General features: G+C 55.3%; 43 protein-coding genes and 1 pseudogene (1 of these 44 running past the window's edge). 10 read left to right on the top strand and 34 right to left on the bottom strand.

Features of this window, described 5'->3' with window-relative positions; genetic code table 11:
* The 16 genes from ABD931_RS08815 to ABD931_RS08740 all read right to left on the bottom strand — a co-directional run.
* Positions 1-734 carry the 5' portion of a peptidylprolyl isomerase gene (locus ABD931_RS08815; RefSeq protein ID WP_345266088.1) on the bottom strand. It extends 625 nt beyond the left edge of the window, so the window shows 734 of its 1359 coding nt (coding positions 1-734); the start codon lies at positions 732-734; its stop codon lies beyond the left edge, outside the window.
* Between the two features lie 40 nt (positions 735-774).
* Positions 775-3147, bottom strand: a complete 2373-nt coding sequence (locus tag ABD931_RS08810; protein WP_345266086.1) for a peptidylprolyl isomerase — start codon at positions 3145-3147, stop codon at positions 775-777.
* A 155-nt stretch (positions 3148-3302) separates the two neighbouring features.
* Positions 3303-3692, bottom strand: coding sequence for an avidin-fold protein (locus ABD931_RS08805; RefSeq protein ID WP_345266084.1), 390 nt, complete (start codon positions 3690-3692; stop codon positions 3303-3305).
* Positions 3693-3697: 5 nt separating this feature from the next.
* Positions 3698-4768 (bottom strand): agmatine deiminase family protein, encoded by a 1071-nt coding sequence (locus ABD931_RS08800; RefSeq protein WP_345266082.1) that lies wholly within the window; start codon positions 4766-4768, stop codon positions 3698-3700.
* Positions 4769-4945: 177 nt separating this feature from the next.
* Positions 4946-5995: a hypothetical protein gene (locus ABD931_RS08795; RefSeq protein ID WP_345266080.1), complete on the bottom strand. Its 1050-nt coding sequence runs from the start codon at positions 5993-5995 to the stop codon at positions 4946-4948.
* Between the two features lie 50 nt (positions 5996-6045).
* Positions 6046-7074 carry a hypothetical protein gene (locus ABD931_RS08790; protein WP_345266079.1) on the bottom strand — a complete coding sequence of 343 codons (1029 nt, stop codon included), beginning with the start codon at positions 7072-7074 and terminating at the stop codon, positions 6046-6048.
* A 39-nt stretch (positions 7075-7113) separates the two neighbouring features.
* On the bottom strand, positions 7114-7821 hold the full coding sequence (locus ABD931_RS08785) for a kinetochore Spc7 family protein (protein ID WP_345266078.1): 708 nt from the start codon (positions 7819-7821) through the stop codon (positions 7114-7116).
* Between the two features lie 223 nt (positions 7822-8044).
* Entirely contained in the window at positions 8045-8917 is an 873-nt protein-coding gene (locus ABD931_RS08780; protein ID WP_345266076.1) for a carbon-nitrogen hydrolase, read from the bottom strand.
* A 50-nt stretch (positions 8918-8967) separates the two neighbouring features.
* Entirely contained in the window at positions 8968-9966 is a 999-nt protein-coding gene (locus tag ABD931_RS08775; RefSeq protein ID WP_345266074.1) for a glycosyltransferase family 9 protein, read from the bottom strand.
* 92 nt (positions 9967-10058) lie between these two features.
* On the bottom strand, positions 10059-11141 hold the full coding sequence (locus ABD931_RS08770; protein ID WP_345266072.1) for a DUF4249 domain-containing protein: 1083 nt from the start codon (positions 11139-11141) through the stop codon (positions 10059-10061).
* A 21-nt stretch (positions 11142-11162) separates the two neighbouring features.
* Positions 11163-13559, bottom strand: coding sequence for a TonB-dependent receptor (locus ABD931_RS08765; RefSeq protein WP_345266070.1), 2397 nt, complete (start codon positions 13557-13559; stop codon positions 11163-11165).
* Positions 13560-13609: 50 nt separating this feature from the next.
* A complete protein-coding gene (locus tag ABD931_RS08760; RefSeq protein WP_345266068.1) occupies positions 13610-15313 on the bottom strand; it encodes a helix-hairpin-helix domain-containing protein in 1704 nt (567 codons plus the stop codon).
* A gap of 82 nt (positions 15314-15395) precedes the next feature.
* Positions 15396-18152 carry a TonB-dependent receptor gene (locus ABD931_RS08755; RefSeq protein ID WP_345266066.1) on the bottom strand — a complete coding sequence of 919 codons (2757 nt, stop codon included), beginning with the start codon at positions 18150-18152 and terminating at the stop codon, positions 15396-15398.
* 254 nt (positions 18153-18406) lie between these two features.
* Positions 18407-19279, bottom strand: a complete 873-nt coding sequence (locus tag ABD931_RS08750; RefSeq protein WP_345266064.1) for an FKBP-type peptidyl-prolyl cis-trans isomerase — start codon at positions 19277-19279, stop codon at positions 18407-18409.
* A gap of 85 nt (positions 19280-19364) precedes the next feature.
* Complete coding sequence (locus ABD931_RS08745; protein ID WP_345266062.1) at positions 19365-19733, bottom strand: MBL fold metallo-hydrolase; 369 nt, start codon at positions 19731-19733, stop codon at positions 19365-19367.
* A 65-nt stretch (positions 19734-19798) separates the two neighbouring features.
* On the bottom strand, positions 19799-20740 hold the full coding sequence (locus ABD931_RS08740) for a fasciclin domain-containing protein (protein WP_345266060.1): 942 nt from the start codon (positions 20738-20740) through the stop codon (positions 19799-19801).
* A gap of 342 nt (positions 20741-21082) precedes the next feature.
* Here ABD931_RS08740 and uppS point away from each other — a divergent pair, with 342 nt between their 5' ends.
* The 5 genes from uppS to ABD931_RS08715 all read left to right on the top strand — a co-directional run bounded on the left by uppS (position 21083) and on the right by ABD931_RS08715 (position 27855).
* Complete coding sequence (gene uppS, locus ABD931_RS08735; protein ID WP_345266058.1) at positions 21083-21820, top strand: undecaprenyl pyrophosphate synthase; 738 nt, start codon at positions 21083-21085, stop codon at positions 21818-21820.
* A gap of 113 nt (positions 21821-21933) precedes the next feature.
* Complete coding sequence (gene bamA / locus ABD931_RS08730) at positions 21934-24546, top strand: outer membrane protein assembly factor BamA (RefSeq protein ID WP_370469314.1); 2613 nt, start codon at positions 21934-21936, stop codon at positions 24544-24546.
* Between the two features lie 154 nt (positions 24547-24700).
* Positions 24701-25327, top strand: coding sequence for an OmpH/Skp family outer membrane protein (locus ABD931_RS08725; protein WP_345266054.1), 627 nt, complete (start codon positions 24701-24703; stop codon positions 25325-25327).
* A gap of 16 nt (positions 25328-25343) precedes the next feature.
* Positions 25344-26021, top strand: coding sequence for an OmpH/Skp family outer membrane protein (locus tag ABD931_RS08720; protein WP_345266052.1), 678 nt, complete (start codon positions 25344-25346; stop codon positions 26019-26021).
* 229 nt (positions 26022-26250) lie between these two features.
* Entirely contained in the window at positions 26251-27855 is a 1605-nt protein-coding gene (locus ABD931_RS08715; RefSeq protein ID WP_345266050.1) for a hypothetical protein, read from the top strand.
* A 73-nt stretch (positions 27856-27928) separates the two neighbouring features.
* On the opposite strand, the gene ABD931_RS08710 is transcribed toward ABD931_RS08715, so the two are convergent.
* Together ABD931_RS08710 and ABD931_RS08705 are read right to left on the bottom strand one after the other, a co-directional pair.
* Positions 27929-28786, bottom strand: a complete 858-nt coding sequence (locus ABD931_RS08710; RefSeq protein WP_345266048.1) for a lipoprotein signal peptidase — start codon at positions 28784-28786, stop codon at positions 27929-27931.
* Between the two features lie 107 nt (positions 28787-28893).
* Positions 28894-30117: a proline dehydrogenase family protein gene (locus ABD931_RS08705; protein ID WP_345266046.1), complete on the bottom strand. Its 1224-nt coding sequence runs from the start codon at positions 30115-30117 to the stop codon at positions 28894-28896.
* Positions 30118-30389: 272 nt separating this feature from the next.
* On the opposite strand from ABD931_RS08705, the gene ABD931_RS08700 reads away from it, so the two are divergent.
* Positions 30390-31493, top strand: coding sequence for a chorismate mutase (locus tag ABD931_RS08700; protein ID WP_345266044.1), 1104 nt, complete (start codon positions 30390-30392; stop codon positions 31491-31493).
* A 112-nt stretch (positions 31494-31605) separates the two neighbouring features.
* Here ABD931_RS08700 and ABD931_RS08695 read toward each other — a convergent pair whose 3' ends face one another.
* Both ABD931_RS08695 and ABD931_RS08690 read right to left on the bottom strand, forming a co-directional pair.
* A complete protein-coding gene (locus tag ABD931_RS08695; RefSeq protein ID WP_345266042.1) occupies positions 31606-32496 on the bottom strand; it encodes a DUF4249 domain-containing protein in 891 nt (296 codons plus the stop codon).
* Positions 32497-32502: 6 nt separating this feature from the next.
* Positions 32503-34911, bottom strand: coding sequence for a TonB-dependent receptor (locus ABD931_RS08690; protein ID WP_345266040.1), 2409 nt, complete (start codon positions 34909-34911; stop codon positions 32503-32505).
* 276 nt (positions 34912-35187) lie between these two features.
* On the opposite strand from ABD931_RS08690, the gene ABD931_RS08685 reads away from it, so the two are divergent.
* On the top strand, positions 35188-35994 hold the full coding sequence (locus tag ABD931_RS08685; RefSeq protein ID WP_345266038.1) for an MbnP family protein: 807 nt from the start codon (positions 35188-35190) through the stop codon (positions 35992-35994).
* Positions 35991-37088, top strand: a complete 1098-nt coding sequence (locus tag ABD931_RS08680) for a cytochrome-c peroxidase (protein ID WP_345266036.1) — start codon at positions 35991-35993, stop codon at positions 37086-37088. Before ABD931_RS08685 ends, ABD931_RS08680 begins: the two co-directional genes overlap by 4 nt.
* A 458-nt stretch (positions 37089-37546) precedes the next feature.
* On the opposite strand, the gene mnmE is transcribed toward ABD931_RS08680, so the two are convergent.
* The 4 genes from mnmE to ABD931_RS08660 form a co-directional block, all read right to left on the bottom strand.
* Positions 37547-38926 (bottom strand): tRNA uridine-5-carboxymethylaminomethyl(34) synthesis GTPase MnmE, encoded by a 1380-nt coding sequence (gene mnmE, locus ABD931_RS08675; protein WP_345266034.1) that lies wholly within the window; start codon positions 38924-38926, stop codon positions 37547-37549.
* A 25-nt stretch (positions 38927-38951) separates the two neighbouring features.
* A complete protein-coding gene (locus tag ABD931_RS08670) occupies positions 38952-39977 on the bottom strand; it encodes an oxygenase MpaB family protein (RefSeq protein WP_345266032.1) in 1026 nt (341 codons plus the stop codon).
* Positions 39978-40032: 55 nt separating this feature from the next.
* Entirely contained in the window at positions 40033-40794 is a 762-nt protein-coding gene (locus tag ABD931_RS08665; RefSeq protein ID WP_345266030.1) for an MBL fold metallo-hydrolase, read from the bottom strand.
* 89 nt (positions 40795-40883) lie between these two features.
* Complete coding sequence (locus tag ABD931_RS08660; RefSeq protein WP_345266028.1) at positions 40884-41264, bottom strand: response regulator; 381 nt, start codon at positions 41262-41264, stop codon at positions 40884-40886.
* Positions 41265-41628: 364 nt separating this feature from the next.
* Between ABD931_RS08660 and ABD931_RS08655 the strand changes: the two genes are divergently transcribed.
* Positions 41629-42069, top strand: a complete 441-nt coding sequence (locus ABD931_RS08655) for a WapI family immunity protein (RefSeq protein ID WP_345266026.1) — start codon at positions 41629-41631, stop codon at positions 42067-42069.
* A gap of 84 nt (positions 42070-42153) precedes the next feature.
* On the opposite strand, the gene ABD931_RS08650 is transcribed toward ABD931_RS08655, so the two are convergent.
* The 9 genes from ABD931_RS08650 to ABD931_RS08610 form a co-directional block, all read right to left on the bottom strand.
* Positions 42154-45852 carry a PAS domain S-box protein gene (locus tag ABD931_RS08650; RefSeq protein WP_345266024.1) on the bottom strand — a complete coding sequence of 1233 codons (3699 nt, stop codon included), beginning with the start codon at positions 45850-45852 and terminating at the stop codon, positions 42154-42156.
* A 107-nt stretch (positions 45853-45959) separates the two neighbouring features.
* Complete coding sequence (locus ABD931_RS08645; RefSeq protein WP_345266022.1) at positions 45960-46856, bottom strand: WG repeat-containing protein; 897 nt, start codon at positions 46854-46856, stop codon at positions 45960-45962.
* Positions 46857-46919: 63 nt separating this feature from the next.
* Positions 46920-47321 (bottom strand): hypothetical protein, encoded by a 402-nt coding sequence (locus ABD931_RS08640; RefSeq protein ID WP_345266020.1) that lies wholly within the window; start codon positions 47319-47321, stop codon positions 46920-46922.
* A gap of 123 nt (positions 47322-47444) precedes the next feature.
* Positions 47445-48836, bottom strand: coding sequence for a tropomyosin (locus ABD931_RS08635; RefSeq protein ID WP_345266018.1), 1392 nt, complete (start codon positions 48834-48836; stop codon positions 47445-47447).
* An 11-nt stretch (positions 48837-48847) separates the two neighbouring features.
* Complete coding sequence (locus ABD931_RS08630) at positions 48848-52417, bottom strand: hypothetical protein (protein ID WP_345266016.1); 3570 nt, start codon at positions 52415-52417, stop codon at positions 48848-48850.
* A 29-nt stretch (positions 52418-52446) separates the two neighbouring features.
* A complete protein-coding gene (locus ABD931_RS08625) occupies positions 52447-53937 on the bottom strand; it encodes a hypothetical protein (protein WP_345266014.1) in 1491 nt (496 codons plus the stop codon).
* Positions 53938-54034: 97 nt separating this feature from the next.
* Positions 54035-54409, bottom strand: coding sequence for a hypothetical protein (locus ABD931_RS08620; RefSeq protein WP_345266012.1), 375 nt, complete (start codon positions 54407-54409; stop codon positions 54035-54037).
* 108 nt (positions 54410-54517) lie between these two features.
* On the bottom strand, positions 54518-55831 hold the full coding sequence (locus ABD931_RS08615; RefSeq protein WP_345266010.1) for a hypothetical protein: 1314 nt from the start codon (positions 55829-55831) through the stop codon (positions 54518-54520).
* A gap of 22 nt (positions 55832-55853) precedes the next feature.
* Positions 55854-56462 carry a hypothetical protein gene (locus ABD931_RS08610; RefSeq protein WP_345266008.1) on the bottom strand — a complete coding sequence of 203 codons (609 nt, stop codon included), beginning with the start codon at positions 56460-56462 and terminating at the stop codon, positions 55854-55856.
* A 140-nt stretch (positions 56463-56602) separates the two neighbouring features.
* Here ABD931_RS08610 and rsmA point away from each other — a divergent pair, with 140 nt between their 5' ends.
* Entirely contained in the window at positions 56603-57505 is a 903-nt protein-coding gene (rsmA, locus tag ABD931_RS08605) for a 16S rRNA (adenine(1518)-N(6)/adenine(1519)-N(6))-dimethyltransferase RsmA (protein ID WP_345266006.1), read from the top strand.
* Here the strand turns inward: rsmA and ABD931_RS29370 are convergent.
* A pseudogene (locus ABD931_RS29370) lies at positions 57494-57671 on the bottom strand (IS110 family transposase); the annotation flags it as partial. The gene rsmA and the pseudogene ABD931_RS29370 overlap by 12 nt on opposite strands.

The raw sequence follows: 57671 nt of genomic DNA, 5'->3' as shown, positions 1-57671 counted from the left end.
AGCGTCGCGCCTTCAAACGGGGCTACCATCATGCCGCGCTTGGCAAAACCCAGGTCACCGCCTTTCTCGGCTGATCCTACATCTTCCGAAAACTCTTTGGCCAGTTTGGCAAAATCTTCCCCTTTTTGCACGCGCTCTTTCAGGGCAACCAGCCGCTTCCGTAGCTCGTCTTTCTGCTCTTTGGTCACCTTGGCAAAGCGGACAATCTGCCCCACTTCTACTTCGGCGGGCATAAACGGTAAACTGTCTTTGGGAATGGCGTTGAAAAACTTCCGAACGTCATTGGGCGTCACCTTTATTTTCTCGGTGATCTTAGACTGCATCTTCTGGATGGTCATCTGCTCTTTCACCTGCTGCCGCAGCTCGCTCTTCAGCATCTCCAGACTTTTACCGTAGGCCTCCACAATATTCTTCTCGGAGCCGAACTGCTGAATCATATACGACATCCGGCTGTCCAGTTGGTTGTCTACCAGCTTATCATCCACAAATACGGAGTCAATCTCCGATTTGGCCAGCATCATTTTCTGGATAACCAGGCTTTCGAGCAACTGGCATTTGGTAGGCGGGGTCTGATTCTGGGCAATATAGTCCTGATACGTCCGTTCCAGGTCCGATTTGAGGACGTAGTAGTTATCTACCTTCGCAATGATTTTGTTCAGGGTAATGCCCTGCCCCTGCGAAAATGCCGGGAAGCTGAGCAGGCCGCTCAGCAGTATTCCCAGGCCTAGGATCATTCTTTTTCTTAACATGGTTGTGTAACTAAGCGGGAACGCCTTATTTAATCAGCTTGCGCATTTCTTCTTCGTTAATTTTTACCGGGAAGCGTTGTTTCAGTTGCGCCAGCCACTGCTTCTCCAGAAACGCCTGGTAGTCGTTGATAACCGCCCCCCGTGCTTCCTCAAAAGTCTTCAGACGGGGTTTCTCTACCCGATTTATAGTCACCATCACCGATTTATTATCCGGATGAAGCACCGTAGTACCGGGTTTCCACTCCACCGAGTCCAGGTGCGGATTGGCACCCTCCACAAAGGCACCTTCGGTAATGGTAACAGCATTCGGGATTTTCGCGTTCAGTACCTTCTCTACGTCTTTCTTCGAGGTCGAAAAATACTGGAACGTAATCCGGCGCTGGTCGGCGGCATCTTTCGCACCGGCCTTGCTGCCGGGCCGGAAAGCGCCGTGATCTTTCTCCATAATGCGCATCACCGACACCCCATTCGCCGTCAGGTAATTGACAACGGCATGGATACGACCTGCCGAAACGCTATCCTTCTCAGCCGCTTCGCGTGAGCCCGACACTTCAATAATGTATTCCGGATTACGCAACAGCGTCACCAGAATATCAAACAGGGCCTCTTTCTGTTTGGCCTCTAAAGTCGTCTGGTTTCTGGCGTAGGTAATTTCCGGTGCCGACCGACGGAGCTGGTACGGACTGCTCGCCAGCATCTGTCGGGCCTGCTGGAGGGTTTCGTCGTTGCCGGCGACCACCACCGTGGCAAACGCCCGCTCCGGAAAACCGTACTTCTGCCGGTTCTGCTCGTAAAACTGCCGCTGCCCCAGCGAATCGGCCATCGACTTTTCCCAAACGTTCTGCTCCATCATCTGCGACAGCAGTACGCCATCCCGAACCTCATTGAGCAACGCCCGGAAATCGGCGTGCTTGTTTTCCAGGTTGGCTTCTTCGGCGGCAATGAGCTGGTCGCCCACAAAGCGGTCAAACAGCCGCTGCATCGCTACCGTGGGTACGGCACCAGCCGGGCGGGGCTGCTGCTTCTGGCGGACATAGGTGAAAAACTGGTTGACCGTGGCCGGTTTGTTATTGATAATAACCAGCGTTTTTCCGTCCAGGGCAGCGTCCAGCGGCTGCGGATAGGTCCACTTTCCCTGGAGCAGGCTGCTGTCGGCTTTGGACAGCGCGGCCTTCAGGACTGGTTCGTTCGGCTTAATGGCGTATTCCTTCTGGAGCCGCTGCACGGTTGCCTGCCGGATAAGATCGGCCCGCGAGTCGGTTACAACTTTCTGGCGTAAGGCCGGTGCCAGTTCCGTATATGGTTCCAGAGGCTTCCGCTCGACCAGTTTGAGAATATGCCAGCCGTAATTGGTCTTCACGGGTTTGGAGTAGCTGCCTGGTGCGGTCAGCCCAAAGGCGGCATCTTCAAACGCGGGTACCATCTGGCCGGTCGCAAATGTTGGGAGCAGCCCCCCGTTGTTGCGGGATTGCGTATCGTCGGAAAACTCTTTCGCCAGCGCATCAAAGGAAACGCCCTTTTGGAGCCGGCTATACACCTCATCGATGCGGGCTTTGGCGGCTGCCTGCCCGGCATCGTCGGCACCCGGACTGATGCGCACCATAATATGCGCTACCTGAATTTTACCACGGCTCGACCGGCGGTCGTTCACCTTGATAAGGTGGTAGCCGGACCGGCTGCGGACCGGCTGCGAGATTTTGCCGACGGGAGTCGTGTAGGCCGTTGTTTCGAACGGATACACCGTCTGGAACGCCGAAAAGTAGCCAATTGTACCTCCATTCTGGGCCACGGTCGGGTCTTTGGAATACTGCCGGGCGAGTGCGGCAAACTCTTCGCCTTTCAGCAGCCGGTCGCGCAGGCTCCGGGCCATTTGAAAAGCCGCCAGCGTATCGGCCGGGCTGGCATCTTCCGCTACGGCGATCAGGATATGCGACGCGTTCACTTCTTCCTGCATCCGCTGGTAAGCCTCCGCCGAGAGTTGTTCCACCAGGGCTTTATCGGTCAGGTACGACTGTGCCAGTTGTTTGCGGTAGGTTTCAAGTTCTTCCCGGAAGGCTTCGGTGGTGTCCCGGCCCTCCTGCTCGGCGGCCAGCACCTTCAGCTTGAGGTTAGCGTACAGGTCCAGGTAGCTTTTCAGATCCGTACGCTGGGAAGAATCACCGGAAATCTGGTTTTTGGTAAAGGACTGAAAAAAATCGTCGGTGGTAAAGCCTTTGTTGCCCAGGGTCAGAATAACCGGCTCGGCGGGAGCCGCTTTCCGGGCTGTCGGCGCGGTAGTTTTGCAGGCAACGGCCAGTGCCGACAGCAACAGGCCACCGGCTACCCGGCAAGACAGTTTATAAGAGGATTGTAACGCTGAAAATGGCAGAACCGAATTACGGTAAGAATGGGTACGCATGGAAACCTATTTAAGACTAAAACAGCCGCTCCGGTAACCGGTCCGGCTGGTAGTATTGTTTACGTTCAGTAGCTTCTGAATCGAACAGGCAAGTAGTACTAAAACCTGTTTCGATAACGAAAGATACAACCAATTATTGATTCTCCGACCTGATTTTAAGGGTTTTTAATAATTCCGGACACCTCTTCCACAACAGATTCACCCGAGGAGCCATCGCCGGATGTCCACTGCCAGCGCTCGTGTAGTCGCAAACGCCCATCGGGCAGGTATTCCGGAATGGAGTGGCAACGGCCAGTCATTAGCTCGCCCGGCCGATTAACGTGCTGATACCGCATATCGAGGCTGTTGTCGGCCTGCACCGTTGCTATCAGAAAGCCCTTAACAATAGCTCCTCCAGCGTATTCAGCCCAGACAACGTTACCCTGCTGATGATAATAAAAAAGCGTTTCGGCCCCGACCTCCCCGTTATCGGTATTGATCACCGACCGAAACACCTTGCCGTCATACAGAAGCACCCCAGGCTTAACTCCTAATCCTTCACTCATAACTCTTAACTACCGATCACACCCGGCGTCATATCCAGCGTCGGCTCCTGCTGGCTGAGGCAGTGGAAACTACCCAGACCCCAGATGATTTCGGTAGAGTCGATGCCCACCACGTTGCGATCGGGGAAACACCGCTCCAGGATATCAATGGCCTCCTGGTCTTTATCGCACCGAAAGGTGGGCACAATCACAGCGGCATTACAGATGTAGAAGTTGGCATAGGAGGCCGGCAGGCGCTGCCCTTCGCTGAAAACGGGGTCGGGCATAGGCAGTTCGATAATGTTCAGTTGCTTGCCGTTGAGCAGCCGCATTTCCTTCAGATCAACATGGATGTCGTGCAGAAAGCGGTAATTGGCATCCTTCGGGTCCGGCTCATACGCGGCCACAACGGTGTCTTCGCTGACCCATCGGACGGTATCATCGATATGGCCGTCGGTATCGTCGCCAACAATACCTTCGTCGACCCACAACACCTGCTTCACGCCATAATAATCGCAGAGGTACTGCTCGATCTGCTCCTGCGACAGGTGCGGATTCCGGTTTTCGTTCAGCAGGCAGGCACGGCTGGTCAGAACGGTGCCGTTGCCGTTAAATTCCACGGAGCCGCCTTCCATCACAATACCGGCGTTCACGTAAGGCAGCTTTCGGTAGTGCGCAATTTCGATCGGAATCAGATCGTCCCGGTCGTAAGGCGGGTATTTGGCCCCCCAGGCGTTATAGCCCCAGTTTACAATCAGACGCTGCCCCAGGTTCGGGTTTATCAGAAAAGCCGGGCCGTGATCGCGGCACCAGGAATCGTTGACGGGGTGGGCTAACAGGTTTATATTGGTCAGGTCGACGCCGGCCATCAGCAGCCGCATCTTAGCTCCCTGAATAATGTATTCGTTATGGGCGTTGATGCAGACTTCTTCGCCCTTGGCAATGGTTTTTATGAATTCCAGGTAAGCCGGGAACATCAGCTCCTGACGCTCTTTGGACCAGGATGCTTCGGTATGGGGCCAGCTTAGCCAGGTAGCCGCGTGGGGATGCCACTCGGCCGGAAAAAAGAAGCCCTGCTGGGCGGGAGTTAAGGCCATTGATCAACTAAATTTAGACTTGCGTTTACGAAGGGTGCAAAGATACGCTTTCAATGGATTAACTTGCTTTTGCGGGGAATGATTCGGGGAGAAGCATAAAAACGGGCTAAAACCAGTCGGTACGTACCAACAGGCGTTAGCCCGCAAACTCATGAACTATTTAAGCACTCAACCACCCTACGCCTGCGGCAGACTCAGCAGGAAACCGATGGTAAAATTAGCGTCCCAGTCGAAAACAAACTGGTTGCAGCCGGTGGCGTCGGCAATGGCTTTATAGATCGTCAGGCCGGCTTTGGTCTTAGCGTTATCGCCCCGGTAGTCGGCCGGCGCTTTCAGTACCGTATAGCGCTCCTTGCCGGTGCGAACCTGCTTGGCCAGTTCAAACGGTACTCCGCCGATGATAAAGCAGGTTTTGGTTTTGCCGGGCGGAATTTTAGCGGCCTGTTCTTTCACTCCACTGTACACGGTTTCGTCGCTGGTGTTGTCCTGGTAGTATTTCGAACCGTAGGTCTCTACGGCCGAGATCCGGTCGCCTTCTTTCCAGGAGATTTTTGTGTTACCGGAACCGATGTCGGTTACGAAGGCCATGTTTTCGTATTCTGCCGGCAGTACCGACCGCAGGGCCAGTTTGCCCTCCTGCTCGGGCGTAACGGTGTTGACCACGTAATTCAGCGACTTCAGCGCCCGGATAATCTTCTGCGTATTTTCCGCTTTAACGGCTCCGGAGCTCACTACGAAGTGGATGTCGCGCCCGCTGACGCCGTAATCCAGCATACCGGCAATGTATTTTTTCAGCCCCTCGCGGATGTCGAAGTCAGAAGCCATGTTTTCCAGTACCAGGCTATTGCCGAACTCCGCTTTCTCCAGCTTCCAGTTTTTCTGCTTATCGATGGTAATGATAAACGAGTTGAACCCACTGGCACCCAGTTCGACGACTCCTTTCAGCGTACCGTTGGTGGGTGCGGGGGGTGTATAGACAAACCCGGCCCGATCAATGCTGTTGGCTACCTGAGGTGCCGCTGCGGACGACTGTTCCGACGACCGCCCCTCCGGACTGGTCGCCGGTATGGTGGGCGACTCGGAATCGTCGATTTGCTCCGACGTTTCGCGGGCGGGGGCTATCTTACGGAGCAGTTCATTCCCTCCCAGCATTTTAAAGCCAAAGTAAAGAGCGGCCAAAATAATGGCCGTAATCAAGAGCCTGCCGGCTACGGTTAAACGTCTCATGTTGGTGAACGATAAATGGATTGACGGTTGAAAACAACGGGTTAAGAAACTTAGTCTAACAGGCTGCGGTAGCCTTCATCTTTCGGCGGGTTAAGCGGACGGGCCTGGGGTATGGGTGTTGCCACCGGCGCATCCAGCTGGATGAGTTTAAAATCCCCCTTGTTGTAAGCTTCCAGCAGGCGCTGACCCTTGTCGGACATGATCCCGTTCTGGATGTCTACCGAGTTAATAAAGTCCATCGACAAGTCCATAGCCCGCTTCATTTCGCCGAGCTTCTGGCTCATATCGTCCTGAATATACTCCATCGACTGGTCGAAGTAGTACTTCTTGTCCGGATTACCCTGGAAGATGCTGACGGCCGTTTTAAGGGCGTTGGAGCTTTCTTTCACAATCCGGTATTCGGTCTCCTTCAGCTTGACCTTGATCTCGGTTTCCTTGATGATGTAGTCCGCGCTCTTGTTCACCTTCTCCATGAACTCCAGCACCAGCCGGATGTTCCGCTGCAGCGGCAGTAGCTTTTCGTTCATTTCCTGCAAACCGGCCCCTTCAATGGTTGCCAGCGAGGCCGCTTCGCGCATACCCGGCCGGTCAGACAGGCTGTTGGCCTTGTTGGCTTCGGCAAATTTCTGCTTGATCAGTTCATTGTTCTCGTTGATCTTCTTGTTCAGTTTTACCAATTGTCCCTGCAACTGGTTGATCTGCCCCTGCATTTTCCGGCGCTTATCTTTCAGATCCTCAATGTAGATCTTCATGATAGCAATCGGGTCGAGCTGGATCACAATACCCGTAAGCTTCCGCATTAAGGTCTTGAACAGAAAGAATACGGCCGTGCGGACATCCTTACTGGTAAACAGAAAGATCAGCAGGCCCAGAGCCGCCAGCAGCAGGCCCAGGTATAAGGTATTGGCCGTAACCTCGATCAGAAAAGCCACCACCTTATTAAAGTAGTACAGGCCAAAGCCGGCGATAGCCGCCAGAAAGAAAAAGCCCACTATACCCTCCGGACGATTCCAGAAGGAACGTTTCTCCACGTCGGTGGAGCTACCGCCACCGATTTGCGAAAAATCAGGAGTTGCCATTGTCTTGTTGGTTAGAATGGGTTGAAAGCGTGAATTAGGTTATTTCAGGTAACTGGCGATCCTGGCCACATCGGCTTTGATCTGCTCCACGAAGGTGTTATACGTCACCTCGTAGGTTTGTCGGTTCTGGTTGATCTTCTGACTTTGTTCGTCAATTTCTGCGCCTATTTTGCTCAGCCGCTCGTTGTTAGCGTTTATCTTGTTCTGGAGTTCAAGAATCTGCTTCGCCAGGGTCTCGTTTTCGGTCTGGAGTTGCTTTTGCTCGTTTTGCAGCCCTCCCACTCGCTCCCGCAGCGCGTCGTCCACGCTTTTGGCAAACGATTCGCGGTCGGCGTTCAGCGCACTCAGGTACTGGTTGGCGGTGTTGGTCAGCACGGATACATCCGAGACGCCACCCATTGCCCTGAAGCTCGCCCAGGCTGCCTGGTATTGCTTTTCTTCGCCCAGGCCCAGGTTCGATAAGTTGCGCAGCGTTTCGCGAAACTCAAAATAATCCGGTCCCTGCAGGTTGGTTTTTTCCAGCACAGCGGCAAAATGTTCGATAAACTTCTGCTCCGACGAAGACAGTCCACCCATCGGTGCCGCATTGCCCGGACGGGCCGTGCCCGGCCCAGGCATGCCCGGTGTGGCCGGCCCGGCGGTTACTCCTGGCGCGTTGGGCTGCGCCGGTGCCGGGCTGTTTTCCGGTTCTTCCTTCACAAAAAAGCCCAGAATTTTCCGGCCGATACTTTTTTCCTGTTCTGGCATGGTTAAGAATCGTTGATTTGGTAGGACAATAGTACAAGGTAAGGAATAATCGGCATACCGGATTCCGATGAACGGTCGCGGGGCTTGACAACAGTCCCAAAACCGGGCCGGATTTTTTGACCCTGAGAAGCAAAAAAGCAGCAGTAAACCAGCCACTTATAATAAAAAAGCCGGGTTCTCTGGCCCGGCTCGTCGTGTAAGGATTATTAGCCAGTGTACCGGCTTACTCGTCGATGTATCGTTTGGTGATCGGCTGGTAGCTGTCGATGCGCCGGTCGCGGAAGTACGGCCAGGTGGTGCGGTATTTGTCGGACAGTTCCAGATCGACTTCCTGCACATGCACTACCTCCTGATCGTGCGGGGCCAGGTACAGCAGTGAGCCGAACGGATTGGCCACAAACGACCCGCCCCAGAACTGCTGATCGGCCTCGCGACCTACGCGGTTCACGGCTACCACATGTACTCCGTTGGCAATAGCGTGCGACCGCTGAATCATCTGCCAGGCGTTATACTGCTCCTCGTTCTGGGCTGAATCCGGTTCGTTGGTATCCCAGCCGATGGCCGTGGGGTAAAACAGGATTTCGGCCCCCATCAGCGCCGTGATGCGGGCGGCCTCCGGGTACCACTGATCCCAGCAGATCAGCACCCCGATGCGGGCGTATTTGGTATCAAACACCTTATAGCCCAGATCACCGGGCGTAAAGTAAAACTTCTCGTAATAACCTGGATCATCAGGGATGTGCATTTTCCGGTATTTGCCCAGGTAGGTGCCATCGGCATCCAGTACGGCCGTGGTATTGTGGTAGAGCCCCTGCGCCCGTTTTTCAAACAGCGACGCAATGATCACCACCCCACACTCGCGGGCTACGGCCGACAGTTGGTCGGTCGACGGACCAGGAATGGGTTCGGCCAGTGTAAAGTTGTGGTGGTCTTCTACATCGCAGAAGTAAAGCGACGTAAACAACTCCTGCAAACAGACGATCTGTGCGCCCTTAGCGGCTGCCTCCCGAACACGCTCGATGGCCTTTTGCCGGTTGGCGTCCACATCGGCCGTACACGACATCTGCACTAACCCTATATTTACTTTTTTTGCCATAGCCAGAACTCAGTAGAATCTACAGACGTGATGGTTTGTGTATCCGGATATTAACCGTTTTGCTTCTGTTTTAATTCCTTGATCTCAAAATCAAAGGATAGCTCGTTCATGCACTTGAAGTGTTTCAGCGGGCACTCGGCATACCCCAGTTTGGAGCAGGGGCGGCAAGACAGGGCGTTGTTTTCCAGAATCACGTAGCTCGTCTTGTAGGGGTACATGCCGAAAGAGGGCGTGGTATTACCCCAGAGTGAGTAAACCTTCTTCTTCAGCGCAGCCGCCATGTGCATCAGCCCCGTATCGTGGCTGAAAACCACCGTGGATTGCTGCAACAGCGAGGCCGACTGATTCAGATTGTACTTACCGCAGGCGTTGTAAACCAGGTGACTACCCAGCGCCCGCTCAATGGCCGCTCCATTGTCGGCATCTTCTTTCCCGCCCAGCAGCACCACCGGGTAGTTAATCTTGCGGCAGAGCTCGATCATACGCGGCAGGGGCAGTTTTTTGGTGGCATGCTGGCCGCCAATGGCGTAGGCCACAAAACCCGGCCGGTGAGTGCGCGGCAGCCAATCCTGCTCTACAATGTCTTTGTAGGGAACAAAGTAATCCAAACCCTTTCCGTCGTTTTTCACACCCAGCGGTTGCACCGTCGCCATGTACCGGTCTACGATATGGATAATGGGCAGCACATTGATCTTCAACTGCACATAGAGCCATTTCTGCCAGTTGAGCTTTTCAAACGTATAGGCTTTGACGCCCATTAGCGCCCATTTAATCAGGCGGGTGCGGAGGTTGTTGTGCAGGTCGATGATGTAATCGTACTTCTCCGCCCGCAGTTGACCGATCAGTTCATTCAGGCTGTCGCCCAGGTAGACTTGTTTGTCGATATAAGGGTTATCGGCAAGAATAGGACGGTACGCTTCTTTGGTGCAGAAATGAACCTCTGCCCCCGGATACTGCTGTTTAAGGCAGCGGATTACAGGCGTCGTCAGCACAATATCGCCGATAGACGAAAAGCGGAGGATCAGAAATTTAGTGGATGAAGTACGCATTACGGCAAAATTACAACACTCCGGTCAGAGTACCGTAATAACGTAAGCTGCCGCTTATTATGTTTCCCATTCCTTTATTTACCGGTGCCGGTTCAATTAAACCACTGGGGTTTTACGGGTGTCCGGTACTCATTGTTCTCGCAGGCCACGCAGGGCGGGTTCGACGGATACGGGAAATTCCAGGGCCGGCCGGCGGGTGGATTTCCGATACCACTGGTTCGCTCGACCGTCAGCGGCACGACCGAAATACCGGCGGCACCAAAATACCCGTAGGCCACCTCTGTAGGATGACTGGTACAGCGGATATTTCCCCGCACCGAGGCCGGCGCGGCATCAAACAGACCACCTGTGTTCCGGGTCAGCTTTTTCACGCTGCTCAGGAACTGGTACGCCCCCCGGCTGATCATCTTTTGTTCGACTTCAAGATAGTAGCGGGAAAACGAAGTGAACGGCACCCGCATAATAAACTGGCGGCTGATGGCTTTTCCGTTGATGTTAGCGTCAGAATTAATGTTGACGCAGTCGTAACAGCGGGTGATTTCCCAGCAGGGCGTGCAGCAGTAGTAGTCGGTAGTAATGTTGGTTCGGGAGTCCGTCACCGACCGGCAGGCTACCAGTTGCTCATAATGCGTCCAGCTCCACTGATAGTAGTCACCGCTTGTTTCGGGGTCTTTGGTGTCGATGTAAACGTCCCAGCCGCTGATCTTATCGCTGGTGAGGGCGTAGGGGTCTTCCCGGAACTCGTAATAAGCCTTCAGGATAGGCGGGGTGGCTTTGAGCAGCTCCGGTTCCGACACGTACCGTTTGCCGTCGCGGGTCTGAATGGTCAGCGTATAGGTCCGGCCGGCCACCCCCCGGATACCGGTCGGGCTGGACTGGTAGCTGCCGCTGCTGCCGATCTCCTTCAGTACCTCCTGGTTACCGGCATTGTCGCTGATGGTTACCGTGGCTCCGTTCACCAGCAGATTCACGCTTTTAAAGGAATAGTCGGCCGATGTGGTCAGCTTCACCGTATAGGGTCCGGGCCGGTCGGTAATAAGACCCTCAACCACCAGCGAGCGGGGCATGGTCTGCGTTTCCGGCTGGTAAGGTGTAACGCAGGCGGAGAGGAAAAGGACGCAAAGGAGAAAGGAAGAAAGGGGGGAATACGGGGAGGCAGTGACAGGGCGTTTCATACAGATAGGGTGGTCTGGCGCTTAGAATTTGAAATTATAGGTTAGGGAGGGGAAGGCCGTGCCGAAGATCGAAAGCTTATAGGCATCGGTCAGTGACCGGGAGTTCATCTTGAAGAAGACCGAATAGGCGTTCCGGCGGGCGTAGACATTGTACACCGAGAAGATCCAGCTACTCTGCCAGCGCTTGTTTTTGGCGGGGTCCTGTTCAAACTGCATCGAAAAATCGAGCCGGTGGTAATCGGGAATGCGCTGCTGATTTCGGTCGATGAAAATCGGCACGATCACGCCGTTGACCCTGGCCCGCGCATAGGGCTGCGTAACGGGCCGCCCGGTGCTGTAAGTGAAATTCAGCGAGATATTGAACCGGGTGCTGGGCCGGTACACGGCAGCTATATTAACCGTATGAGGCTTATCAAAATTGGCCGGGTACGCGTTGCCGTTGTTGATCCGCTCCTCCGGGTACGGGCCGTCGATAGTCAGAAACGTGCGGGCGTAGGTGTAGCTGGCCCAGCCGGTCCAGAAGCCCTTGCTCTTCCGGACCATCGTTTCCAGGCCGTAGGCCCTGCCCTGCCCCTGAAGCAGTTCGGTTTCCGGCGCGGGCGTCAGCACCAGTTGGGCACCGTCTTTGTAGTCGATGGCGTTCCGGATGGTTTTATAATACACCTCCGCCGACAGCTCGTACATATTGCCGGACGTATTGCGGAAATAGCCTACCGACCACTGGTCGGCAATCTGCGGCAAAATATATGGGTTGCTGAGCGCCCAGCGGGAGGTAGGCAGGGCCGCCGTGGTGTTGGTGATCTGTTGAATATACTGCCGCATCCGGTTGTAACCCGCTTTGATCGACTGGCCTTCTGCCAGCGTAAACCGCAGGGCCAGCCGGGGTTCAAAACCGCCGGTGCGGTTGTAAATGGCCCCCGACCGGTAGGTTTTTGCGGAGGCTACCGTTTCGGGCTCCCTCGGCACGCCCTCCTGGTAGGTGCGCACCTCGGCGGGGCCCCGGTTCAGCAGTTCCGAGTAGCGCAGACCGGCCATCACCGACAGGTTGTCGTTTACCGTCCACTCGTCCTGCACATAAGCCGCCAGCTCATACGCCCGCTCAATGGGCAGGGTTACCGGCAGCACGTTGGAGAACGGACCGGGTATCAACTGGTTAGGCTGAATCCGATAGTCAATGACGCTCAGCCCGCCCTGGAGGCTGTGAAAATCATTTGCCAGAAAGCTCAGATCGGCTTTCAACTGGCGATGCAGAATGGACGAGGTCAGCCGGAAGGCGTTGGACGAGTCGGGCGCTACGTTTTCCGAGGCATAGTGGCTCAGAATGGCGGTGGTGGCCAGATTGAGCCGGTCGTTGATGGAGTAATTCCAGCGGAGAGTGCCGTTGATGGTCTGGTAGTTGTACTGGGTCGAAGAGGCATTCACTTCTACGCTCGCCAGGGAGTCGGACGGTAGCTTGAACACATCCTTTCCGGCATAGCCGGTGAAGGTAATGGTATGGTGTTCGTTGAGCAGGTACTTAAGTTTGGTGGTGAAATCGTAAAAATTGGCGCGGGTGTCGCGCAGGTTTACGGGACCCAGCCTGAACAGAAAGTCGTTGATGGCCAGCCGGGAGGCCGCCAGTACAGAAAATTTGTTTTTCACGATGGGGCCTTCTACCCCCAACCGGCTCGATACCAGCCCGATACCGCCGTTTACCGTCCACTGCTGGTTATCCGGCTCCTTGATTTTTATGTCCAGCACCGACGACGCCCGACCGCCGTAGCCTGGCGCAATACCGCCCCGGTGCAGGGTAACATCCCGGACCGCATCCGGGTTAAAAACCGAAAAGAACCCCATCAGGTGACTGGCGTTAAAGATTGGCGCTTCGTCCATCAGCACCAGGTTCTGGTCGGTGCTGCCGCCCCGGACATTCAGGCCCGGTGCGCCCTCCCCTACCGTACTGACGCCCGGCAGCAGCAGCAGGCTGCGCACAACATCGACCTCGCCCATAAAGGCCGGAATACGCTTGATATTTTTAATGGCAAGCTGTGTCACCCCCAGTTCTACCTTGCGCACATTGCGGTCGGGCGCTTCGGTCGTTACCGTAACTTCCTCCAGGTTTTTGGTATCGTCGGCCAGCAGCACCTCCCGGTACACCAGTTCTCGGATGTTCATACTGGTCACAATGGGCTTAAAACCCACGTGCGAAACCTTCACGGTATAGGTACCGGCGGGAACGGAGAGGATGAAGAAGCCATCCCGGCCCGTCGTAACGCCCCGGCGCGTTTCCAGAATAAATATATTGGCCCCCTGAATGGGTTGCCGCGTGACCGAATCCCGAACGTAGCCCGTCAGGGAATACACACCATCAGCGTTTTTCTGGGCAAAGACACAACAGGGCAGACTAAAAAGGCATAGCAGGAGTAAACGAACAGGCATAAAATAGGGATAGGGAAGATGGTACTGCCGGAAAAGCAGGTAATTTACAACTACTTACTCAATTTGCGCTTCCGTTCCCGTAGATAAGTGTTCATTTCCCGCAGGGATAAGGCGTTAAACGTCATTTTGCGGGTCAACCCGCCCTTTCGTCCCACAGCCAGGCCGTACCGCATGTCCAGCAGACCCGCCATCTCGTGGGCATCGGGATTGATGCTGAGCATGACACCCTGCTCCATGGCATAGTCGATCCACTGCCAGTCGATGTCGAGCCGGTAGGGGCTGGCGTTGATTTCGATCACGACCTGGTGCTCGGCGCAGGCGTCGATAATGGCGCGGTGGTCGATGGGGTAGCCTTCGCGGGCCAGCAGCAACCGGCCGGTGGGGTGGCCCAGGATGGTGGTGTAGGGGTTTTCAATGGCCCGCAGCAGGCGGGTGGTGGCTTTTTCGAGCGACATGGTCAGGTTCTGGTGAACCGAGGCCACCACATAGTCGAACGAAGCCAGCGTCTCTTCCTCAAAATCAAGGGAGCCGTCGCTCAGGATATCCGATTCTGTTCCTTTAAAAATGCGGAACGACGGACCAAACTGCGCATTCAGCCGGTCAATCTCCTCCTGCTGCTGCCGCACCCGGCTCTCATCGAGGCCTTTGGCGTAGCTGGCGGTCTGGGAGTGGTCGGCAATGCCGAAATACTGAAAGCCGAGTTCGCGGCAATGCAGCGCCATCTGCTCTACCGTATGTTTGCCGTCCGACCAGGTGCTGTGGTTGTGCAGGATACCCCGCAGGTCTTCCCAGGTGACCAGTTCGTCATTGGTATGGCGCGACGCCCAGTCGAAGGCGTGGGCGTTTTCGCGCATTTCGGGAACGATGTACGGAAGCCCCGCCCGGCGGTAGATCTCGTCTTCGGTAGCCGCCGGTTGCGTAAGTGCCACCTGCAGCAGGGTTTGCCCCGTGGGGCCGGTCTGCGTCAGGTGCGGCTCGGTCGCCGTGTACACAAACAGCCGCTGGTCGATCTGATTTTTAGGATACAGCAGCAGTTCGATCCGTACGTCGCTGCCCTGCATCTCGCCCCGCCAGGCAAACGGCGACGACAAGGCTTCGTGCTGGGTCAGAAACGACAGTTCCGATAGTTCCCGCTGGGCCGCTACCGGATCGGGGGTTTCAATCAGCAATTGAATGGTATCCACCTCCTGCGCCTGCCGGCGTACCTGCCCGCTGATCTCTACCCGCGCAAAATGCGTCAGCAGCTCATCGCGGAGTACATTGGCCAAAGCCTCCGCCCGGTCCATGCGCACTTTGCCCGACTGGCTTTGCATAAACTCCAGCGATTGCAGAATTTTTTCCTGCATTTTCTCACCGAAGCCTTTGATCCGGGCAATCTGACCGTTTTCGCAGGCAATCTTCAGATCGCGCGGGTTATCGATGCCCAGTTCCTGCCAGATGGTCTTAATCTTTTTAACGCCCAGGCCTTTGATTTTGAACATTTCCAGCACCCCCTCCGGCGTGCGGGCCAGCAGTTCGTCGAGATCCTGCAGCCGACCGGTTTCCACCATCTCGCGGATTTTGCCGGCCATCATTTTACCGACGCCGGGCAGCTTAATAAGATCGGCCGCCGAAAGCTGAGCCAGGTGTTCGGTGGTTTTATCGAGGTTGAAGGCGGCAGTCTGGTAGGCACGGACCCGAAAAGCATCGGCATCGTGCAGCTCCATCAGGCGGCCGGTCAGTTCCAGTATATCAACAATTTCGCTATTATCCATGATGACGTAAAGCTAAAACATTGACACGAAAAAGCCACGGCAGGCAATCCACCGTGGCTTTTTCGTTAAGGAAAGTTGTGTGCTAGAAACTGGCCGACACGTTCAGGAAGTAATACCCGCCGTTGAAGCCAAACTGCGTAGCCGCCCGGCTGTAAACAAACCGCCCAAAGGAGGAGTTATCCAGCACGGCCGCCCCAAACCGCTCCGGCGTGGGGTACAGATTCTTTGACAGCTTATCCGGGTACACATCCAGAATATTGTTGGCTCCCAGCGTCAGGTTTACCGTCGGCAGAATGCGGTACGAGACATTGAAGTCCGTTACCAGTTTGGGACTGAACCGCTCATCGAGCAGCGGATTGGCCGGATCTAATGTCAGCACTTCGCCGAAACGGGTAAACCGCAGGACGGCCCCGAACTTATTCAGCCGGTAGTTCATGTTGAGCGAAATCTTGCTCCGGGGCTGAGCCGAAGTTAGCCGGGCACTATCCTGCCGGTTGAACAGGAAGTTCCCGAATACTGCATCACTCGGCAGGTTGGTCGGCCGCTGAATGGCACCCACAATGCGGGTTTCGTTGACGTTGGCCGCCAGGGTCAGGTCCAGCGTTCCCCGGTTCAGGCGCGGACTGGTGGCAATCACCACGTCAATACCCCGCGTCCGGGTATTTACTGCATTGGAGAAGAACTGGGCGGCATTGACATCCTGCTGCCCGGCTCCGTTGAGGATATTCGCCACGATCAGACCGGCACCCGACGTACCCCTGGAGAACTGATTGCTGTAGATGATCCGGTCGCGGATGTCGATCTGGTAGGCATCAATGGTAATGCTCATGTTCGATACCGGCCGGGACGTAATGCCCACGCTATAGTTCACCGACCGTTCGGCGGTCAGTGACGGCACCCCAAAAGCCTGGGCAATCGGGCTGTCATTCCGGAAGGTACCCGTCTGGCGCGGCTCCACGGACTGACCCGTCGACACAAAAACGGTGCTTACGGCGCTGAAGTGCCGCTGGTGCAGTGAGGGTGCCCGGAAACCGTTGCTGATGGTACCGCGAACAGAGAAGGCATCGGTAAACTTGTAGCGGGCCGCCAGCTTACCGGCAAAATTACCGCCGAAGTCACTATAATTCTCATAACGCCCGGCCGTATTCAGCAGCAGATTTTCGTTTATGTCGGTTTCAATATCTACATAGGCTCCAGCTACGTTCCGGTTGGCGTTGACCGCATTGGCCGGCTGATAACCGGGAAATACCTGAGAGCCTCCGATCCGGCTTGGGATGGCATCGGGAGCAAAATTGCGATACGAGGCTTCTTCCCCTGCTTTAATCCTGTACATATCGTAACGGTACGTAGCACCGAAAGCGACGTTGAAGGACTTCAGCCCGATCTGCGACCCAAAATCTTTGGCAACACTGGCGTCGGCCGTATTCTGGTAAAAACTCAGCGTACCCGCATAAAAGCTGGTCTGGGCACTCGCCCCCTGGGCAAACTGCGAGGCATTATTGGAGTTAGTCACATCGAAGCGGAAGGAGTTCCCGCCAAATACGTTGCTGATGTCCCACCGCCAGCCGTTGGACTCGCCATTGACGCCCACCAGCAGCGACTGGTCATTGATGGTCGATTCAATATTGGGCAGGAACCCATTCGGATACAAAGGCGCAATTACCTGCGCCGTCTGGAAGGGATACCGGTAAAAGCCGGCGGCTTTCCCTTTCCGGTAGTTGATACCACCACTCGCGTAAAAGCCGGCTTTTGCGCTGATGGGTATCCGGGAGTTTAAAAAGAAACCAATATTGTCGACCTGGGAGTTACCAATCTGCATATTGTTGGACAGATTGAAATTGTTCTGCCGGATCAACGCCTGGTCCTGATCGTATAAGGTACGCCGACGAGCTACATAAGCGGCATCGGTTTCTCCAGTTGCCCGTCCAACGTTCCAGTTCACATAGACGGGACCGGTATAATCGCCGACCCGATTAGTGGCACCCCGGTGGCGGAATTCGCCGGTGAGGCTAAGAAATCCTTCGTTGCCGATTTTGAAACCGTGGTTCACCCCTACCTGCGCCACCCGGCCGTCGCCGGCGTACTGCTGTCCAAGCTGAGCGTTCACCGTAGTGCCGGGCCGCTCTTTCAGCCGCAGGTTTATCACGCCGGCAATGGCGTCGGAGCCGTACTGCGAGGCCGCTCCGTCGCGCAACACCTCAATGCGCTCAATGGCGGTTGCCGGGATGGCGTTCAGGTCGGTACCGACGGAGCCCCGGCCAATGGTGCCGTTGATGTTGATCAGGGCCTGGTTATGCCGGCGTTTACCGTTCAGCAACACCAGCACCTGGTCTGGCCCAAGCCCCCGGATGGTGGCCGGGTCGATGTGGTCAGTACCGTCGGCGATGGTCTGCCGCGACGAATTGAACGAAGGTGCCACAAAGTTAATCTGCTGCGTCAGGTCGACCTGGCCGGTTGCCTGTAAATCGCGGGACTGGATCACGTCGACCGGCGCTACGGTCTCGGTACTGGTCCGGGACTGCGTCGAGCGGGAACCCACCACAACCACCTCGTTCAGACTGGCCAGGCTCTCCCGCAGGGATACGTTGACGGTAGCCGTTGTACCGGCGGTTACCTGAACCGGAACCGTTTCTGTCTGATACCCTATAAAGCTTACGCGTAGCGTATACGAACCGGGGTCCAGCCGCAGCGTGTACTCACCCTGGCCATTGGTGGTGGTACCGGTAGTGGTGCCCACGACCACAATAGAAACGCCCGGCAGATTGGCTCCGGTGGTTACGTCGGTAACTCGGCCCCGAACACTCTGCGCCAACACGGCGGCACCGGCAAGCAACCACATTGTAAATAAGCTGGAAAAGCGGAAAACGAAATACTTGTTACACATAAACTGACAAAAGAAAAGCGACTAAAACTATAAACTAACATAGCTAAACACATTACGTTGGGGGTAATGTTTTACCATTTAGGTGAAGAAGGAGTTTTTGCCCGATCTTTGCAGCCTCGGGTCTAAAAAAGCCCTCTGCCTTGGCCAGCACCGGTTGAAGCGGAGACTGGACAAAACAGAGGGCTGCCTATTCGCCGGTAAGGGGGCAATCAGCGCACCGACACTATTTCTATGTCAAATGCCAGCGGGGCATAGGGCGGAATGACGTACACCCCATTGCTGGAACGCCCCTGGGTGCCGTAACCCTGCGCCGACGGGAAGATGATGGTGGCCTTTTCGCCCACCCGTAACCGGCTGATGCCTTCTTCAAAACCCGTTACCACCTGCCGCTGGCCCAGCGTCACATCAATGGTCCCTTTGTCGAAGTCGGTGGCTCCCCGCAGCAACCGCCCGGCATAGTTTACCTTCACGGTCTGGCCGGTTGTCAGAGCCGCTCCCGTGGGCACGGCGGTTGTTTTAATAATGCGTACACCGCTGGAGGTGGTCTCCGTTACCGTCAGTTTCCGGCGGGTAATGTAATCGGCAATCTGCTGCTCCTCGGTGCGGACACCCAGTAGCTGCACGTCGAACCGAACGGCGGAGTTGGCCGGAATCAGGGTTTGAGACCGGCTGCCGTAGGCCAGATAGGACGGCATCAGCAGGGTAGCGTTTTCGCCTTCCCGCATCAGCGAAAAGCCTTCTTCCAGACCCGGCAGCATGGCATTTACACCGAAGGGCAGGTAAACGGCCGTGTCTTTCTTCGAACTGTCGACTTTGACATTGCTCAGCGTAAACAGCTTATAGGAAAACTCCAGTTCGTCGCCGATAGCGGCTTTGCGCCCGTTCGGGTTCGTTTTGGTAATGACATAGTATAAGCCTGAGCCAGACCGCTGGGCGTTCAGGTTGTTCTGGGCAACGTAGTTTTTGATCGCCGTTTCGTTTTGCTCGGCGGCTGTCTGGTCGGGATCGACATAATTGTTTTTACACGCGGCTAAACCGGCCAGCAACACAAGACTCCAAAGAGGACTAATTTTTTGTACCATGAATTCAACACGTAAATGGATAGTAGGCAACTTCTACCTAGACTCCGAATAAGGCAAAAACGTTGCAATTCGGATTAAAATTACCTTAATTTTCTAACACAAAGCCTTTCCCTTCCGCCAGCGCCCGGAATTTTTCCGCCGGAATCGACTGCTGCTGTAGTGCCTTCTGCAAATCGGTAACAGGCTCCATTTCTTCCTCATCGGCCAGCGGAAAGGTGCCGTAGTGGATGGCTACACTCTGCTGTGAACAAACATCTTTATGAATCTCCACCGCTTCGGCGGGCGAGCAGTGAACCGGAGCCATAAACCACGGGGGCCGGTACGCGCCAATCGGAATCAGGGCCAGCCGCATGGGACCGTACGTTGGCCCGGAGATGGCGTAGCCAATCACGAGGGCAACAAGGGCGGCAACTACCACCAGCGCCAGCAAAGCAAGTAGAATTTTGGCGATCATAGGCTGACTATATGAATTAAAAAACGCCTGAGGAGCTACCTCCGGCAATATGGCAGGCGAACGGATTAAGGCAGCAACACCTGATCAATGATGTGAATAACCCCGTTGTTGGATACGATATCGGCGGTCCGGACCGGAATAGACGTTGGATTCCGGTTGCCTCTGACAAATACGGCATTCGTCAGCGTAGTCACGGTTACCCGGTTGTTGCTGAGCAACGTATTGAGTTGGCCGGACGGGAACTGACTGGCGAAATACACCCCCGGTAAGGCATGGTAGGAGAGCAGGCCGGCCAGGGTCTGCGGATTGGCAGTGCTGATGCTGGATTCGGTATACCCGGCCGCCCGCAAAGCGGCATCCGACGGAGCAAACAGGGTAATCTGCACGTCGGCACCCGTCAGGGCCGACAGCAGCGCCGGGTTGGTGGAGGAGGCCCGTAAGGCGGCTGCCACCAGCAAATTGAGCCCCCGGGCCTTAGCCGTGGTGAGCAGGTTACCGGACGAGGGGTTCAGCACCCGGTCGATAACGTGTAGGGTGCCGTTGGCGGCTACCCGGTCGGCCTGGCTGATCTTTACACCATTCAGAAAAAGCTGGTCGTTGTTTTTCAGCAGAAAGACCGTAGCACCACCGGCCGTAACTACGCCCTGATTGGTGCCGCCGGGCAGATTGACGTCGGTCGACATAATCCGGCCACCCAGCACATGGTATTGAATCAGCCGGCGCACCGAATCGGCCGGCAAGGCCGTAACAGCCGCCGGATCGGCCAGCCCCGATGCCCGGAAAGCCGCATCATTGGGTGCAAACAAGGTCAGATTGGCTCCTTTCAGGGCGTCGGCCATACCGCCATGCAGCATAGCTGTCCGCAGCAGGGTAAACTCGTTGTTCTCCAGAATAATATCGGCAATGGTTTTGGGCTGTGCATTGTCGGTTGGCTGGCAGCCGGTCAGCAAAAGCATCAGCAGCGTCAGCACAGAAAGTTGGCGGCTGCGGGTACTGGATAAAAGCATGTAACAGGTGTGTTAAATAGGACTATGACAAACATAGAACGAAAAACTGGCATTCATTTGCATAGCCCTTAAAATAACGCCCGGTCTAAACCCCCAGGTTATCCGGTTTGCTCCGGCACCGCTTATCTACTGATTTAGTATGTTTTGAAACGGCCTGCCGTTTGCGTAACTTCGCAGGCTGTTATCGTACGGGTCAGTCTCCGGCTGGGCCAGCCGCAACAGCGGCTAAGATCCGGCTAAGGCTTTTTAGCCTAACGGCCGCTTCGGCGATCTGATGGGCCAGCCGGAGGCTGACCCGTACTGAAACAGTCTGTTAATATTTGTTAAAACCTCCTCGGCTGGATGAAAGAACATATAGACCGGAGCAATCTGCCTCAACACATAGCCGTTATCATGGACGGGAACGGACGCTGGGCGAAACGGCAGGGAGCAGCCCGGGTATTTGGGCATCGAAACGCAATTAAGGCCGTTCGCGAAGTGACCGAAGGCTGTGCTGAACTGGGTGTAAAGTACCTGACCCTGTACGCGTTTTCGACCGAAAACTGGAACCGGCCAAAACTGGAAGTTGACGCCTTGATGCAGTTGCTGGTACACACCATACGCGACGAAATTAAAACGCTGATGGACAATAACGTGCGGCTGGCGACCATCGGCAACACCGAAAGCCTGCCCAAAGATTGCCAGCGGGAATTGGCCGAAGCCATGCGGGCTACCGAGAACAATACCGGGCTGATTCTGGTGCTGGCCCTGAGCTATAGCGGCCGCTGGGAAATTCTGGAAGCGGTGCGGCACATTGCCGCCAACGTGCGGGATGGGAATTTGCAGGTTAGCGACATTACCGAATCGATGTTTGGCGATTACCTGGCGACGCGCGGTATGCCGGACCCCGAACTGATGATCCGGACCAGTGGCGAGATGCGGATCAGCAACTTTTTGCTCTGGCAACTGGCCTATTCTGAACTGTATATTCCGGATGTGTTATGGCCGGATTTCCGGCGGGAACACCTCTACGAGGCTATTATTTCGTACCAGAAACGGGAGCGTCGGTTCGGTAAAATAAGCGAGCAACTGGTCAGGTAACGATTCCGCTGTCGGACCGCCGGCAGCCGGAGTTGGTCCGGCATAAGGCACTGAAAAAAAGATAAGTAGCCTCACGGCACCCGCAGCACTATGCAGCGTTTTTACTTACTGGAATGGATACATCTAATTTAAAAAACGTTCTTACTACTTCTTTGTTAAAAAAAGCCGTCCGGATCAGCCTGCTGGTTGCCGTTCTGCTGCCGACCAGCCTTCGGGCTCAGGTGCGGGTAGGTGTTGGCCGCCCCACAACACCGGCGGCCCCTGTCAATGAGTTTGCCAACTACGCCGACCCCAAGGAATACACCATTGCCGGCCTGACCGTTACAGGCACCCGCTACCTCGACCCCAACTCGCTGGTGTCGCTGACGGGCCTGAAAATAGGCGATAAGGTGCGGCTCCCCGGTGAGGCCGACGGCTCGGCCATCCGCAAACTGATGGAGTCGGGCCTGCTCGACGATGTAGAACTGCTGGTGACCAAAGTAGACGGCAGCGACATTTATCTGAACGTGAAAGTGCAGGAGCGGCCACGGCTATACCGCATCACCTATGCCGGTATTCGCAAAGGCGAGCAGGACGCGCTCAAAGACAAGGTGAAAATCAACATCGGGAAGATTATCACCAACACCATCATCAAAAACACCCAGTTGGCGGTTAAGAAATATTTTGTCGATAAAGGCTTTCTGAACACCAAAGTCAAGATCACCACCATTCCCGACAGCAGCCGGAACAACGCCACCATGCGCGTTCTGGTCGATAAAGGGCAGAAGGTAAAGATTAATAATATTGAATTTGTGGGCCGCGAGGAAGTGCCCGAAAGCAAGATACGGATGAAGATGAAAAGCACGAAAGAACAACGTTTCGGCCGGCTTTTTACGCCTTCCAAGTTTATCCCCAAAAAGTACGAAGAAGATAAGCAGAAGCTGATCGAGTATTATAACAAACTGGGCTACCGCGACGCTGTGATCGAAGACGATACGGTGTTTGCCCACAACGACCGCTCGATCAACATCCGGATGCAGATTGATGAAGGGCAGAAGTATTACTACCGCAACGTTACATTCGAAGGCAATTATCTCTACACCGACGATCGCCTGCGCGAGATTCTGGGTGTCAAAAAAGGAGATGTGTATAACCCGGAAGACCTGGAGAAGCGCATGAACGGTAATCCGGGGCAGGATCTGAGTTCGGTGTATATGGACGACGGTTACCTGTATTACAGCGCAACGCCCATTGAGAAGACCATCGAAGGCGACTCCATCGATCTGGAAATCCGGATTTTTGAAGGCAAGCAGGCCACTATTAACCGGGTTATCCTGAACGGCAACACCAAAACCAGCGATCATGTGGTGATGCGCCAGATCCGGACCCTGCCGGGGCAGAAGTTTTCTAAAACCAACATTATCCGGACGCAGCGCGAATTAGCCACGCTGGGGTACTTTGACCCGGAAAAGATCGGTATCAACCCAGTACCGCAGCCCGACGGTACAGTTGATATTGAATACACTGTCGAAGAAAAACCCAACGACCAGATCGAGCTATCCGGTGGCTGGGGTGGTTTCATCGGCTTTGTGGGTACACTGGGACTTTCGTTCAACAATTTCTCGGCCAAAAATATTACCAACCTGAACGCCTGGCGGCCTCTGCCGGCCGGCGACGGGCAGCGATTGGCCATCCGATTCCAGGCCAATGGCCGGCAGTTCCAGACCTACTCGGCAACGTTTACCGAACCCTGGCTGGGTGGCCGCAAGCCTAACGCGTTCTCGTTGAGCTGGAGCCATACGGTGTTCAGATCGTTTAACCAGTTAGACCTGTTTACCCGTTCTATCCGGGGGCTACAGCCAATTGGTTCATATACTAATACCGCCTTTACGCTGGGACTGGGCCGGCAGTTGAAAGTACCCGACGATTATTTTACCCTGAGCAACTCCATCAGCTATCAGCGGTATAACCTGACCAATCTCGATCTGTTTTTTAACGGCTACCGGGATGGTATTTCCAACAACTTCACGTTCAATACCACGCTGGCCCGCAACAGCATCGATAACCCGCAGTTCCCGCGGGGCGGTTCGTCGTTCTCGCTGAGTACCTCACTAACGCCCCCCTATTCGGTATTCCGGCCAAAGGACTATAAGCCGGCGGCCGAAGATCGCTTCAAGTGGGTGGAATACCATAAATGGATGTTCGACGCGAGCTGGTTTCAGACTGTATTCGGCAAGCTGGTGCTGAACGCCCGCGCTCATATGGGCTTCCTGGGCAGCTACAATGCCCGTACCGAAATTGGTCCGTTCGAGCGTTTCGTGCTGGGTGGGTCCGGTCTGGCCGGTCAGGGTACGTTTGCCCTGGCACAGGACATCATCGGTTTGCGCGGCTATCAGGATCGCAGCGTGTACACGGCAGATAACAACCGGGTAGTTGATTTCAACCAGCGCAGTCAGGGTGGGGTTGTGTACAACAAATACGTGATGGAACTGCGTTATCCGGTATCGCTCAATCCCTCGGCAACCATCTTTGTGCTGGGCTTCCTGGAAGGGGGTAACAACTGGGGCAGCTACCGGCAGTATAACCCGTTCGACATCAAGCGGTCGGCCGGTATGGGTGCCCGAATTTTCATGCCCGCCTTTGGTCTGATCGGCATCGATTACGGCTGGGGTTTCGACGAAATTCCGGGCGTGCAAAAGAAGAACACCGGTCAGTTCCACTTTACGATTGGTCAGCAGTTCAGATAAGAAAACCGGCCGTATAACGTTAGCATTGAAAACCAGATAAGGCATTAAACCTCAGCAGGCATACCGTGTCTAATGGTTGAGATGCCGCCGGGAATCAAACTGTTTATCAAATCGTTATACATACGGGTGCTGCCAAAAAATACTTAGTGATCGCATGAAAAGAGGATTGGTTTTTCTAATTTTGCTCTCCGTTTGGCTGGCAGACCCGGCGCAGGCCCAGAAATTCGGGTATGTCGATACAGAATTTATCTTCAGTAAGATGCCGGACTACCAGAAGGCGCTGACTGAGGTTGACAAGTTTACCGAGAAGTGGTCGAAGGATATTCAGGATAAATACCTGGAAATAGACAAACTGCACAAGGCGTACCAGGCCGAAGAAATCCTGCTGACCGAAGACATGAAGCGGGAACGCCAGCGCATCATCAGCGAGAAGGAACAGGAAGCCCGGGCGTACAACAACAAGGTTTTCGGGTACGAAGGCCTTCTTTTTCAGAAGAAAAAGGAACTCATGAAGGGACCAATGGAGTTAGTTAACCGAGCCATCGAAAAAGTGGCGGCCCAGAAAAAGCTCGATTTTGTGTTTGACAAGGCCAGCGATTTTGTCATGTTGTACACCAACCCCCGGCATGATTATACCGACTACGTGATGGAAGAACTGGGGTTGGAGACTGACAACAAAGCTAATCGAACTACAGCCGCCGGCACGGTGAATCAGCCCTCCAGCGGTACCGGAACCAGTCCGGGGAATGCATCAAACAGAATAACCACAAAACCAAAATAGTAAATTACAAAACCGAATGAAGAAAAATCTGGTCATGGCGTTCGTTGCAGCCCTTATGATGGGTGGTCTGAGCGCACAGGCACAAGCTCAAAATCCGGTAAACCCGGCAGAATCCTCAACAACCGCTGCAGGACCGCTGAAGCTGGGCTATACCAATATTGATTATATTCTGTCGCAGACTTCGGAAAGCAAGGAAATCTCCAATCAGTTGACCATTCAGCGCACCCAGTCTGAAAACGAGATGAAGCGCCTGATGAAGGAATTTGAAGACAAACTGGCCAGCTACGAAAAAGGCGCGGCTCAGATGTCGGATGTAATCCGGGCCGATCGGGAGAAGGAACTGCAGGGCCTGCAAACCCGCATTCAGGAGTTTCAGCGTAACGCTGAGTCGCAACTACAGGCCAAATACCAGCAGTTGGTAAATCCGGTGGTCCAGAAAATCCAGACCAACATCGACGCGGTAGCGAAAGAGAATGGGTTTACATACATTTTCAACATCGATGCTGGTGCCGGTACTACCCCGATCCTGCTCTTCGCGCCGAAAGAAGGCGATGTAACCGAACTAGTCCTGAAGAAAATGGGGGTAACTCCGCAGCCGCAAAATGCCTCGGCAACTACGGCGTCGCCGACAACCACGCCGGCCGCTACCCGTCCGGCCACTACACCGGCCAATACGGCACCGAAGAAAAAGTAATCAGCACCCGGGGTATCAAAAAATGCCAGCCGAAACCGGTTGGCATTTTTTGTTGTTTACCCGCAAAAACCCCAGCATAGGGTACAGTTACTATATGGAGTAAGAAAAGTGCAACAAAAGGTTACTTTTTCCTTAGAAAAACTTTAAAGTATCATATTCACTGCCAGTCCGTAAAATCTAAACGTTACTTTTGCGTTTACATTGAAACCATTGGTTTGACTTACCCGATATGTATCAACACCTAAAGACACTACTGGGTCTAAGCCTTTTCTTAACCTCCTTTACCAGCTACGCACAGGATAGCAAACCCTTACAACTGATTTTGCCGCAGCAGCGTGGCTGGAATACCGTTGCCGAAGGTCAGCGGCTCCACGTTGACCTTAAAGCGACCGGCGCACCGGCCGACAGCCTTTTTTTCTCGATTGCTCAGGGGAAACTGGACGGTATGCAGTGCGACTCGCTGGGGCAGTTTAGCTGGACTCCGGATTATGATCTGGTCGACCGCACCGAAACGGCTAAAACCATTCCGGTGATTTTTGAGGTACGCAACAACCGGGGCGATGCCGTGACACAAACGGTCAACTTCCGGGTAACGCACGTTAACCGCCCACCCACCATTGGGGAGTTGCGGCCCTTCTACGTGCGCTACCGGACGCAGAACGTCTATAAGCTGGACCCGACCGTGGTGCGCGACGAAGACAACGATCCTATTGTGTTCATACCCATTGCCGACCAGATGCCCGAGGGCAGCAAACTGTCGGCGCAGGGTGAGCTGACCTGGACACTTTCGCTAAACCAGTTCAATCAGCTTAAAAACAAGCCCATGTATATCGAGTTCTGGGCAGAAGACCAGCCGGCCAAAAGCCGCACCAGGGGCCGGCTGAAAGTAGAGGTAACGCAGATTGACCTGGCTCCCGAAATTGCCGTTGTGCCCAAAGAAACGCATTACCGACTGAAGGAAAATGCGTCGGTCAACCTGAAGTTCTACCTGTCGGACCAGAACGGCGACGATGATATTACGACCTTTGATTTTTTGGCTGATAACCAGCAGGTGCCTAAAAGTGCGCTGGTGCGGAATACCAATAACCAGTACGAATTTATCTGGACGCCCGGCTACGATTTTGTAAAAGATCCGTATGATTCGCTGCGGGTGCAGCTCACCTTCTTTGCGCTGGATAAGTCGCAGAACCGGGAAGAGAAGAAGGTTTCTTTTACGGTTGTAAATACCATTAACGAAGCTGAGAAAGACCGTTATTACTACACGCAGTACCGGCAGGCGCTGGTGAGTGCCTGGAATCTGCTGGAGCAACTGCAGGATAAGGAAGAAGAACTGAAAAAAGGCTACCGTAAAGCCAAAAAGGGCAAGCGGGGCCGGTCGGTGGCCAATGCCTCGCTCGGTGCCATTACCGGCGTAACCCCGGCTATTACCTCGATCAGGGCAACGCAAACGGCGCAGCAGAACCAGCGGCTGATCTCGGCCATCGGTGGCACGGCCGTAATGACCATGGGCACCCTGGAGGCAACCGAGGTAATCGGCAAATCGATGAAAGACCTGCTGGATCGCTTCAACTACGTGATGAACAAGAAAAGCGAGCTGCAGAACAAGGGCGATGTCTTTGCCCGCGAGTTTGCCTTGAAGGCGGCCCGCCGGTCGCCGGATTTTGTCAAAAAGCTGGATGATTTCCGGGCCTCTATGAGCCTGAGCGGTCTGGTTGCGCTGGAGCTGGATGCCAATTGGCAGAACAAGAAAGAAGCGACCGATAAGGCCCTGAAACGGACGTTTAAAGACTTTGCGCCCCTGGAAGAAACCGCTTCGGTCGGCTTGCGGAAGTAGTCGGAGCAAATCAGCGCTTAGCGCCCCCATCGGCACACAAACAAAAGCTCCGGCGTTGCTGCCGGAGCTTTTGTTATTGGTCTGTCGGATCTTTTCGCCGGTCAACCGGCCCCTCCGGCTCGGGCGAAAACGGCTCCGGATCAGCCGGCTCGGCCGGAACTATCCCGGTTTCGTTTTGTATCTCCTCAACAGTATTATCCGCTTCAGCCACGGGCACCTCCTGATGGGCGCTTAGCGTATGCTCTTCATGATGGTGAGCATGGTGGGTACTCTCCAGTTCGGCTGCCGGTACAATGTCTACTTCTTCCGGATGAAGCTCCCCATGCGGCAGCATACCCTCCTCGTCGGTATGCTCGCCAAAGAAGCGACGCTGGAAGAACAGGATCATACAAACGCCGACAAAAATGCAGGCGTCGGCAATGTTAAAGATAGGCGTTGAGTAGTACTGACCACCCCAGACCGGCACCCAGTCCGGAATAAAGCCCTCCCAGACATCGATAAAAACCATGTCGATTACCTGCCCGTGAAACCAGGGTGTGGGTGAGCCGTATGGTGAGTTCCCCAGCAGCACACCGTAGAACGTACTGTCGATGACGTTCCCGACGGCCCCGGCCAGGATCATAGCCATTGCCCACAGCAGCCCATCGGGTGCCCCCCGCCGGGCCAGGTAGATCAGGTACCAGCCGATACCGGCCATTGCCACCAGCCGGAACACGCTCAGCAGCAGTTTGCCGTATTCGTGGCCGAGCTGCATCCCAAAGGCCATACCGGGGTTCAGCACATAATGGAGTTTAAACCAGTCACCGATGAGTTTAATCTGACCCGGAAAGCCGGGCTCCATGTTGAAGTGAACCAGGAGTTTTACCGCCTGATCCAGGGCGATCAGAGCCAGACTGAACAAAAAGAACTTTAATGGGCTTTTGTGAATCATCTTGTAAAAATACGGAACTCCGGCAATTCTGCCGGAGCCGTTTGGTTTCGGTTGCCGATTTTCCTGCGTTTCTTCGCCTGTGGGCGTTCCGGCCGGCCGGACGTACGTTAGCAGCCTCTGCGCCGGGCCAGCTCTTTCTTCACCAGGGAGAACTCCCGGCTGCTCTGTCCGGCAATTGATTTGTTTTCTTCGGCACGCCGGAACAGGTAGGGCATCACGGCTTCGACCGGCCCGTAGGGTACGTATTTAGCTACGTTATACCCGGCATTGGCCAGGTTATACGAGATATTGTCGCTCATACCGAGCAGTTGGGCAAACCAGATATGCGGGTCATTGGCCGCAATCCCTTTCTGCTTCATGTGCTCAATGCAATAATGGCAACTGTATTCGTTGTGGGTACCGAGGCAAATCGAAATGGTGTCGCGGTTATCCAGGCAAAAATCGACAGCGGCATTAAAATCGCGGTCGGTATCTTCCTTGGTTGCATGGATCGGATCCTGATACTCTTCCTCGTGCGCCCGGATGCGTTCTTTTTCCAGATAAGCCCCCCGGACCAGTTTGGCTCCGAGAAAATACCCTTTCTGACGAGCTCTTTCGGTTTCTTTTGTCAGCTTATCCAGCGTCTCCCAGCGGTAAAACTGGTAGGTATTGTAAACCACGCATCGTTCGTGGTTGTACCGGTCCATCATCGCATACGCCAGGGCATCAATCGTATCCTGAATCCAGCTTTCCTCGGCGTCGATAAAAATCTTGACATTCCGTTCGTACGCCCGGCGGCAGAGAGAGTCGACCCGCTGCCGGATGCGCTCAAAAGCGGCTTGCTGCTCGTGGGTGAGCGGATCGCCGTTTTGCACCGCTTCCAGGATTTCAGTAGAACCCAGGCCAGTCACTTTGAAAACCGAGAACGGAATATCGGTTGATTCATGGGCGCGTTCGATGGTGCGCAGGATTTCCAGGGCCGTCTCGTCAAAGCAGGTTTCGCTGTCTTCTCCTTCTACCGAATAATCCAGGATAGTACCAATGTGGGCACTATGCAATTGCTGAATAGTATTTTCGCAATCACGGATGGTTTCTCCTCCACAGAATTGTTCAAAAATCGTCTTTTTAATGAGATTTTTTATAGGGAGGTGGAGTTTGAATGCAAATTTTATAAAAAAAGTGCCTAAATTTACCAGCCATCCCTTATTCATCAACGCAAACAACCAGAAGGTTTTCCGTAATTTGAAATCAGACTGGGTGGAGAAGGCAATCGAAGTGTCCTCAAATGAAACAGGCTTCACCTCAGTGAGCCGTTGGGCAGTTGTCGGCATAAGATTACTTCTAATCGACATAGTGGTGCTCCGTAGTAACGGTGCTTCTCTAATCAGTGTCGGTGTACGTCCAATTAACCGGCCCGGTATGTCCGGGCACGAATATAAAACGTTTTTTTTACAAACAAGGTTAAAAGGTCTAACCCGCACTAAATCAGCAAACTTATAAAGGTGCAAAAAAAGATAACGAAATCAGCTTGAATTTCAGTGATTTCCCTGCAAATATACCATAAATTTGCATTGAAAAGTTCCCTGTAGCGTAGTATTAATAATCACTTGAATACGAGTTTGTCATGAAGCCAGAATTAGCCGTTGAGCCGCTCGAATCGTGGATACAGACCGACGGCAAGCCGTTGATTATCGCCGGCCCCTGCAGCGCCGAAACCGAAGAACAACTTTGTGAAACAGCCCGCCAGTTGAAAGAGCTGGGCGCCGTTCATGTCATCCGCGCCGGCGTGTGGAAACCCCGCACCCGTCCCGGTAGTTTTGAAGGAATGGGCAAAGCTGCCCTGCCCTGGATTCAGCGGGCCAAAGCCGAAACAGGCCTGCCGTTTGCGGTGGAAGTAGCCACGCCGGAGCATATTGAATTAGCCCTGAAGTATGGTGTAGATATCCTTTGGGTGGGTGCCCGTACCACGGTTAACCCCTTCAATGTACAGGAGATTGCCGACGCCCTGCGCGGGGTAGATGTGCCGGTGCTGGTAAAAAACCCGGTCAACCCGGACCTGGCCCTATGGGTCGGGGCGTTTGAGCGTATCGCCGGAGCCGGTATTACCAGGATGGCGGCTATTCACCGGGGCTTCTCAACCGGCGAAACCAGCAAGTACCGCAACGTGCCGATGTGGCAGATGGCCATCGAGCTGAAAGATATGTTCCCGCAACTGCCCATTATTGGCGACCCCAGCCACATGGCCGGCAAGCGGGCCTACCTGCAGGAACTGGCGCAGATGGCGATGGACCTGAACTACGACGGCCTGATCGTGGAGTCGCATATCGACCCGGACAAAGCCTGGAGTGATGCCGCTCAGCAGTTGACGCCGGCCGCTTTCGGCGAAATGCTGGACCACCTGCAGATTCGTCAGGTGGAGTCGCAGAACCTGGAGTTTCAGGGCGCGATGGAGCAGATTCGGGCGAAAATCGACAATATCGACCGCCAACTGATCGAGGTACTGGCCGCCCGGATGGCGCAGGTCGAGAAACTGGCCGAATACAAACGCGACAACAACGTAACCGTTTTTCAGCCCGACCGCTGGAAAGAAGTACACGAGACCCGCGCCAAACTAGGCAAGAAAATGGGCCTGTACCCCGAACTTGTAGAAGAGATCTACAAGATCATCCACATGGAGTCGATCCGGAAGCAGACGGAGGTGATGAATAGTAATATTCAGAATGCATGAAGTGGTTTGACGTTTGAGGTTTGAGGTTAAATGGGCGTGAGCCAACCTTAAACCTCAAACCTCAAACTTTAAACTAAAAAAGCCCCGGTCAGGCAGACGCCCGGCCGGGGTTTTACTTTTGCAGCGTGACGGTAACCGTAGTCCGGTTGAAGGCCCCGAAGCAGCCAAGCCCACCTTCGATGTTTCCGGAAATCAGTACCGGCTCGGCAAACGGGTTACCGCCGGTCTGGTCCTGCCGGAATACGGTGGTGTGGTAGTCGTAATAGATACGGTCGGTATGCAGTAAGTGGGCCGTAATGGTGTAGCTGCGCCGGGTCTGACCCGGACGTACCGCAGCCGGAAACTCACCCCGTGGCGAGGTGATCGCCTGCCCGTCCTGGTTTCGGTCGGCGATCAGGGCGTTGCCCCGGCCAAACGAGAGCGCCGAAAAGGCGGTACTCCGGCTGGAATCTACCGGGTAGGCTACATCACCGGCTACCCGGTAGTAGTTGGTTTGGCCGGCCGGGTCCTGCCACGTCATCCGCACATAATATACCAGATCCCGCTGGTTGGTAAAAATACGGTTGGTTACCGCCGAGTCGAGCAGCGCCGATCGGATCGGAATGGCTTGCGGTACGGTACACACCGCCTGAACCGGCTGGTAGGTGGGTGCGCTGACCTGCAGCCGATACGTTTGCCCCGCCCGGATCGGGAAGGTGCGGGTACTGACCGAATAATGGCCTTCCTGCAACCTAAACGGCAACGTAATGGTGCGGGTACCCTCCGACAAAACGACGGTTGCGCCGGCCAGCGTAGCACGAACCCCGGCCGATGTGCCAAATACCGGCCGCGACTCACCCACGATCACGACCAGCGCCGTATCCTGGGGTGAAATAAAGCCGTGAACCACCAGTTTTTTATCGACCTTCGGCAGGTTGCCGGGGTTTACGTCCTGTACCAGGTTGTTGCAGGCGCTGACCGACAGCAGCGCCATAACTCCCACAAGCAGTTGGCGAAACAACATAGCCAATCAGAATTTGAAGTTGTAACTAAACGATGGCACGACCGGAAACACGGAGTACCGTTTCAGCACGGTAACCGCCGGCTGCCCCTGCCCCTGCTCTTTGGTATCCAGGTTGTAGTAGAACGGGTTCCGGCGGTTATACAGGTTATAGACGCTCAGCTCCCAGGTGCGTTCGTAGTACCGCTTTTTCTTGTGAAACTGAATGCTGAAGTCCATCCGGTGATAAGCCTCCGCCCGAAAGCTGTTGCGGGGACCATAGTCGTTAACAAACCGCGCCCGGCCAAAATTCCGGTTTCCGTTGCTAAGGCCCGTCATGGTGTTAGCCTGGTGCGGATACGCCGTGTACTCGGCAAGCGGCAGCGTCAGCGCGTTGCCGGTGCCGTACACCCACGTGCCCGCCAGCGTAATGCGGGGTGTCAGCTCGTAAATACCGACGAGCGAAATATCGTGCCGGCGGTCGTAGCGGGGGTAAAACGTCTGGCCGAAGTTCAGCTCCGGAAACTGCCACTGCGTCCACGACAGGGTGTAGCCTGTCCAGCCGGAGAACCGGCCAACTTTCTTTTGCAGCAGGAACTCAGCCCCATACGACCAGCCTCTGCCGGTCGTTACGTTATCCTCCCAGCGCACATCGTTGGCCGAGTTGGGATCGTTGACGAGCAGAAAGCTGGCCCCTTCGCGGTAGTTGATGATGTTGTTCATCGTCTTGTAATACCCTTCGATGGTCAGCGTCAGCCCTTTTTCGGTAAAATCTTTGGCAACCCCGGCCGCCACCTGCTGCGACTGCTGGGGTTTCACACGGTCGGTGGTGGGCACCCAAAGATCCGTAGGCAGACCGATACCGGTATTCGACAGCAGGTGAACGTACTGGTTCATCAGCGCGTAAGACGCCTTCACCGACAGGTCTGGTTTCAGCACAAAAGCCGCCGATAGCCGGGGCTCCGGCCGGATATAGCTGATCTCCTTATGCGCAAAATGACTAAGCCGGAAGCCGCCGTTGATGCGCCAGCGATCGGTCGGCTTCCAGGTATCTTCGGCATATATACCCGACTCAACCACGTTAATGGCTTCGACCTCCCGTTTAAACTGGGTAATTTCGGTATCCCGCAGCACAATGGCGCTGGGCGTAAAGCGGTGAAAGATACTTTGCAGGCCAAACCGCAGCGAATGCTGGGGGGTGGGGTAAAAATCGACATCGTACTTAGCCATCAGGTCGCGAATGCCGGAGTCGTACCGCAGGCTATAGGTTTGCTGGGTACCGTCGGCGCTTCGGCTCTGGTCGTCGGTGTAAATCTGAAAGTTGTAGTTACTGAAGATCAGCGAAGTATTGGCAAACAATTTCTCGGAGAACAGATGATTCCAGCGGAGCGTGGCCGTAGCGTTTCCCCAGTTCAGGCCGGCATTCGTTGAGCCACCAGTGCTTTTTTCGCGGCTGTAGAACTTGTCACGACCGAAGTAGCCGCTCAGGTAGAGCTTGTCTTTCCGCCCGAAGTCGTGATTGACTTTGGCGTTGAGGTCGTAGAAATAGTAACCCGCCGTTGTATTGCCATCGCTCTGCGCCCGAATGAGCGGCCGGGCCACCAGGTCGAGGTACGTTCGCCGGGCGGAGATCAGAAAGGAAGACTTGCCTTTCTGAATGGGCCCTTCCAGCGTCAGCCGGGAGGCAATCAGGCCAATCCCCCCCTCGCCGTGCAGCTTTTCCTTATTGCCGTCTTTCATATTCATTTCGATCACCGACGACAGCCGGCCGCCGTACCGCGCCGGAAAACCTCCTTTGGTCAGCTCCACACTTTTGAGCGCATCGCCGTTGAAGACCGAAAAGAAGCCGAAGAGGTGATTGGCGTTGTAAACGATGGCATCGTCCAGGATAATCAGGTTCTGGTCGGGGCCGCCCCCGCGCACATAGATACCCGTGCTACCCTCGGAACCTTTCTGCACGCCCGGCATCAGTTGCAGCACTTTCAGCACGTCTTTTTCGCCCAGCAGGGCCGGTATCTTTTTGATCTGCGCCACCGGAATCTCAATCTGGCTCATCTGGGCACTTTCGCTGATTTTCTCGGCGGCCCGCGCTCCCCGCACCACCACTTCCGTCAGGGTGCGGCCGGGAGCCAGTTGAATATTCAGCTCGGTATTCCGGCGCAGACTAAGCGGGCGGGTCACCGGCTCGTACCCCACAAACGAAAACGTAAGCGTGAGGCTATCCTGCGCCGGCAGCGTCAGCGAGTAAAAACCGTAGGTATTGGTGGAGGTGCCGGTAGCCGTGCCGGGTAGGTAGACACTGACGCCGATGAGGGCTTCCTGACTGCCCTGCTCCCGCACATACCCACTAACCGTATAGCGGGTTTGGGCGCAAGCCGGGTACTGACTAAAAAGGCTGGTAAGGCAGACCAGCCACAGAATAGGTACGAGTTGTTTCATGCAACAGAAAAGAACACTATGGTTTAATACGCCCAAGCCACCGGAACCGTATAGCAAGGTACTGGAGAACCGGAAGGTATCCAACAAAAAAGATAAACAGCCGTTCTGTTCATATGGCGAATGTGCAGGAATCACAAACAGTTACGGCAGTTCGCCGGAGACTGGCAGTGGGCCGGGCATTGGGCAATTCTGCAACGGCATCATACGCTCTCCGGGAAAGATTCGTTACCTTACTACCAGCTTGTTGACAGATCATATTGAAGGTTTAGAACCGTGATGAAGCGACTATTACTTTTCCTGATAGGTACAGCAGGCCTGCTGACGCTGGGCTGCTCCCGCGAGAACCCAACGGCCATTGGGCAGGGGCAACTCCAACTGGCTTTCGAACATATGGTGGGCAGCCGGCCCCTGCAACCAGGCAGCACAACCTACACCAACGGGAGTGGTGAAGCCTTTACCGTTACCACCCTGAACTACTACGTCACCAATATCCGGCTGAAAAGAGCCGACGGCTCCGAATATGTGGTGCCGCAGGACAGCAGTTATTTTCTGGTGCGGGCCACCGACCCGGCTAGCCAGGTGATTACCCTGCGCAACCTGCCGGAGGGCGACTATACTGCCGTTTCGTACCTGCTGGGCGTCGATAGTCTGCGCAACACCCTGGGCATTGAGATGCGTAAAGGTGTGCTGGACCCGGCCGGGGGCCATCAGGGTGGCATGTACTGGGACTGGAACAGCGGCTACATTCATTTTAAGCTGGAGGGAACGTCGCCCGTAGCCCCGGCTACCACCAACGGCAACACCTTTATGTACCATATTGGTCTTTTTGGTGGCTACCAGAGCCGGACCCTCAATAATATACGCAGCGTCACCATCCCGTTGGGCAGCCTCCCCGCCCGGGTTGCCGCCGGCGCTATTCCCCGCATACGCCTTGAGGCCGATGTGCTGAAGGTATTCGACGGGCCGACTACCCTGCGCATTGCCCAGGCTCCCCTGGTTATGGTATCGCCCCTGTCGGCAAGCGTAGCCGATAACTATGCCCGCATGTTCCGCTTTGTTGGCCTAACCTCGGAGGGGCGATGAAGGATCTGGTCAGGATAGCGCTGTTGCTGGCGGGTGGACTGGCCGGGCTGCTGGCCTGTCAGTTAAATCATGCCGACACGGATGAGCCCGTGACACCCACTCCCCCCACCGGCGGCAGCTTTCAGGCTACCCCCTACCCCTGGCAGCCGCCCGCCCATTTTCCCGACATGGTGTATGACCTGAGTAAAAACCCGCTTACCTACGAAGGGGTGCAGCTCGGGAAAACCTTGTTTTACGACGGACTGCTGTCACGCAACGGCACCATCAGTTGCGGCTTCTGCCACTCGCCGTTCACCGCATTTGCCCATACCGACCACGCCCTGAGCCACGGCATCGACGACCGAATCGGCACCCGCAACGTACCGGGTATTCAGAACGTCGCCTGGTCGAAGAACTTTTTCTGGGATGGCGGGGTGGTGCACCTGGACCTGTTGCCCATTGCCCCTATCCAGCACCCCGACGAGATGGGTGATTCGCTTGCCAATGTGCTGCGGAAAGTAGGGAACAGCGGCCGGTACCGGCCGCTGTTCAAAGCAGCTTATGGCACCGAGGAGGTAACGTCGGAGCGATTACTCAAAGCCCTCTCGCAGTTTATGCTGACGATGGTGTCGGCCAACAGCAAATACGACAAATACCTGCGCAAGGAATCGGGTGGTACGCTGACCGATGCCGAGCAGCGGGGCCTGAGCCTGTTTACCCAGCACTGCGCCGGTTGCCATGCCGGACCTCTGCAAACCGATCAGCGTTTCCGCAACAACGGCCTGCCGCCTGCACCGGCCGACCGCCCGGCCGACCTGGGGCGCTACGCCATCACGCTCCGCCCCGAAGACCGCTTTGCTTTTCGGGTGCCAAGCCTGCGCAACGTGCAGATGACCCCACCTTATATGCACGACGGTCGTTTTCAGACGCTGGAGCAGGTTTTGCAGCATTATGCCGGCGGAGTAGTGGACAGCCCCACGCTGGACCCGCAGCTCAAAGCCAACGGCAAAACGGGTATTCCGTTAAGCGCCGGCGAGCAGCGCGACCTCATCCAGTTTCTGTACACCCTCACCGATTACGATTTCATCACCAACCGGCAGCTCCAACCCAACTAAGCTGATTTCGCTTCCGATATGGAGTGTAGTATTCCCCCTGCTTCAGACCCGCCATGGCCATAGCATTACTTTGCGCATTGCGGTGAATGACCCGTACCTCAACTAGGAGTTGCCTCCGCTTTCGTTGCAATTGTTAGTCAAGAATGCCTCAAGCATACCATTGTCCTGCCTGATCAGCCCCTGGCTATCACCGCTACGACCGAGCTGACCGGGTAGTTGGGGATCCGGAATAATTTTCAGCGCGAAGCTTCGCGCGTCCTCAGCCTGAGCAACATCCCGGCCCAGTACCGAATGCTGAGACAAGGCCTGCCAACCGTATAGATGAAAGCAGACTGTTTGTTGTGACACTGCCGCTGGTCTCCGCACCGGAACCCACCAGGTGAACGGATTCATTCTTGATTTTCTTAAATAACTGAACAGCTCTCAAGAAAGAGGTTAACGAATAAGTATTAAAACGGTTACTTTCCGATACAAAACCGGCTGAAAATTGAATCCAGCAAATCGTCGGTTGTGACTTCGCCGGTGAGTTCGCCGAGGTGGCGGAGGGCCTGGCGGAGGTCCATGGCGAGCCAGTCGGCGGTGACGCCGGCGTCAAGACCGCCGATGGCGCGGGCAAGGGCCTGGTCGGTGCCGGTCAGATGCTCGTAGTGGCGGGTGTTGGTGACTACGGCGCTGCCGGTCTGCACGGCGGCATCGGTGCGGACGCGGGCAGATAAGGCGGCTTTCAGTTCATCGATACGCTCGTCGCGGGCCGAGATCCAGGTGATGGATTCGTCGGCAGCCGCTTCCAGTTGCTGCCGCTGGTCAGCGGTGGTTACGTCGGCTTTGTTGCCGACGAGGATGTAGGGTTTGCCGCTGTCGTGGATGTCGGCTAAGGCGGCTTTGAGTTCGGCGGGGATTATGTTGGCTCCGTCGAAGAGGTAGATAATCAGGGCGGCATCGCGCATTTTCTGCTGGGTACGCTCTACGCCGATGGCCTCAATGGTGTCGGTGGTATGCCGCAGCCCGGCGGTGTCGATGAGCCGGAAGCGGATACCGTCGATGAACAATTCGTCTTCGATCACATCGCGGGTAGTGCCGGGTATCTCCGAGACAATGGCTTTTTCCTCGTTCAGCAGGGCATTCAGCAGGGTCGATTTACCGGCATTGGGCTTACCCACAATCACTGTCGGTACACCGTTCTTGATGGCGTTACCGGCCGAGAACGAGTCGATCAGCGGGCGCAGCACCCGACGAATATCCAGCATTAATGACCGCAGTTGTTCGCGTTTGGCAAACTCCACATCCTCTTCGCCAAAATCCAGCTCCAGCTCCACCAGCGCCACAAAATCGATCAGTTGCTGCCGGAGGGCCTTCAGTTGTTTGGAGAAACCGCCCCGCAGTTGGGTGAGGGCCGCCCGGTGGCTGGCTTCGGAATCGGCGGCAATCAGGTCGGCAACGGCTTCAGCCTGCACCAGGTCAAACTGACCGTTCAGAAACGCCCGCTGGGTAAACTCGCCCGGCCGGGCCAGCCGCACGCCTTCGCGGGTGAGCCGCTGCAAAATCTGCCGGATAATATAATCGGAGCCGTGGCAGGAAATCTCGACCACATCTTCTTTGGTGAACGAGTGAGGACCACGAAAAATCGTTACCAGGACTTCATCAATGATACCCCCATTCTCATCGCGCAGCGTACCGAAATGCACGGTATGAGAAGCCTGCCGGCTCAGGTCTTTGCCTTTAAATATTCGATTAACCACCTCAATAGCCCCTTCACCCGACACACGCAGGACGGCAATGGCACCAATGCCCGGTGCGGTGGCTAAGGCGGCAATCGGCTCAAGTTGTAAAATGCTCATACAGGGGTAACACACGCAACAGGCGCTAAGGTTTCGCAAACCGGGCGGAGGTGCTGCGGGAGAGTAAATCAGAGAAAACGGGGAGTTTGGTCGTCAGCGTTACCAGCCGGGTTTCTAGGGGCACTTCCGGTATCGCCAGCATGTCGGCATGGGTATCGCCCAGGAAAAAGCGCATCTGGGCAGCCGCCAGGTTGTACGCGCTCGGCGAACCAGCCTGCTGCTCCAGCGCCCGCAACAGGGCTTTTGTTAATCCTTTTCCGGCTTCCGATTCCTCAAACTGACGCTGGGCAATGATCCGGTCGAGGTGAAAAGCTTCGCGCAGGTTTTGCGGCAGCAGTTCTTCGGCCACGCCATTGATATACCCAACCACATTCAGGTGGTGCAGATAAGCCTCTTCCTCGGCCTCATTGGTGCTGATGTTGGCCTTCCGCAGGCCCCGGATAACTATATACGAGAACGCTCCGTTGGTGCCGGCCATATCTTCCTGGTTTACCGGGTAGCCCCAATCCATGTTCCAGCGGCCGCTATGCAGCACAAACCAGCGCGAGGCCGCGTGGATGAGCCGGATTTTCAGAATACGCGTAAAAATGGTCCCATTGGCCCACTCCTTCTCGTTCATCACGCCAAACACAAACTCACCGGTTTCCTGCAGCCGGCGGAACGTGTCGTTTTTGATCCGCTCCGTCAGCCAGAGTACCTGGGCTCCGTCGGCCGCGAGGTAGCAATAGGGCAGTGAGCAACAGCCTAGAGCCAGCGCAATAGCGCCGGCATGGCTCCAGAAGAAACTCATGCCCGACTTCATCTTTTGGGCGTCGGCCCAGGCCGGCAGGTGCGAAAACGATTGTATGAACTGCTGAACCGGCTCCGGCTGCCCGCCCAGCGAAAGATTCTGCGGATCGGCCAGCCAGCGCATGAGGGTTCTTAGCTCTTCTTTACCGTGCTGATCGACTACCGCCGAAATAGCCGCATCGGCCGGTGCATCGCCCTGCAGGCGATAGTGCTGAAGAAGTTCGTCCGTAAAAACGCGGGTGGGTTTGATGATCGACGGCATAGGTTTCACTGGTTTCTACCCGGATAACGACCTGTGCAGGCGATAAGTTTGCTTCTTACAGGCTTAGCTGCAAGCCATCGTACCCCAGGTGCATGTTAGGCGGTAGTTCTTTTTCGACCTCCCGGTGCAGACCCATTTTATGGCTGATGTGGGTAAAAAAAGTAAGTTCCGGCCGGATACGATCCACCAGCGCCACCGCCTGTGCCAGGGTAAAATGCGAGATGTGGTCGTTGCGCTGTAGGGCATCCAGTACCAGCACCTGCGTGCCGTACACCTTCTCCAGTTCTTCTTCGGAGATGTAGTTAAGGTCGGTAAGGTACGTGAAGTTATGAACCCGGAAGCCAAATACCGGCAGGCGGTGGTGCATTACCTCTATGGGTATGATTCGAACGCCGGCGGCCTCAAACGGTTCCTTGTCGATCTCATGGGTGCGGATGCTGGGCACACCGGGATATTTTTTATCCGCAAAAACGTAGGCAAACTCGGTTCGGAGCTGGTTCAACACCCGCCCATGGCCGTATATGGGGATTTCTTCCTGCTGCCGGAAGTTAAACGCCCTGACCTCGTCCAGACCGGCAGTATGGTCTTTATGTTCGTGGGTGAAGACTACCGCATCCAGCCGCTGCAAACCCAGCCGGAGCATCTGCTGCCGGAAATCCGGCCCGGTATCGATCACGATACTCTGCCCATCCACGGCCAGGTGTACCGACGAGCGCAGTCGTTTGTCGCGGTAATCGACCGACCGGCAAACCGCACACGTGCAGCCAATCATAGGCACACCCGACGACGTACCCGTACCGAGGAGGGTTACTTGCATAGAGTAGTCGATAGTGGTTAGTCGTTAGTCAATAGTGCTGACGCCCGACTTACTATCGACTACCTACTATTGACTAACGACTACAACTTTTAGTTATCCGTTAACTGATTGACCACTTCAACCAGGCGGTCGAAATTCAGGGGTTTGACAAGAACGTCGTTGAAGCCGGCCGCTTTAAATTCTTCCTCCGTATAGTTTTTCGCGTTACCGGTAATAGCCACAATGGGTACAGCCGCTTTTTCGGCTTGCGGTAAGGCCCGAACCCGCCGAACGCACTCCATACCATCCATCACCGGCATGTTGATATCCAGCAGCAGAATCGAGAAATCTTCTTTCTCCAGAATCTGTAAGACCTGCTCACCGTTCTTTACGGCCGTTATATCATAGTTCTGAAACTCAAGGATTTTACGGGCCAGGTTTTGGATAACCGAACTGTCTTCAGCAATCAGGACACGTTTAGAAGCTGACATAAGGAGTTAGTCGAGGGTAATAACGATGGTTTTGCCGTGGTGAAATTAACGATAAATCTCTAAACGCAAAAAGCGGGACCAATCCACCTCCCTGCAATTCCCCAAATATATGTAGCCACATCAATTCAAAAGGCGGACAAGTGCCAGATTAAATTTTATAGAATTAACATCCCGGTAACACTTTTGTCAGCTATCTTTTGTACATTTACTTTCTCATCCCACTACAGGGTCCTGATTAATGCACTTCGACTACCGCTTTTTCGGAGTGTAATATGTCTGCAAGCGGTTTTACGAACGCCCACTGTTCGTCTGTTTATGTCGCACGTCGGTTATCGCTCCGTTTACTACTCTTATCACCAAACTTATGAAATTAACCGGACCCGAAGGTGCGTTCGAATTACAAATACTGGATTACGAATGTACGGATGCCCCTTCCTTCTTAGATCGGAATTGGCTCCTTGTTCACCTGCGTGCGCGTTACCAGGACAAAGAGCATTCCTGCACCGCTTCGCTGCTGTCGACCTGGGAGGTTGAGATGCTGCTGGGCTGGATGCAGTCGGTAGCCGCCAATCAGGAGCTGGCCCCTAAAGTTACGTTTGTTGAGCCCAGCCTGAGCATCAGTAATGCCTCCGCTAAAAAAGATAAGTACGAATTTCAGATAAAACTGGCCGGTGAAGCCGCCCCTGCCTGGTACGATAATGGCAAACGGCCCTTCTGGCTGTCGGTAAAAGCAGACCCGCAGGAGCTTCGGGGAGCCATTCAGGATTTACAGGGCCAGTTGAAGCAGTTCCCCGTGAGGGAGTAGTTGATTGGTTCATTAGGTACGTGGTTTGCTGGTTAATCAGTTCCATCGCCTGTTAACCAGCAAACCACGTACCTAACAACCCAATCAACCAATCAACCCTCTATGCGTCTCCAGGAACTTCTGGAAGGCTTCGCTCAACTGCTTCAGATCGTGGCCCAGCGTATCGGTATCATTGGTCTTCAGCTTTCCTTCGGCGTCGCGGGCAATGTGGGCTACGGCAGTCACCCCGATGGTGCCGGCGCTGCCTTTCAGGGTGTGCAGGTGACTCTTCACCGTTGCAATATCGCCCAGGGCATAGGCATCCAGTGAGCTCTGCACCAGTTCGGAGGCTTCGTCGACGAACTCCTCAAAGATGGAATCTACCAACTCCTGCCCTCCCAGTTCACGCAGTTGCCCGACAATCTCAGCATCAATGACCGGCACCGCCATGTTCTGCGCAATCACCTGCTGCTTCTGCTGCCACTGAACCGACTCCTTCCGCGATTTACCGGCATCGTAAATTTCCTTTACTTTGGTAATCAGGCTATGCGCCCGAATGGGCTTGGCAATGTAATCGTCGAGGCCCTGGCTCAGGAACCGCTCGCGGTCTTCACGCATAGAGTAGGCGGTCATGGCCACAATGGTCGGTAGCCGACTGCCGAATTTCGCCCGCATCTGCCGGGTGGTTTCTACGCCGTCCATGTCGGGCATCTGAATATCCATAAAGATAAGGTCGAACCGGGCCGGACCCTCCAGCGACCGGCCGAACTGCTCGATGGCCTCGAAACCACTGGCGGCTGTTGTGATGACACAGCCGGCTTTTCGCAGAATTTCACTGGCTACTTTCCGGTTTACGGCATTGTCATCCACCAGCAGCACACTCGGATGGTCGTCTTTGAAGAAGTCGACCAGTGTCACTTCGGCGGCTTCTACGCTGGCGCTGGTTGGGGCAATGGCGGTTTCCTTTACTTCGATGGTAAACCAGAACGTACTCCCCTGCCCTACTTCGGAATGCACGCCCACCTCGCCTTTCATCAGGTGCGCCAGTTCTTTGGAAATCGCCAGGCCCAGACCGGTTCCGCCAAATGACTTCTTTGACGATGTATCGACCTGGCTGAACGAGTTGAACAGCAGCCCAATGTTCTCCGGCGAGATACCAATGCCGGTATCCCTTACCTCAACGCGTACCCGGTTGAACTTGCCCCGCTTACTCACCACCGACGCGTCGACGTGGACCGAGCCGTTTTCGGTGAATTTGATGGCGTTGGAGGTCAAATTCGACAGGATCTGCAGCAGCCGCGTCTGATCGGCAATGATGTACGTCGGCAGATCGTCGCTCAGGTGGTAGCTGAGCGTATTGTTTTTGGCATTGGCCTGCTGCGAAAACAAGGCGATCAGTTTATCGAATACCTCCCGGAACGCCAGCGGAGCCTCGTGCAGCACCATTTTGCCGGCCTCGATCTTCGACAGGTCCAGAATATCGTTCAGGATGTTGAGCAGGGTCTCCGACGAGCGCTTGATGGTGCGGACATATTCCCGCTGCTCGTCGTTAAGGGGCGTATCGATGAGCAGGTCGATCATACCGATCACCCCATTCATGGGCGTCCGGATTTCGTGGCTCATGTTGGCCAGGAACCGCTCTTTCACCTTCAGCGAACGCTCCGCTTCTTCTTTGGCCTTTACCAGTTCCTGCGCCTGCCGCTTCAGTTCGGTAATGTCGCGGGCCAGGGCGGCCACCACCGAGTAGTTGCCCTGCTCGTCTTTCAGCAGCAGCATGTTAAACATAAACTGCTTTTCGGTGCCGTCTTTCCGCCGGAGGGTAGCCTCAAAATTGCGCAGGCTCCGGTTGCGCACCAGCTTGAACATGGCCCGGCGAATGACGCTCTTATCCACAAAATACTGCGTCACATCCTGCCCCAGCACCTCGTCGGGCGTGTAGCCGGATCGCTTGAAAATAGACGGGCTGACCATGGTAATACGGCCCTTGCGGTCGACGCGAACGTAGATGTCCTGGAGGTTTTCGAAAATACCCCGGAACTTCTCTTCGCTTTGGCGCAGGCTGAGTTCGGCCCGCTTCCGGTTGGTAATATCCCGCGCAATACCCGATACTTCTTCGATAACACCGCCCGACAGCAGAATGGGGTTCAGGTGGAACTCCAGCCAGGTGTCGCCCCGCTTCGACTCGAAGAACATCTCGAAGTTCTGCGGAATACCCCGGAATGCCATCCGGTATTTTTCCTCCAGCATCTTCCGGTTTTCCTCGCCGATCATGCGCCAGCCCAGTTTTTCGGTGCTGATGCTCAGGGCCGGCGTCTCGCCCAGATGGTTTTCGATCATCCGGGTGTAGTTCCTGTTGAACGAGGTCAGCTGTAGCGATTTATTTACCGACCAGATCAGGTAAGTGCTGCTGTTGAAAATAGCGTTCAGCCGGGCGGTCTGCTTGTTCAGGGCCGCTTCGTATTGCTTACGGGCAATGGCCAGCGCCACCTGTCCGGAAATAAACTCCAGCAGTTCGAGGTCACGGGGGCCGTAGGTGCGGTCATCGTCGTACGATTTCACGCCGATAATGCCCGTGATCTCGTCGCCGATCCGCAGCGGAGCCGTGAGCATCACCTTCGGCTGGTGCTGCCCATAAAGGTCGATCTGATGCTGCTCGGAGAGGGTCCGAATATCTTTTTCGTACAGGAACAGGGGCTTGTTGGCCCGAATGGTGTACTCGGTCAGCCCACTGCCGAGCCTCCGCTTGGTGAAGCGCAGATTTCCCTGGAAGTATTCGTCGACGTAGTACGGAAAGTGCACGTAGTTCTTTCCCTGGTCATACAGGGCGATAAAGAAGTTGCGGGCGTCGATGATGTTGCCCAGTTCTTCGTGGATCTTCTGGTAGAGGTCGTCCAGGTTCCGGGTGTTGATGGTCCAGTTGGCAATGCTGTAGTACAGCTTCTGCGCTTTTTCGGCCCGGATCTTACTGGTAATATCGTGCAGGATACAGCGGAAGGCCGTGGGCCGGCCCTGGTCGTAGCGGCAGTTGACACTGCCCGACAGAAAGATGGTTTTGCCGCTGCGGCTCCGGAACACCGTCTCGAAATACGGTACCTTCTCCCCTTCCTGAATACGCTTTAACCGGTCCAGGGTGGTATCCGCATAATCCGGGTGCAGAACATCAGTCAGGTTCAGGGCCGCAATCTGATCGGAGCTGTAGCCCAGCACCTCGCGCCAGGCCCGGTTCACAAAAATAAACTTCCCGTCGAGGGTGAGCAGTTGAATCAGGTCACTGGTGTTATCGACCAGGTCCTGTAACTGCGCGTTGGAGTACGACAGGGCCGAGGCTACCCGTTTTTTGTTGGTGATATCCTCGCCGATGATGGTAAACGAGGTGATAACGCCCGAAACGTTATTAACGATCAGGGAGTTAAGGTGAACATTGCGCAGGGCACCGCTCCGGGCCAGCAGGTCAATTTCCTTATGTTCCAGAAAGCCGCCCCGATCCAGCGCTTCGGTAAAGTCCTGCTGCACCTGCTCCCGGTCATCGGTCGGGATGAAGACGTCAAAAAAGTTTTTGCCGACCACCTCCTCCGGTTGCCAGGCCGTGACGCGGAAGGTGTACGGATTGATATACGATACGGTCCCGTCTTTTTCGATGGTCAGGCCGATCAGGTTCAGTTGGTCGACGGTCTTCCGCACGTCGAACAGCGGCACATGCTGGGTGCGGGGAAAGTTTTCGAGGGAGTTCAAAATATCCAGTTCTTTACTCAGCCGCCGGATTTCGGCAACCAGTTCTTCTTTGGTTTTAGCAGACCAGCGCATCCCTGTGGGTGGTTAAGTAGGAATTCCGTGGTGATAACAGCCAGATTAAATTTACAAAATTTTATGGGCTTTGTACCATACGTACCAAACAAATACACCCAGGGCGGTTATTCAGAAGCTGCAATACGCGTTCCGGTCGGGTCTATCAGCATAGATTTTCCGTTCAGGATTACCAGCGCCCGGTCATTGTGAAAATCCCCGACGGATTCGTATCTGGGCATGATTACCCAGCGGCCATCCGGACCGATAAAGCCCCACTTTTTTCCTTTGCGGGCGGCCCGGAGGCCCGAGTCACCGGAGCCCTCCACTACCTCATCGTAGGTGGTAGTAGCCGGTGCCGGTTTCGGTACCACCGGTGTTGCTTCCGGAGAGCTACTGCCGGTCCGGTCGTCGGTGGCTACATCCTCGTGCTGCCGAGCCGCCTTTCGCTTTTTTAACTGCGAGGCTGGTTTTCGTTCCGATAAAGCTGCGGTGCTGCGCTTGGACCGGCTCGGCTTTACCGGCTCTTCCGGTTGTTTTTCGGACTTGACCACCCAGAGCGTCAGGGCAATCAGTACCAGCACCACCAGAACCGCCATCAGGATAATGAACGTATCTGATTTTTCCGGCTTTGGTGGGGCCACGGCTTTAGCGGCTGCTGTCTGTTTAGGCGGAGTCGGTAAGGTTGGTGATTTTACCGGCGGAGCCTGCGGTTGCTCCCAGTGGCTGAGGTGCTTCCAGTCGGTCGAAGCCAGCTTAGCCCGGAGGTTCGGCCCTTGTGGCGTGTTGACCGAGGCATAAAAATGGTCGGTCAGGTAGGCACGTACCTCGGCCGCAACAACCTGCGCATCGTAGTCGAGCAGCGAGAACAAGGTCTGAATGGCGTTGGCCGGAATCTGCTTGTCGTACCGGTCGAGGTACCGCTTCACTTCCTCCCGAACCTGTGGCCGCAGGTCTGGTTCAGCCGGTTTCGCGGGTGGTGGAGTGGGTATTGGTTCTGGTTTTGGCGGCTCCGGGGCAAACATCCGGGTCAGAGACGGCTCCGGTTCATGGGGTGGCTCCGTTGCCAGGGGGTTTGGTTGAGTGGTTTATTGGTTGAGTGGTTGGCTAGGGGGTACCGGGGTGGGGGCCGGTGGGGCGTCGGGGATGGCGTCGAGCAAGGCCGGTATCCACTTGTCGGTCACAAACGCACGCGACAGCCGGGCGCGGTCGGCTTCTTCGACAAACGACCGCATGTCGCTCTGGTAAAGTTGTTTCTGCTGCTTCTGCGCCGTGTCGATGATCCGGCTCTTCAGTTCACTGATCCGACCAAAATCCGGGGCAACGGCGTAACTGACCTGGTTGACCAGCCGGGAGAAATCGGCCGGCGAAAGACCGAGTTGCTGGGCTTCGGCGGTCAGGCCTTTCTGACGCCATTCCCACTCGGCCACATCGCCCTCGTGCAGGACAATCTCGTCTTTGATCCGTTCTTTTAGTTCCTCCAGCGTCATTATTCAGGTATGGCTAGTTGGGGCGTTTGCGGTGTGCATTTAACCGCATTTGTATTGACCGGCCAAACTACTCAAACTTTTCAAGCCCTCAAACTGAACAAACCCGCCAAACACCGAAACGACTCATACAAAACTAATCTGGGCTTTATCGGTAATGGTCCATTTTTCGCCCTGGAGTGCCAGTTTTCCCGGCTGGTCGGTGCGGATACGACTGCCGGGTTGCGGCTGCGTCATATACATGCAAGTCTCGTTCAGGAACGAATATGGGTCAGACAGGGCCATTCGCTGGGCATCGGCGTTATCGGCCACCCGGTATTCGGCCTGTCCGTCGTTAACCAGTTGAATTTCAAAAACGGTATCGCGGTCGGGTGCCGTCAGCAGGCTGCTGACGCTGAAACCGTCGCCTAAATCGGCATTGCGGGCATAAAAGGTAGTTATTTTGGGCTTGATACGGTTGGCGGGCTGAGCCGGTGCAGCGCTTTGCCCCGGCCGGTAGGCCTGAGCGGCCGGTTGCGGGGATGCCGGTGCCGACGCCTGCGATGGCGCTGCCGGAGAGACTGGAGGTTTGGTATCCGCCGGCTGCGTTGGCCGGGAAGCCGCCTGAGGGGCCACGGTCCCCGACGCTACCGAAAGCGCTTCGGCGGCACGGGCCATGTTTTGCTCGGTACGCTGCGCGGCTGTCTCCAGCGCCTGCACCTTGTTTTGCAGGCCCTGCACCTGACCGCGCTCCTCTTCCAGCCGTTTCACCCGATTCTCCAGCTTTACCCGCTCACTCTCCACCACTTTCAGCCGGTGGCTTAGTTCCCTGATCTGCTCCCCCGCAGCCGGTTGCCGGGATTCAACGGGCGCTGCCGGCGGGCGCTTAAAAAACAACAGGTAAAGGAGTCCGGCCAGGTTTAGGATGGACAGGCACAAGGCCCAAAAACCATAGTCAATCGCCTGCGCTTCGTTCATAGCTGGTTCGTTTTGTGGTGGAAGTGAACTTGAACTGGTATCGGTTTCGGTCTCCGATGGCGTATTCTGGGCAAGGGCACTGTCGGCCACCGGAACCGTGACGGCCTCGCTCACAATCCGGTCAAGCTCCGCCTTGTAGGTGCTGTACGCCGGTAGCTGAAGCCGGTGCCGGCGGCCTATGCCGGCCGTTACCTTATCGATCAGATACGTCTGTAGCGTCGACAGTACCCGGTTGGTATTCTCGGGGTTGGTCGGTGGCGTACGCCTTTGCAGATCCTGGCTTTTCCGACGCCCATCCCGCACCAAGTCGTCGGCCCGCTGTAGTTTATTCTCTTTGATAAACAACTGCAAATCGTCGTCAGTGGTGCAGTCGTCGCATTTGGGTCGACTGACGTAGCCGAACGTTTTGGTATCGCTCGCCAGAAATTCTACGGTAGCCCGCAGCATCTGAAACGTAGCCGTTTCGACCTGTGTCTGATAGGTAGTTGAACGTTGAGCCGATGCCGGCCAGCCCACGAGCAGGCTGGTCAGCATCAGTATTCCAGGCAATAATCGTTGCATCTTCCCAGTGGTCAGGATTCGGCAATGTGTTTTGAGAGTTCGTAGAGCGCGTGTTTCAGCGGCAGGAAGAAGAACGTTTCGGCCAGCGCTTCGTTCGGCCGGCTCTCCAGCCCTACCCTGGCCAGCATGTAGCTGTCGTACACCATACCGCCCCGTGTGACATCGGTCCCCACCAGATATTCGTAGTAGCGCTCCGGTGTCTGGATATTGTACTCACTCAGGAAGTACGCTATATCCCGGTTGAGCAGCGTCTTTTCCAGGAAGTTCTTCACATTATTAAGTACCGAATTATGGAAATCGGTCTGCGCTCTGGCTTCGCCAATCTTGGTCCGGCGGTACTCAAACGGCGTCTGGTGGTCGAGTTCATCGCCCCAGTACGAGGTTGTCTCCCGGTTTTCGTACTGCGCCTTTTCGGCTCCGGCGTTTTCGAACAGGACCGCTCCGGCGGCCGTGGTCTCCTTCGGATTATCCGTCAGCACCACTTCAAAATCGGTCGGAATCGGCAGCCTGGTGTACGACTCGAACAACATCCGGGTGAACGTGATCAGCCGCGACCGCGAGCCCAGCATGTTCAGGTACTGGCTACCGCGCCCGGTAAACGTCAGGTAGCGGGGCAGTCCCAGCTGATGGCTCTCAATCAACTGCACCAGGTGGTACACAATGGCACTGTAGTGCAGGTACAGCACCAGTCGCAGCGCCGGTTTGCCGTCCTGAATCGACTGGATGAACTTGAAATGGTCGTTGTATTTGAACAAGAGGCTGACAATATCCTCGGCGGTCAGCTCCGGTTTTTCCAGGAACGTCTGTAGGATGTTATCCTCCCGCGCCGGGGCCTGGTTGAGGGTCCGCCGGTAGGTCAGGTAGTTCTTCACAAACCCGTTGTCTTTGCGATGCGACGGATGCCCCTGCTCGTTGAGCCCCCCTCCCCAGATGTCGTACCCGGCAAAGCGGAAGGAGGTGTTCAGGTAACGGCCCTGCTGCTTCATAAACAGCATAATATCGGCCGTTCCGCCCCCAATATCCACGTTGACGGTATCGGCAAAGGACTTTACGCCGTTCTTGACGAGGTAGAAATACGGGGCCAGGGCTTCGGAAATGGGTCGCTGCCGGAAGTTGTTGATGGTGCCGAATACGTTGCGGAAGGCCTGCTCCCACTCCTGCACCAAATTATCTTCGTTCAGCGCCCGCATACTCGACGGCGACAGCCAGACCACACTCGTCTGCTGAATGTTCCCCTGGTTGAGCAGCACTTTGTTGCGGATCAGCAGCAGCAGCGTTTCAAAGAACGCCCGCACCCGTGGCCGGTTCAGGGTATCGCCCGGCTGGTTCTCAAACAGCCATTTCAGGTTGGTGATGTAGTGGTTGACGCCCGTGCTGCCTTCTTCCAGGTCGATGTTGAAGCCCAGATTGACCTTGCTGAACAGGTTGTCGCCACTGTCGGTAAAGCCGCTCTTTTCGTAGACGGTGGTGCGTAGCGGGAAAACAAAGGGCGAACCGTACTCCCGACCGATGATGGAGGGCACAAATTCGCGCCGAATGAGGGTATCCATCTGCGGCAACCGGCCGTAGCTGATCGGCAGCCGATATTTGTCGTACATGGTGCGGGCCTCATAACCGTCATACGGCTTGTTGAGCGATACCATCTGCAATTCATCCTGATCCAGATTGACTTTGGTATCGCTCACCGTCAGGGCCTTCGGCTCTACGCCCCCAACGGCGGCATCGGCGTAGGCGACGTGGGTATTGGACGTACCAAAGTCGATGGCGAAGGTGTAATTCTTATACCCTTTCTGGTCGATGATGGTAAATTTCGGCAGCACCAGGCCGTTATAGGGTACGCCCCCGCGTTCGAGCCGGATTTCGACCAGGTCAAAGTCCTGCGGCACTTTATAGTAGTACGAGGCCGGCTGATCGGCCTTGGGCGTCCGGGACTCCGGGGTAGGTACGTTCAGCCACTGGTTGGAGACGATGTTCGGGAGCTGGAAGAACCGCACCGACGTAGCCGGGCGGAAACCGCAGTTGTCTTCGCTCCAGTCGGCCACCATCACGGTATATTTGTTCAGGCTCTGCCAGTACGGGTCGGGAACGGTAATGCGGTAAAAGGGGAAGAACGCCAGACCGGTCCGGAACTCCAGCACGGTTTCGGGCTTGTTCAGGTCGTATTCTTTCCGGAACTCAATGGTCCGGTTGTTGCGGATCGGGATCTTCAGCGAGGCAATCAGGACGCGGCCCAGTCCCCGGTCTTCTTCCCGAATGGAAAGCTGCTTCTGTAGATCTTCGGGCCGGAAAAAGTTAAAATACGCTTTCCGCACCGGCAGCAGGTATTCGGAGTCGCCGATGGTGCCGGTCATAAACCGTTCGTTGTTGATCCTGAACGGCATCCGGATCAGAAAATCTTCCAGGAAGTCATCCGTGGTCACAAACGGGTACCGTACGTTGTCCACACCCGGCAGGTAGCGGTCGGCCAGCAGACCGTCTTCGCTCAGGTTGTTCAGCGACGAGCGGAAGATCACCGTCTGCGGATTCCAGGGGGTATTTTTCACGTACCGGCCCGCCACATCCATCCGCGAGGCCAGGGCCAGCGGCCGCCGGACATTGGTGGGGGCTCCGTTGCGGGTTTCGCGCTGGAAATGGGTAACCGTCGGCTGCAGCACAAAGTCGCTGCTCTCCTCAATGTCGGCCATCAGGTCGGCCTCGCGCACCTTGTAGAGCACCAAACCCGGCAGCACCTGCAGGGCCGAGTTGCTTTCGCCCCCGATGGTGATCGGGTCAAAGTTACTGAGCGTGGTGCCCTGCGCCACGGGCAGCGGCACCGGGTTGTCGAAGAATACCTTGTACAGGTAATCTTTGAAACCGCCGTACAGGGCCGTACTGCCGTACTGATCGTATAAACGGCGCATATAAGTCACAAAAGCCTCGTCGCGGTCCTGGAGCGGGATGTACTCGTTCTGGAACAGAATGCGGCCGGTAGTGCTTTTGGGCGGATCGATAAACTTGTTCTGCCGCTCCTGCTCCCAGTTGGGCGAGGTAAAGACCAGCGTCAGCGGTGAGGTACCGCCCAGCAGGGCGTTTTTGTAATAGATCAGCGTAAAATTCTGGAGATTGGCCAATTCGTTGCGCAGGTCCAGTTCCAGCGCCTTGGCCAGGATCTGATGCGAATGCCGCACCGGTCCTGCGGAACCCATCGGCGCAGAGTTTGTCCGCTGGCTTAAGGTAGTCAGTCGCTCGGCCCGGCTCCAGACGCGGTAGGTCACATCATTGCTGTTGCCGGCCTGGAACAGCAGTTCGAGCATATCCAGGCAGTGCGACACCAGCACATGGTACATCGACAGCTCGCGGGGATTCAGGTTGCTGCGCACCATGCGGAAAGCCGTATCGAACAGATACAGCCGCGCAAACGGCGACGGAATGGAGGTGCCCGCTTTGGAGGCTACTCCGGACGCCCCACCGGCCGCGCCCGACAACGTATCGGGAATATGCTCGATGCGGTTACCGGTCAGACCGCCCTGGGTGCCGGTCCAACCCTGGTGATTTTGTTCACTAACGTTGGGATCGTTATCAATACGAAGGATATGAGCCATAGTACACAAAAAAAGCTGAAAAGGAGGGTTTAAACGGCGTCGGCCAGTTCCCGGTTAATGGGGCCGAGTTTTTCCCGGCACCGCTCGGCTACTTCGATCAGCACCTGCATAAAGCGCATTTCGGGCTGCGGGTAAGCCGCCTGCAAGGTATTTTCGGCTTTGCCGGCCTGTTCTTTCAGAAAGCCGTCGCTGATGCCCTTGTTGAAGAAGCCGGTCTCGATCTGCTTCGAGCGAACCATCGAGTTGTAGGGGGCATTCAAATCAAAGGGGTTGAAGCTCCGGTCGTTCTCTGCCAGTTCGCGCAGCCACTCCTTGTAGTGAAAGCTCATGAAATTGCGCAGCGAGGTATAGAATGTATTGGTGTTCAGCTGCTGCGGCAACTGGAGGTTCTTGGCGAAAGCCTCATTGATGTTGACCGGCACAAAATCGGTGAAGAACTTGGTGGCGTATGAGAACCGGATCAGCGGCTCCAGCAGGTTGTGGTACGTAAGGTCGTGGAAGTGCGGCAGATCCAGTTTCCGGTCGTTGCGTCGCAGGGCGTACTCGTAGTACCGCTTGTTGTCGCCGAAATCATCGTTGCCGGTCATGGCGAAGTTCAGCACGGCCTCGGCCGCCAGCATCTCCACCACATGGGCGTTGTTGATCTGCTGCGAACCACCCTCTACGTTCGGGTACAGCTTGGCACCAGGCCGGTCGCCGATGTAGTACAAGGCATCCAGTTGAATCTGGTTCTGGTAGTACGACAGGGCCGCCTTGGTCTTCGACAAAAACCGGTTCTGGTCAATAGAACTGCCGGCGTTCTCTTCCAGCGCAAAATACGGCATCACCGTAACGGCTCCTTTACGGGCGTTGCGGATGGGCATTTTCTGGCTGGGATGCTGCAGCAGTTTCACCAACTGCGGGAAGCCCGACGAACCGGTACCGCCAAAGATGGAGCTGATGATAAAGATCCGGTCGGTTTCGTTGTTGAACGCGCCGGTGAAATACTTATACACGGCCGAGTCTTCCAACGAGTTGAACACCACACTGCCAATGTTCGGGTTGCCCTTGAAACCTACCGACAGGTTCAGCTTCAGTTCGGCGCTGGTAGGCCGGGCCGAGTTGTCGTAGAACAGCTTCAGGAACTCCCGGTCAATATCTTCGAGGCTGCTGACGTTCAGGAACTCTTCGAACGTCCCCTGGTGCTCGGTCAGTTTGGGCAGAATAGAATCGCCGATGCGCTCCTGGGCGTTATCGGCCTGCAGCGTACCCAGCGGCTGCATGGGCGTAGCAAAGAAGGTGCGCCGTTCGGACTGACCACTCTGGGCGGCCGTGTCTTTATACGCTCCCCGGCGGATGGTTCGGTACAGTTCTACAATCCGCAGCGCCCGTTCGGTATCGCCGTTCTGCATATCCATATCGAGCAGAATGGGAATAATGGTCAGGTCGGCAGGGGTCTTTGCGCCGGCAGCCAGCAACATTGTCAGCGAGCGCAGCACCCGCGCCCCCGTTCCCCCGATTCCAAAAAGAAATAGTTTCATAAGCAGGTTAGTTTGAAGTCTGAAGTTTGAAGTCTGAAGTTAAAAATGGCGTGCCAGCCCTAACGTCAAACCTCAAACTTCAAACCTCAAACCATTTTTAAAAGGGTGTTCGTTTGGCGAAAATGGAAAAGCGCTTTAACAAGGCGGAAAAAATAGTAAAGAAGATAACGGCATAGAGCGCGTTGATGCCGCCGAAACCCTGCATGTAGCTGTCGGCGTCTTCGGCACCGGTGCGGTCCTTTGCATAGTTCAACGCATAGACAAAGCCGAAAATTGCCACCACCACCAGCGTGATTATCCAATGGGTTGTGTTATCGAAGACCGGCTTCCAGCGCCCAAGCAGCAGGTAAAACACGGCGGCTACTACCAGCGCAAATAATAAAGTAAGCATACCGACCGGGGTAAAAATCTCGTCGGCGTAGATGGGATCATTGTTCTGGCCCAGCCAGAGTTCGTACAGGGAGGTGAACATTGGTTACGTTTGAGGTTTGACGTTTGAGGTTTGAGGTTTAACGTTTGAGGTTTAACGTTGGCTTCGCCTGCTTCACGTTAAACGTCAAACGTTAAACCTCAAACGTCCTTATTTTTCAATCTTAAAAGTAAGTTGCAAAAAATCGTTGGTTGCCGATTGGTAGGCTTCTTTGACGCCGTTCATCAGGTGCTGCAGGGCAAAGGTTTTGTTCTGGCGGCCGGTGGCGGTTCGGTCATCCATCGTCGACCATTGCTCGGGCCAGTTATCAAATTTAACAGGTAGTCGAGCCGCTACATTGGCCTCGTCGCCGAATACATTATCGACCCGGAACGTCAGCACGTGCGTCGACTGGTTGAGCAGCCGCTGCTCGCGCTCGCTCAACCGGCTGGTGTTGGTTACGGCTTCTTTCTTCTGCACATTAGCGAGCTTGACGGAGGCATCTTTCGCGGTAACCACCAGGTTTTTGCGAATATAGTCTTCGGTCTGGGCGTAGGCGGGCAGGCCGTTCAGGTCCAGACCGACGGCAAATTCGGCTGGGGCACCGCCTTTGGTCTTCAGTTCGGTGATGTTGCCGTTTTTAGCCCGCCAGTCGCCTTTTTTGTTCAGCGAGAAAAACAGGTCGTATTTCTTCAGGGCGCTGCCGGTACCGAACGAAAGTGTTTTGGCCGGTTGGTTGGTCAGCATTTCCTGCATCCGCTCGTTGAAGTCGTTCAGCAATTCCTGCTTGCCGATTACCCAGATGTAAAACGGGCGGGTTTCGCCGTTCAGCGTCTGCTTGGCATTCTGGTAGTCGTAATAGGTACCATTATACGCCGAACGATAGGCATACACGGTAGCGCCGATGCCCTGCCGGTTCATCCGGACAAATTCATCGTAGATATTGTTCTTCAGCACACTCGATGCATCGGTGCGGTTGATGTCTGGGTTGCGCCGGATTTCCTGGTCGGGGAAAGACAGAATGGCGTCGGTGACCAGAATGGCGATGCTGTTGTTGCCGGCTTTTTTGGCCACCTGCTCAAAGATGGTGTGCAGCTTGGAACTTCGGCCAGACGCTAATGGAGTCGTGGCCAAATCCTGCACAAATTTGGCCGGATTACCCTTATACAGCTGCGGCTGCTCGGAGATGGTGTAGACGGTGACGGGTTTGATGGTATTGGCCTTGGTAACGACTTCCGAAACCACATCTTTGAATTCGGTACCGCCTTTCAGGTAGCCGTTCATGCTCGCCGAGGTTTCCATAAAAAAGTGGATTTCGTTGAGCGTGGCCGCCGGTGCAGCCGCCGGAGCGGTTTTGTCTTTAGTGGTTCTCGCTTTTCGGCCTGAGTTCTCTCCCCGGTCGCTGCCACCACAGCCGAAGAGGAGGCCCAGCACCAACAGGAAAAGCCAGGATTTCGATAGATTGCGAATGGACTGATTCATCATCCAATAAAAACGGAGTCAGTGGTTAGTTAGTATGACGTCGTTGATAGGGCAGCCAATAAGCTACCAGAAAAAGCACCAGCAACAGATAATTATAGGCCTCAAAGGCCGTGTCCGACTCAAAGCCGTCGCAGCTTTGCAGCCAGTAGGCCATCAGCGAACATAACGCAATAGGCCAGACATTGAGCCTGACTTTCCAGCGACCGGCCCCGTTGGCAAACCAGTAAGCCTCCAGCGCCAGCAACCCGGCAGCGGCTATGGCCCAAACCGACTCAAGCAGCGGGGGTGTTTTGCTGCCCCGCAACGGACTGGGTTCCCCTCCGGCAAAAAACAAAGCCACCAGTGCCGACAGCGATACCACAAACCCCGGCCAGTTGAGTAGCCCTGTCGCCGACGGTGTACGCTGTACCGGCTGCTGCGGAGACCGGTATGGCGAGCTGCTTACGGGCACTGGCTCATCCGGCCCGATGGCCAGCAATTCGCCGTTGCCTACGGTCAGCAATACCGACCGGTCTTCGGCGGGTGAGAACCCCGGCACCAACTGATTTTCCCGGAAGTAATGTACCCTGCCGCCGGCCTCTTTGACCAGACCACAACGGGTCAGCTCGTCGTAATGAATAATAGTACCGCGCATGAAAAGCCTGCTGGCGTCGAAAGCGGGTAAAAGTAGCGAATGCGGGATAAATTTGCTATAATTTTATGAAGCACGGTCCATGTGATTTAGTTATAGGGACAGCCTCGTACCTTTGCGGCACCAACTCGTTTCATTCGCTTATGCCCAATCGCCCCGACCGCAGCCGCTCCGACAAAAACCGTCCCGCCAGGGGTAATCAGGCCCGGCCGGATCGGACCGCATCCCGTTCGTCTGATTCTGTCCGGCCCAAAAAACACCTCGGCCAGCATTTTCTGAAGGAGGTACGAATCGCCGAACGTATTGCGGGTCTGCTGTCCGGGCACGGCAACTACCAGAAGGTACTGGAGATTGGTCCGGGTACAGGGGTGCTCACGCAGTACCTACTAAAAGACGAGCGGTTCGAGACGCATGTGGTGGAGATCGATACCGAATCTGTAGTGTATCTGCGGCAGCATTTTCCGCAGCTCGACGGGCGGATCATGGAAGGCGATTTTCTGGAGATAAAGCCGTCGGATCTGTGGACCGAGCCCTTTGCGGTGATCGGCAATTTTCCGTATAACATTTCGTCGCAGATTTTCTTTAAAATACTGGATATTCGCGACCGGGTTCCGGAGGTGGCCTGTATGCTGCAGCGCGAGGTGGCCCAGCGGATTGCGTCGCCCCCCGGCAACAAGGATTACGGCATTCTGAGTGTGCTGCTCCAGGCCTGGTATGACATCAAGTACGAGTTCACGGTGGAGCCGGGCGTATTCAATCCCCCGCCCAAAGTTCACTCGGGCGTGATCAGCCTCCGGCGTAATGCGGTTGAAACGCTGGGATGCGACGAGCGCCGGTTTGTGCAGGTAGTGAAGCAGGGGTTTAATAACCGCCGGAAAACACTGCGCAACGCCCTTAAATCCCTGAACCTGCCCGAAACCATGCTCACGCACCCGCTGCTCGACAAACGCGCCGAGCAATTGAGCGTGGCGGACTTTGTGGAACTCACTAATCTAGCGTCGCCCACGTACCCGGATCGGATCGATTTCTATGATCTAAACAAGTGAAATCGTATAATTTTCGTCATAATTTCTGTTCTGGCGAACACAGGCAAAAATCCGTTGGACAATCTTGTTGCGTACATTGTTGAGTACTAACATTTTGTTCTTGCCTTCCGCCACTTTGCGTTGATAGTATGTTCTCAGTTGTGGACAGTGTTGTATGGCCGACATG

Origin of the sequence: Nibrella viscosa (assembly GCF_039541875.1) — a bacterium.
Lineage (GTDB): Bacteria > Bacteroidota > Bacteroidia > Cytophagales > Spirosomataceae > Nibrella > Nibrella viscosa.
This window is presented reverse-complemented; position numbering and strand designations above follow the sequence as displayed.

Excerpts from the sequence above, each read along its gene's own strand:
- rsmA (WP_345266006.1), top strand. The coding sequence starts at position 56,603 with ATGCCCAATCGCCCCGACCGCAGCCGCTCCGACAAAAACCGTCCCGCC.
- ABD931_RS08700 (WP_345266044.1), top strand. The coding sequence starts at position 30,390 with ATGAAGCCAGAATTAGCCGTTGAGCCGCTCGAATCGTGGATACAGACC.
- ABD931_RS08785 (WP_345266078.1), bottom strand. The coding sequence starts at position 7,821 with ATGCCAGAACAGGAAAAAAGTATCGGCCGGAAAATTCTGGGCTTTTTT.
- ABD931_RS08765 (WP_345266070.1), bottom strand. The coding sequence starts at position 13,559 with ATGCCTGTTCGTTTACTCCTGCTATGCCTTTTTAGTCTGCCCTGTTGT.
- ABD931_RS08770 (WP_345266072.1), bottom strand. The coding sequence starts at position 11,141 with ATGAAACGCCCTGTCACTGCCTCCCCGTATTCCCCCCTTTCTTCCTTT.
- ABD931_RS08745 (WP_345266062.1), bottom strand. The coding sequence starts at position 19,733 with ATGATCGCCAAAATTCTACTTGCTTTGCTGGCGCTGGTGGTAGTTGCC.
- ABD931_RS08665 (WP_345266030.1), bottom strand. The coding sequence starts at position 40,794 with ATGCAAGTAACCCTCCTCGGTACGGGTACGTCGTCGGGTGTGCCTATG.
- ABD931_RS08670 (WP_345266032.1), bottom strand. The coding sequence starts at position 39,977 with ATGCCGTCGATCATCAAACCCACCCGCGTTTTTACGGACGAACTTCTT.
- ABD931_RS08740 (WP_345266060.1), bottom strand. The coding sequence starts at position 20,740 with ATGCTTTTATCCAGTACCCGCAGCCGCCAACTTTCTGTGCTGACGCTG.
- ABD931_RS08650 (WP_345266024.1), bottom strand. The coding sequence starts at position 45,852 with ATGCGCTGGTCTGCTAAAACCAAAGAAGAACTGGTTGCCGAAATCCGG.
- ABD931_RS08775 (WP_345266074.1), bottom strand. The coding sequence starts at position 9,966 with ATGCGTACTTCATCCACTAAATTTCTGATCCTCCGCTTTTCGTCTATC.
- ABD931_RS08610 (WP_345266008.1), bottom strand. The coding sequence starts at position 56,462 with ATGCGCGGTACTATTATTCATTACGACGAGCTGACCCGTTGTGGTCTG.
- ABD931_RS08635 (WP_345266018.1), bottom strand. The coding sequence starts at position 48,836 with ATGCAACGATTATTGCCTGGAATACTGATGCTGACCAGCCTGCTCGTG.
- uppS (WP_345266058.1), top strand. The coding sequence starts at position 21,083 with ATGAAAGAACATATAGACCGGAGCAATCTGCCTCAACACATAGCCGTT.
- ABD931_RS08750 (WP_345266064.1), bottom strand. The coding sequence starts at position 19,279 with ATGGTACAAAAAATTAGTCCTCTTTGGAGTCTTGTGTTGCTGGCCGGT.
- ABD931_RS08760 (WP_345266068.1), bottom strand. The coding sequence starts at position 15,313 with ATGGATAATAGCGAAATTGTTGATATACTGGAACTGACCGGCCGCCTG.
- ABD931_RS08660 (WP_345266028.1), bottom strand. The coding sequence starts at position 41,264 with ATGTCAGCTTCTAAACGTGTCCTGATTGCTGAAGACAGTTCGGTTATC.
- bamA (WP_370469314.1), top strand. The coding sequence starts at position 21,934 with ATGGATACATCTAATTTAAAAAACGTTCTTACTACTTCTTTGTTAAAA.
- ABD931_RS08715 (WP_345266050.1), top strand. The coding sequence starts at position 26,251 with ATGTATCAACACCTAAAGACACTACTGGGTCTAAGCCTTTTCTTAACC.
- ABD931_RS08615 (WP_345266010.1), bottom strand. The coding sequence starts at position 55,831 with ATGATGAATCAGTCCATTCGCAATCTATCGAAATCCTGGCTTTTCCTG.
- ABD931_RS08780 (WP_345266076.1), bottom strand. The coding sequence starts at position 8,917 with ATGGCAAAAAAAGTAAATATAGGGTTAGTGCAGATGTCGTGTACGGCC.
- ABD931_RS08690 (WP_345266040.1), bottom strand. The coding sequence starts at position 34,911 with ATGAAACAACTCGTACCTATTCTGTGGCTGGTCTGCCTTACCAGCCTT.
- ABD931_RS08685 (WP_345266038.1), top strand. The coding sequence starts at position 35,188 with ATGAAGCGACTATTACTTTTCCTGATAGGTACAGCAGGCCTGCTGACG.
- mnmE (WP_345266034.1), bottom strand. The coding sequence starts at position 38,926 with ATGAGCATTTTACAACTTGAGCCGATTGCCGCCTTAGCCACCGCACCG.
- ABD931_RS08620 (WP_345266012.1), bottom strand. The coding sequence starts at position 54,409 with ATGTTCACCTCCCTGTACGAACTCTGGCTGGGCCAGAACAATGATCCC.
- ABD931_RS08630 (WP_345266016.1), bottom strand. The coding sequence starts at position 52,417 with ATGGCTCATATCCTTCGTATTGATAACGATCCCAACGTTAGTGAACAA.
- ABD931_RS08725 (WP_345266054.1), top strand. The coding sequence starts at position 24,701 with ATGAAAAGAGGATTGGTTTTTCTAATTTTGCTCTCCGTTTGGCTGGCA.
- ABD931_RS08645 (WP_345266022.1), bottom strand. The coding sequence starts at position 46,856 with ATGTTTGCCCCGGAGCCGCCAAAACCAGAACCAATACCCACTCCACCA.
- ABD931_RS08625 (WP_345266014.1), bottom strand. The coding sequence starts at position 53,937 with ATGAAACTATTTCTTTTTGGAATCGGGGGAACGGGGGCGCGGGTGCTG.
- ABD931_RS08640 (WP_345266020.1), bottom strand. The coding sequence starts at position 47,321 with ATGACGCTGGAGGAACTAAAAGAACGGATCAAAGACGAGATTGTCCTG.
- ABD931_RS08655 (WP_345266026.1), top strand. The coding sequence starts at position 41,629 with ATGAAATTAACCGGACCCGAAGGTGCGTTCGAATTACAAATACTGGAT.
- ABD931_RS08710 (WP_345266048.1), bottom strand. The coding sequence starts at position 28,786 with ATGATTCACAAAAGCCCATTAAAGTTCTTTTTGTTCAGTCTGGCTCTG.
- ABD931_RS08695 (WP_345266042.1), bottom strand. The coding sequence starts at position 32,496 with ATGTTGTTTCGCCAACTGCTTGTGGGAGTTATGGCGCTGCTGTCGGTC.
- ABD931_RS08720 (WP_345266052.1), top strand. The coding sequence starts at position 25,344 with ATGAAGAAAAATCTGGTCATGGCGTTCGTTGCAGCCCTTATGATGGGT.
- ABD931_RS08810 (WP_345266086.1), bottom strand. The coding sequence starts at position 3,147 with ATGCGTACCCATTCTTACCGTAATTCGGTTCTGCCATTTTCAGCGTTA.
- ABD931_RS08790 (WP_345266079.1), bottom strand. The coding sequence starts at position 7,074 with ATGGCAACTCCTGATTTTTCGCAAATCGGTGGCGGTAGCTCCACCGAC.
- ABD931_RS08795 (WP_345266080.1), bottom strand. The coding sequence starts at position 5,995 with ATGAGACGTTTAACCGTAGCCGGCAGGCTCTTGATTACGGCCATTATT.
- ABD931_RS08705 (WP_345266046.1), bottom strand. The coding sequence starts at position 30,117 with ATGTCGATTAGAAGTAATCTTATGCCGACAACTGCCCAACGGCTCACT.
- ABD931_RS08755 (WP_345266066.1), bottom strand. The coding sequence starts at position 18,152 with ATGTGGTTGCTTGCCGGTGCCGCCGTGTTGGCGCAGAGTGTTCGGGGC.
- ABD931_RS08800 (WP_345266082.1), bottom strand. The coding sequence starts at position 4,768 with ATGGCCTTAACTCCCGCCCAGCAGGGCTTCTTTTTTCCGGCCGAGTGG.
- ABD931_RS08805 (WP_345266084.1), bottom strand. The coding sequence starts at position 3,692 with ATGAGTGAAGGATTAGGAGTTAAGCCTGGGGTGCTTCTGTATGACGGC.
- ABD931_RS08680 (WP_345266036.1), top strand. The coding sequence starts at position 35,991 with ATGAAGGATCTGGTCAGGATAGCGCTGTTGCTGGCGGGTGGACTGGCC.